This window comes from Sphingobacterium sp. BS-2 (genome assembly GCF_046161205.1).
In the GTDB taxonomy this organism is placed as follows: Bacteria; Bacteroidota; Bacteroidia; order Sphingobacteriales; family Sphingobacteriaceae; genus Sphingobacterium; species Sphingobacterium mizutaii.
In genome coordinates this window covers 1-57,671 of record NZ_JBIXGO010000020.1, presented here as the reverse complement: position 1 = coordinate 57,671, position 57,671 = coordinate 1, and the positions used below count along the sequence as shown (strand labels likewise).

52 protein-coding genes and 1 tRNA gene (1 of these 53 running past the window's edge) are annotated in these 57,671 nt (G+C 36.9%); 23 read left to right on the top strand and 30 right to left on the bottom strand.

The window, feature by feature from the left end:
- Together ACK2WI_RS15265 and ACK2WI_RS15260 are read left to right on the top strand one after the other, a co-directional pair.
- Position 1, top strand: partial view of a hypothetical protein gene (locus ACK2WI_RS15265; protein ID WP_312696243.1) — a 1-nt sliver only. It extends 338 nt beyond the left edge of the window; a 1-nt sliver of its 339-nt coding sequence is all that appears in the window; its start codon lies beyond the left edge, outside the window; only part of the stop codon is in view: it crosses the left edge, with 1 base visible at position 1.
- A 7-nt stretch (positions 2-8) separates the two neighbouring features.
- Positions 9-539 carry a DinB family protein gene (locus ACK2WI_RS15260; RefSeq protein WP_312696244.1) on the top strand — a complete coding sequence of 177 codons (531 nt, stop codon included), beginning with the start codon at positions 9-11 and terminating at the stop codon, positions 537-539.
- Between the two features lie 68 nt (positions 540-607).
- Here ACK2WI_RS15260 and ACK2WI_RS15255 read toward each other — a convergent pair whose 3' ends face one another.
- The 5 genes from ACK2WI_RS15255 to ACK2WI_RS15235 form a co-directional block, all read right to left on the bottom strand.
- Positions 608-1,009 (bottom strand): hypothetical protein, encoded by a 402-nt coding sequence (locus tag ACK2WI_RS15255; RefSeq protein ID WP_093096352.1) that lies wholly within the window; start codon positions 1,007-1,009, stop codon positions 608-610.
- 60 nt (positions 1,010-1,069) lie between these two features.
- Positions 1,070-1,651 carry a HEAT repeat domain-containing protein gene (locus ACK2WI_RS15250; protein ID WP_312696246.1) on the bottom strand — a complete coding sequence of 194 codons (582 nt, stop codon included), beginning with the start codon at positions 1,649-1,651 and terminating at the stop codon, positions 1,070-1,072.
- A gap of 1,202 nt (positions 1,652-2,853) precedes the next feature.
- The gene (locus ACK2WI_RS15245; protein WP_409151521.1) at positions 2,854-4,356 is read right to left on the bottom strand and encodes a hypothetical protein; all 1,503 of its coding nucleotides are present in this window, start codon (positions 4,354-4,356) and stop codon (positions 2,854-2,856) included.
- A gap of 37 nt (positions 4,357-4,393) precedes the next feature.
- The gene (locus tag ACK2WI_RS15240; protein ID WP_409151520.1) at positions 4,394-5,485 is read right to left on the bottom strand and encodes a helix-turn-helix domain-containing protein; all 1,092 of its coding nucleotides are present in this window, start codon (positions 5,483-5,485) and stop codon (positions 4,394-4,396) included.
- Between the two features lie 3 nt (positions 5,486-5,488).
- Positions 5,489-6,427 (bottom strand): helix-turn-helix domain-containing protein, encoded by a 939-nt coding sequence (locus ACK2WI_RS15235; RefSeq protein ID WP_409151519.1) that lies wholly within the window; start codon positions 6,425-6,427, stop codon positions 5,489-5,491.
- Between the two features lie 624 nt (positions 6,428-7,051).
- Here ACK2WI_RS15235 and ACK2WI_RS15230 point away from each other — a divergent pair.
- From ACK2WI_RS15230 to ACK2WI_RS15220, 3 genes are all read left to right on the top strand, one after another.
- Complete coding sequence (locus ACK2WI_RS15230; protein ID WP_312696251.1) at positions 7,052-9,250, top strand: bifunctional alpha,alpha-trehalose-phosphate synthase (UDP-forming)/trehalose-phosphatase; 2,199 nt, start codon at positions 7,052-7,054, stop codon at positions 9,248-9,250.
- Between the two features lie 12 nt (positions 9,251-9,262).
- A complete protein-coding gene (locus tag ACK2WI_RS15225; protein ID WP_409151518.1) occupies positions 9,263-11,059 on the top strand; it encodes a glycoside hydrolase family 15 protein in 1,797 nt (598 codons plus the stop codon).
- A 75-nt stretch (positions 11,060-11,134) separates the two neighbouring features.
- Positions 11,135-11,908, top strand: a complete 774-nt coding sequence (locus ACK2WI_RS15220; protein ID WP_312696253.1) for a DUF4382 domain-containing protein — start codon at positions 11,135-11,137, stop codon at positions 11,906-11,908.
- A gap of 49 nt (positions 11,909-11,957) precedes the next feature.
- Here the strand turns inward: ACK2WI_RS15220 and ACK2WI_RS15215 are convergent, their stop codons facing one another.
- Entirely contained in the window at positions 11,958-12,725 is a 768-nt protein-coding gene (locus ACK2WI_RS15215) for a DUF3050 domain-containing protein (protein ID WP_312696254.1), read from the bottom strand.
- A 122-nt stretch (positions 12,726-12,847) separates the two neighbouring features.
- Here ACK2WI_RS15215 and ACK2WI_RS15210 point away from each other — a divergent pair, with 122 nt between their 5' ends.
- The 4 genes from ACK2WI_RS15210 (at position 12,848) to ACK2WI_RS15195 (ending at position 16,879) form a co-directional block, all read left to right on the top strand.
- Positions 12,848-13,285 (top strand): MarR family transcriptional regulator, encoded by a 438-nt coding sequence (locus tag ACK2WI_RS15210; protein ID WP_312696255.1) that lies wholly within the window; start codon positions 12,848-12,850, stop codon positions 13,283-13,285.
- A 66-nt stretch (positions 13,286-13,351) separates the two neighbouring features.
- Positions 13,352-14,422 carry an HlyD family secretion protein gene (locus tag ACK2WI_RS15205; RefSeq protein ID WP_312696256.1) on the top strand — a complete coding sequence of 357 codons (1,071 nt, stop codon included), beginning with the start codon at positions 13,352-13,354 and terminating at the stop codon, positions 14,420-14,422.
- Positions 14,423-15,958: a hypothetical protein gene (locus ACK2WI_RS15200; RefSeq protein ID WP_312696257.1), complete on the top strand. Its 1,536-nt coding sequence runs from the start codon at positions 14,423-14,425 to the stop codon at positions 15,956-15,958.
- A 105-nt stretch (positions 15,959-16,063) separates the two neighbouring features.
- Entirely contained in the window at positions 16,064-16,879 is an 816-nt protein-coding gene (locus tag ACK2WI_RS15195) for a hypothetical protein (protein ID WP_312696258.1), read from the top strand.
- Between the two features lie 58 nt (positions 16,880-16,937).
- Here ACK2WI_RS15195 and ACK2WI_RS15190 read toward each other — a convergent pair whose 3' ends face one another.
- Positions 16,938-18,986 carry a heavy metal translocating P-type ATPase gene (locus tag ACK2WI_RS15190; protein WP_312696259.1) on the bottom strand — a complete coding sequence of 683 codons (2,049 nt, stop codon included), beginning with the start codon at positions 18,984-18,986 and terminating at the stop codon, positions 16,938-16,940.
- Positions 18,987-19,229: 243 nt separating this feature from the next.
- Here ACK2WI_RS15190 and ACK2WI_RS15185 point away from each other — a divergent pair, with 243 nt between their 5' ends.
- On the top strand, positions 19,230-19,943 hold the full coding sequence (locus tag ACK2WI_RS15185) for a hypothetical protein (protein WP_409151517.1): 714 nt from the start codon (positions 19,230-19,232) through the stop codon (positions 19,941-19,943).
- 66 nt (positions 19,944-20,009) lie between these two features.
- Here ACK2WI_RS15185 and ACK2WI_RS15180 read toward each other — a convergent pair whose 3' ends face one another.
- On the bottom strand, positions 20,010-20,444 hold the full coding sequence (locus tag ACK2WI_RS15180) for a hypothetical protein (RefSeq protein ID WP_312696262.1): 435 nt from the start codon (positions 20,442-20,444) through the stop codon (positions 20,010-20,012).
- Positions 20,445-20,832: 388 nt separating this feature from the next.
- Between ACK2WI_RS15180 and ACK2WI_RS15175 the strand changes: the two genes are divergently transcribed.
- Positions 20,833-22,008 carry a basic secretory protein-like protein gene (locus ACK2WI_RS15175; protein WP_312696263.1) on the top strand — a complete coding sequence of 392 codons (1,176 nt, stop codon included), beginning with the start codon at positions 20,833-20,835 and terminating at the stop codon, positions 22,006-22,008.
- Positions 22,009-22,069: 61 nt separating this feature from the next.
- Here ACK2WI_RS15175 and ACK2WI_RS15170 read toward each other — a convergent pair whose 3' ends face one another.
- A complete protein-coding gene (locus ACK2WI_RS15170) occupies positions 22,070-22,513 on the bottom strand; it encodes a hypothetical protein (protein WP_312696264.1) in 444 nt (147 codons plus the stop codon).
- Positions 22,514-22,652: 139 nt separating this feature from the next.
- Between ACK2WI_RS15170 and ACK2WI_RS15165 the strand changes: the two genes are divergently transcribed.
- From ACK2WI_RS15165 to ACK2WI_RS15150, 4 genes are all read left to right on the top strand, one after another.
- Positions 22,653-23,330: an Ig-like domain-containing protein gene (locus ACK2WI_RS15165; protein WP_312696265.1), complete on the top strand. Its 678-nt coding sequence runs from the start codon at positions 22,653-22,655 to the stop codon at positions 23,328-23,330.
- A 349-nt stretch (positions 23,331-23,679) separates the two neighbouring features.
- Entirely contained in the window at positions 23,680-23,925 is a 246-nt protein-coding gene (locus ACK2WI_RS15160) for a hypothetical protein (protein ID WP_093096312.1), read from the top strand.
- Between the two features lie 177 nt (positions 23,926-24,102).
- Positions 24,103-24,765 (top strand): YceH family protein, encoded by a 663-nt coding sequence (locus tag ACK2WI_RS15155; RefSeq protein WP_312696266.1) that lies wholly within the window; start codon positions 24,103-24,105, stop codon positions 24,763-24,765.
- 1 nt (position 24,766) lies between these two features.
- The gene (locus ACK2WI_RS15150) at positions 24,767-25,774 is read left to right on the top strand and encodes a YCF48-related protein (RefSeq protein ID WP_312696267.1); all 1,008 of its coding nucleotides are present in this window, start codon (positions 24,767-24,769) and stop codon (positions 25,772-25,774) included.
- A 71-nt stretch (positions 25,775-25,845) separates the two neighbouring features.
- On the opposite strand, the gene ACK2WI_RS15145 is transcribed toward ACK2WI_RS15150, so the two are convergent.
- The 12 genes from ACK2WI_RS15145 to ACK2WI_RS15090 form a co-directional block, all read right to left on the bottom strand.
- Positions 25,846-26,268 (bottom strand): SH3 domain-containing protein, encoded by a 423-nt coding sequence (locus ACK2WI_RS15145; protein WP_409151516.1) that lies wholly within the window; start codon positions 26,266-26,268, stop codon positions 25,846-25,848.
- An 8-nt stretch (positions 26,269-26,276) separates the two neighbouring features.
- Entirely contained in the window at positions 26,277-26,768 is a 492-nt protein-coding gene (locus ACK2WI_RS15140) for a BON domain-containing protein (protein WP_093096304.1), read from the bottom strand.
- A gap of 247 nt (positions 26,769-27,015) precedes the next feature.
- The gene (locus ACK2WI_RS15135; RefSeq protein ID WP_312696268.1) at positions 27,016-27,465 is read right to left on the bottom strand and encodes a hypothetical protein; all 450 of its coding nucleotides are present in this window, start codon (positions 27,463-27,465) and stop codon (positions 27,016-27,018) included.
- Between the two features lie 184 nt (positions 27,466-27,649).
- Positions 27,650-28,156, bottom strand: a complete 507-nt coding sequence (locus ACK2WI_RS15130; protein WP_312696269.1) for a hypothetical protein — start codon at positions 28,154-28,156, stop codon at positions 27,650-27,652.
- A 106-nt stretch (positions 28,157-28,262) separates the two neighbouring features.
- Entirely contained in the window at positions 28,263-28,856 is a 594-nt protein-coding gene (locus ACK2WI_RS15125; protein WP_312696270.1) for a DUF1003 domain-containing protein, read from the bottom strand.
- A 125-nt stretch (positions 28,857-28,981) separates the two neighbouring features.
- A complete protein-coding gene (locus ACK2WI_RS15120; RefSeq protein ID WP_093096296.1) occupies positions 28,982-29,869 on the bottom strand; it encodes a bifunctional 5,10-methylenetetrahydrofolate dehydrogenase/5,10-methenyltetrahydrofolate cyclohydrolase in 888 nt (295 codons plus the stop codon).
- A 24-nt stretch (positions 29,870-29,893) separates the two neighbouring features.
- Positions 29,894-31,684, bottom strand: a complete 1,791-nt coding sequence (gene lepA / locus ACK2WI_RS15115; RefSeq protein WP_093096295.1) for a translation elongation factor 4 — start codon at positions 31,682-31,684, stop codon at positions 29,894-29,896.
- Between the two features lie 153 nt (positions 31,685-31,837).
- Complete coding sequence (locus ACK2WI_RS15110) at positions 31,838-34,057, bottom strand: ATP-binding protein (protein ID WP_312696271.1); 2,220 nt, start codon at positions 34,055-34,057, stop codon at positions 31,838-31,840.
- A 401-nt stretch (positions 34,058-34,458) separates the two neighbouring features.
- Positions 34,459-35,658, bottom strand: a complete 1,200-nt coding sequence (fabV, locus tag ACK2WI_RS15105) for an enoyl-ACP reductase FabV (RefSeq protein WP_312696272.1) — start codon at positions 35,656-35,658, stop codon at positions 34,459-34,461.
- 133 nt (positions 35,659-35,791) lie between these two features.
- Complete coding sequence (locus tag ACK2WI_RS15100) at positions 35,792-36,943, bottom strand: serine hydrolase domain-containing protein (RefSeq protein WP_312696273.1); 1,152 nt, start codon at positions 36,941-36,943, stop codon at positions 35,792-35,794.
- Positions 36,944-36,949: 6 nt separating this feature from the next.
- A complete protein-coding gene (locus tag ACK2WI_RS15095; protein ID WP_312696274.1) occupies positions 36,950-37,660 on the bottom strand; it encodes a DUF3307 domain-containing protein in 711 nt (236 codons plus the stop codon).
- A gap of 10 nt (positions 37,661-37,670) precedes the next feature.
- On the bottom strand, positions 37,671-38,297 hold the full coding sequence (locus ACK2WI_RS15090; protein WP_312696275.1) for a hypothetical protein: 627 nt from the start codon (positions 38,295-38,297) through the stop codon (positions 37,671-37,673).
- Positions 38,298-38,494: 197 nt separating this feature from the next.
- Between ACK2WI_RS15090 and ACK2WI_RS15085 the strand changes: the two genes are divergently transcribed.
- Positions 38,495-39,370: a PPK2 family polyphosphate kinase gene (locus ACK2WI_RS15085; RefSeq protein WP_093096284.1), complete on the top strand. Its 876-nt coding sequence runs from the start codon at positions 38,495-38,497 to the stop codon at positions 39,368-39,370.
- 16 nt (positions 39,371-39,386) lie between these two features.
- Here ACK2WI_RS15085 and ACK2WI_RS15080 read toward each other — a convergent pair whose 3' ends face one another.
- On the bottom strand, positions 39,387-40,175 hold the full coding sequence (locus ACK2WI_RS15080; protein ID WP_312696276.1) for an SDR family oxidoreductase: 789 nt from the start codon (positions 40,173-40,175) through the stop codon (positions 39,387-39,389).
- 63 nt (positions 40,176-40,238) lie between these two features.
- Positions 40,239-40,634 carry a hypothetical protein gene (locus ACK2WI_RS15075; RefSeq protein ID WP_312696277.1) on the bottom strand — a complete coding sequence of 132 codons (396 nt, stop codon included), beginning with the start codon at positions 40,632-40,634 and terminating at the stop codon, positions 40,239-40,241.
- 145 nt (positions 40,635-40,779) lie between these two features.
- Between ACK2WI_RS15075 and ACK2WI_RS15070 the strand changes: the two genes are divergently transcribed.
- From ACK2WI_RS15070 to kdsB, 4 genes are all read left to right on the top strand, one after another.
- Entirely contained in the window at positions 40,780-41,160 is a 381-nt protein-coding gene (locus ACK2WI_RS15070) for a hypothetical protein (RefSeq protein ID WP_093096278.1), read from the top strand.
- A 101-nt stretch (positions 41,161-41,261) separates the two neighbouring features.
- Complete coding sequence (gene trpS / locus ACK2WI_RS15065) at positions 41,262-42,260, top strand: tryptophan--tRNA ligase (protein ID WP_093096275.1); 999 nt, start codon at positions 41,262-41,264, stop codon at positions 42,258-42,260.
- A gap of 3 nt (positions 42,261-42,263) precedes the next feature.
- The gene (locus tag ACK2WI_RS15060) at positions 42,264-42,878 is read left to right on the top strand and encodes a deoxynucleoside kinase (RefSeq protein WP_093096274.1); all 615 of its coding nucleotides are present in this window, start codon (positions 42,264-42,266) and stop codon (positions 42,876-42,878) included.
- 44 nt (positions 42,879-42,922) lie between these two features.
- Complete coding sequence (gene kdsB, locus ACK2WI_RS15055) at positions 42,923-43,666, top strand: 3-deoxy-manno-octulosonate cytidylyltransferase (RefSeq protein ID WP_093096273.1); 744 nt, start codon at positions 42,923-42,925, stop codon at positions 43,664-43,666.
- A 92-nt stretch (positions 43,667-43,758) separates the two neighbouring features.
- Here kdsB and ACK2WI_RS15050 read toward each other — a convergent pair whose 3' ends face one another.
- The 3 genes from ACK2WI_RS15050 to ACK2WI_RS15040 are packed head-to-tail and all read right to left on the bottom strand — an operon-like array spanning position 43,759 to position 46,302.
- On the bottom strand, positions 43,759-44,655 hold the full coding sequence (locus tag ACK2WI_RS15050) for an aldo/keto reductase (protein ID WP_312696278.1): 897 nt from the start codon (positions 44,653-44,655) through the stop codon (positions 43,759-43,761).
- Positions 44,639-45,313, bottom strand: a complete 675-nt coding sequence (locus ACK2WI_RS15045; RefSeq protein WP_312696279.1) for an FKBP-type peptidyl-prolyl cis-trans isomerase — start codon at positions 45,311-45,313, stop codon at positions 44,639-44,641. Before ACK2WI_RS15045 ends, ACK2WI_RS15050 begins: the two co-directional genes overlap by 17 nt.
- A complete protein-coding gene (locus tag ACK2WI_RS15040) occupies positions 45,313-46,302 on the bottom strand; it encodes a glycosyltransferase family protein (RefSeq protein WP_093096269.1) in 990 nt (329 codons plus the stop codon). Before ACK2WI_RS15040 ends, ACK2WI_RS15045 begins: the two co-directional genes overlap by 1 nt.
- Positions 46,303-46,415: 113 nt before the next feature.
- On the opposite strand from ACK2WI_RS15040, the gene ACK2WI_RS15035 reads away from it, so the two are divergent.
- The gene (locus tag ACK2WI_RS15035; RefSeq protein ID WP_312696280.1) at positions 46,416-47,354 is read left to right on the top strand and encodes a zinc dependent phospholipase C family protein; all 939 of its coding nucleotides are present in this window, start codon (positions 46,416-46,418) and stop codon (positions 47,352-47,354) included.
- Positions 47,355-47,406: 52 nt separating this feature from the next.
- Positions 47,407-49,275 (top strand): TonB-dependent receptor domain-containing protein, encoded by a 1,869-nt coding sequence (locus tag ACK2WI_RS15030; protein ID WP_312696281.1) that lies wholly within the window; start codon positions 47,407-47,409, stop codon positions 49,273-49,275.
- 221 nt (positions 49,276-49,496) lie between these two features.
- Here the strand turns inward: ACK2WI_RS15030 and trxA are convergent, their stop codons facing one another.
- The 4 genes from trxA to ACK2WI_RS15010 all read right to left on the bottom strand — a co-directional run bounded on the left by trxA (position 49,497) and on the right by ACK2WI_RS15010 (position 57,368).
- On the bottom strand, positions 49,497-49,814 hold the full coding sequence (trxA, locus tag ACK2WI_RS15025) for a thioredoxin (protein ID WP_093096263.1): 318 nt from the start codon (positions 49,812-49,814) through the stop codon (positions 49,497-49,499).
- Positions 49,815-49,915: 101 nt separating this feature from the next.
- Complete coding sequence (gene dnaE / locus ACK2WI_RS15020; protein ID WP_312696282.1) at positions 49,916-54,337, bottom strand: DNA polymerase III subunit alpha; 4,422 nt, start codon at positions 54,335-54,337, stop codon at positions 49,916-49,918.
- Between the two features lie 268 nt (positions 54,338-54,605).
- Positions 54,606-55,124, bottom strand: a complete 519-nt coding sequence (locus tag ACK2WI_RS15015) for an OmpA family protein (protein ID WP_093096258.1) — start codon at positions 55,122-55,124, stop codon at positions 54,606-54,608.
- 54 nt (positions 55,125-55,178) lie between these two features.
- Entirely contained in the window at positions 55,179-57,368 is a 2,190-nt protein-coding gene (locus tag ACK2WI_RS15010) for a glucoamylase family protein (RefSeq protein ID WP_312696283.1), read from the bottom strand.
- A gap of 170 nt (positions 57,369-57,538) precedes the next feature.
- Here ACK2WI_RS15010 and ACK2WI_RS15005 point away from each other — a divergent pair.
- Positions 57,539-57,611 (top strand) — tRNA-Gly (locus tag ACK2WI_RS15005).
- Positions 57,612-57,671: the final 60 nt, after the last annotated feature.

Genomic DNA, 57,671 nt, shown 5'->3' with positions numbered 1-57,671 from the left:
ATTTAATTATGATGGACGCAGAAGAAAAACAACCCGAAGTATGGATGCGAGGACCGATACCTCAAGTTCCCACCCTACTTCAACCTGTAGCTCATGCTATATTGCAGGTCAATGAAGATATCCAAAAAATTGATTCAGATAAGTATGATAAACAATTATGGATCAAGCCTTATGGTATGGCCTCGATTGGCTTCCATTTGCAACATATTGCTGGGGTCATTGATCGATTGATGACCTATTCCCGAGGAGAAACCTTGAATGAAGAACAATTCGATGCCCTCAGCCAGGAAGGTCAACGCAATGATAACCTCTGTCTTGAAGATTTGAAAACTCATGTGGAAAGGACCGTTGAAGATTTTATAGAATCTTTAAAGAAAGTCAATCCCGACAGCCTAGGGGAAGAAAGGTTCTTGGGCAGAAAAAGAATACCCACCACGCAAATAGGGCTTTTATTCCATGCGGCAGAGCATGCACAAAGGCATTATGGGCAGCTATTGGTGACTTTAAATTTATTACAGCATTTAGACCACACAGCATAGTCATTTGCCAGGTCCATTAAGGAAATCCTAAAGCCAAATTGTTTGGCTTTAGGATTAGCTTTTGCTAATTAAGCAATCTTTTCGTCAAAGAAAACGATAAACTGGGTTGGGTTAAAACCAGTTCGATCTTTAATGCTTTTAGCAAATTTTCCATAGGATGAGAAGCCTGATAGAGCAGCTAAATACGTTAGTTTAAAGTTTCTAGCTTCTTCCACTGTTCTTAAATAATTATTCAAGAAATCCAATCTTAAATTATTTACATAATTAGGGAAATCAATTTTCTTGTTTTTATTTACTACGAAGGAAAGATATTTAGAATTACATCCTATCTCTTTGGACGCCGTGGTAATAGAACAAGAAGGATTTAAATATGATTCCTGTGCTTCCCATTGAGTAAGTGCCGCCAGAATCTTATTCTCCGTATCTGGGTTCATATACTCCTTTTTGATAGTTGAAACGTTGTCAATCATAATAGAATAGATAGTGTTAATTAATTTGATAGAATTTCGGTTTGTTATTAATATGGTGACTTACCCTATTTGGTAATTTATTTGTTTATTATTCGTCTTTTCATAAAACGATTCTGTATCCTCTTTCCCTTCATTTCCCATATCATATTGGTTTCTAATCGTTTTCATTGCTTGTATTAATTCTTCCTTTAATATGTTATCTGTTGAATCAAAGAAAACCTCGTTAAGGAATTCCAGTCCGAATTTTGTTTTAAATGTTGTGACAGCTCTGATAATTGCTTTTTTAACCTTTTTGTTACTGGATGGGTAACAAGCGATAATATGTGATTCGCTTTGTTTGTGGTTTAGGCTTATTAATGTTTCAATAATTGCTAGTCGAATTTCATTGCAAGATTCCTTACAAAGTAAGCTAGCCAAAATAGCTCCACAGCCACTCTGATTAAAGAAGGCAATTTCCCTGATCATAAATATCCTAAATGCTGTATTGGTTGAATTTCTGACCCATCTGCTCAGTAGTGGCAATCGACCTGCCTCAGCCTTGACCATTAAAAATTGATGGACCAAAATCTCATCCAAGGGATTGAATTCAATAACAAAGCTTTCGTCTAAAAACTTATAAGGTTCGTTATTTTCTGTTTTCATAAGCTTTTGAGGGCCTTTATTGTTCAATTTTTTAGGAAGGTTATGCGCGGAGATATGGAGTATTTGTTGCTGATAATCATTCTTTAGATTATCAAGGTTCTTCTTAGCTTTAAAGATCCTATTCAAATTATTTGAGACCAGCTCTAATTCCCAGAAATTAACCAACCCATAGGTGTTCATAATGATATTATAATTGTTATCATTAAGGGCAACTTTGCCGATCTTGGAATTAAGATTCGCCTGGATCAATAATTTAGACAGGAACTTTAAACCTCTTCGGGATCCTTTGATATTATAAATTGATTCAAAATCATTCAAGACATTTTGTTCCGAGAGATTATTCCTATTCATGAGGATATCATTAATAGCGCTCTCCAGCCTCTCTTTAAAGGACCTAAATGACTGATCATCCTGACTATATTTTGCTTCGTAAAACAGGTTTCGCAATTGATTAATAATCAGAACAAGGATTAAGGATACGAAGATTACAATTGTTAGCCTTGTCAAGGAAGGATAACTCCATAATTTTGCCTGTACATATAACAGATAAAATTGAAGGTAATAACCTAGATACATATTCTTTAATATTTGTTATTAATAGTTAGTTGGCGTATTAGTAGCGGAATCAGCCTGTTATTTAAACATGAGTTAATTCCTCGTTTGTGATTAATCAAAATTACGTCTAGTCTCTAAAAAAGTATGTCTCAAAAATAATTTTAATTGTATAATTACAAGAATAAGACATGTCTTAAAACCATATAAATACATAATTATCAATATGTTACAAACTGCTATATAATTTGATAATATTAATTATTGATTTTCTGAAAATTGAAAATCTGCACAATATTTCCAGTAAATTATTAGACTTTATTAGAGGTGGACATGTCTTAATTCAGACAATTTTGGATCCTTTTCAAGGAATAATTACCTAATATGGATACATATATCTGTTATGAACAGCTATAATTAATTGATTTTAGCAAAAAATTAGTATAAAGGAACCAATTTATGCAGTTATTTTAGCCTGTTTTGGAAATCTGTAGAAGAAATTAATTCAGATTGGTGGATGACTTTATATTAATAACAAGTAATGTCCACCCCATTAACCGATATTATTTGATAAAATTAACCTATAAATTAAATCGAAAGGTTTCTGGTATTTAGAAGTAGGTCCAAAAATAAGAAACAATTAAGCCGAATTAATCAAAGGACTTTTGCTTTAAGTTCTCGATAAATAATGAAGGCGTGGTATCCATGACGGATTTAAATGCCAGGGTAAACTTACTGTGGGAAGTAAATCCTGCCATATCCGCAAGATAAGATAATTTATAGTCCAGTAAGGTCTTATTGGACTCCAATTGCTGGACAATATATTGAATCCGTAAGTTCAAGATATAATCGTTAAAATGTTGGTTCTTATATTTCCGAATCACATAGGATATATACTTTTGATTGCTATTCAATTTATTGCTCAACCAGCCTAAGGTGACATTCTTGTTCAAGAAAAAATGATCATCCTCTAAATCATTCAGCTTTTTGACTAACCTGGTCTCAGTCTCTAAGGAAATTTGTACATCTAAATTGTTGACCAATTCCTTGCTTGTGGCCTTCGCGTTGTTGCTAATTTCCATGGAAGGAAATAGATCAGTACTGATCCCTTCATTTTTATTGGATTTAGGCCTGACCTTAATCATATAGAAGAGGACAAAAACACTGATACTGATCACGATAGTCCAAATCAGGATAACATTGTTCCTTTTCAGCGATTTTATTTCCTGTTGTTGCTCCCTGAGGATATTATTTCCGATTATCTGTGCACTGTTTCTTTTTTGCTCTTCAATTTGATTGTACTTATCTACGAAATGAATTGCGAGATCATCCCTAGCAATCTTTCTTTGGTATTTTGCTTCCAAAAAGAAGTATTCTTTTTTCAAGTGCAGATTATTGGACCCAGTGATATAGGGAATTACGAGGTCCAGATACTTCCTTGCGTTTTCCAATTGCCCTAAATTGAAATACACATCAGCCAAGAATTGAAATGTAAATGGCTTAATGATATGCTCAAATCCATAAACTTCATCCATTACCATTTTCAAATAAGTGAGGCTTTCTTCATAATTACCCATTTCTTTATGGCATTGGGCTATTATTAAGTAGTTTTTGGACCGGATCAATAAGGATCTAGGATTTTTAAAATCTATATAACCTTTTTTATTGATGGCTTGATTCATACAATCTAGCGCATCTGCATATCTTTTATTATGAATATATTGGTAAGCTTCTTCCTGAAGAACCCAAATGTCCAATTGGTTTCTAACCAAGCTATCTTTCACGGAATTAATATTGTCCTTTGCCCTTTGGATATACCGGCTTACCTCCTCTTGAATGCCAATGTCTCTATAAATTGAGGCAAGGACCAATGCGCTGCTGGCTTCAAAATCAGATAAGCCCACTAAGTCTGAGAGTTGATCTGCTTGTTTTGCATAATTAATTGCAATGGAGTAAGTTCCGACACTTTGATGAACTAAAGCTAATAGTGATTTAGATCTAATTTTAGTCGTTTCTGTAGTTGAAATTTGTTCTAATGAATCCGCTATACGAAGTGCTTCTTCATAATTAGTGGCTAGAAGTTCTGAACGTACGGCAGCATACTTTTTCTCAAAGGCAGTTCTTTGGGAAAAGCCTTGAAAAGGAAGTATCATGAGAATAAAACAGCTCAAAAACCTAAAGTAGCCCATATTAGTGCAAGTTTGGAAGAATCATTTCCCTATATTCAATAGGGGTACATTTCTTTTCTAGATTAAAATTCCTGTAAAATGATGCTCTTGAACTGAATCCGCAACGAATGGCCAGCTCATCGATATTCATATCAAAATCTTCTTTGGTCAATTCCCTGCACACCTCTTCGATTCGAAGAGCATTTATGGTTTTCAAAGCGTTTTGATTAAAATAATCCTTGAAAAATTGGGAAATCAATGGTCTTGAGAGCTTTAAATCCCTGACCATGACATCTATATTGAATTCAGGATTTAAGTATTTCTTTTCTTCTAAATACTGTAAAATCCGGTCTTTATAGGGAGATTCTTTTTCATTTTGGTTGACTTTGAGCGCATAAGTCTTTGCCTCGCCCCTCTTGATGCTGGGATTGGGTATTGGAAATCCTTGCGGCCTGACCTGAGAAACCAATGTTCGAAACAAGTAGTTGTAGATCATACTGATCCCTATCATCATGATCAGGTAGACCGTAACTCCTGAAACTGGCTTGCCTACATCATATTTATCGATGAATGTAGACATTATAGTGGGGATAATAAATGCCGCCAAAACCAATAAAAGGATGATAAAGTAATAGTATAGCCTTTTGGTGTCAAGTTGTAGAAAATCAGAGATATTACCTTTTAATAAGACGGTTATCGGATACAGAATCCAAGATAAGCCAAACATACTGTAAAGGACTATATAATATAATTTGCCGTATTGGAACCGGATAAATTCACTGGATAAAAAAACGATATATATAACCGTCATTACTAAAAAAGGGATACCATGGACCAGTATGGTCCTGCTTGGTACTCTTTTATATTTAAATGCCAAATATCCGAAATATAGAAACGGGCCATATAACAAGCCGAAGGGCGCACCTATATCAACATACTTATAACCGGGAATAATATCTCGGAATAAGGCGGCAAAAATGGTATGGCATAACAGGGTGATGATCAACAAGGACAGGATTTTCTCAAACAGGCCTTTTTGTGGAAGATTACTATATACCTGATAACTGAGGATGCTTATGACGATTATTGCAGAGTAGATGAAATAGATCAACATAGGCTATTTAATTAATTTATTCCTATAATTCGAAGGGGACTCCCCTACATACAATTTGAAATATTTATTAAATGTAGTCCTGGAATCAAAACCACTAAGATTGGCAAGATATTCTAACTTTAAACTACCAGAATCTGCATGGATTAATTCCACGGCATGTTTGATACGGTAAGAAGCCAGCCAATCCTCAAAACTGGAATTCATGACCTGTAATACATAATATTCTAGTTTCTCCTTATCAATGGAGGTCTGTTTACTTAATCGGTCCAATGATAAATGGGCATCCAGGAAAAGATGTTCCATCTCCATGATTTGATTTATCTTGTTTTTGATCTGGTGCAACTCTTGATCTTTGATATTTAAATCTATTGCCGGCAGAAAGGAAAAAGCAGGTTCATCATCCTGACTGCTGGCCAAGAACCTGCTACTGATCAAAAACCAGGTCAACACAGCAACATTGACCAAAATAATGGCAATGATTACCAATTGCGCATGTCTATTGGAGAAGTTGTTTGAAAGATGGTTGATGTAGATTATATTGATGAAGAAAAATAAGGCAAATCCTAATAATGCCAATATTTCCAGTAAGATCAGATTTCTCTCATTTACAAAAAGGCTTTCTTTTTTCTTAGAAAAGATAACGATGGAAGGATAGGTAAACATCGAAATCAAAGTCGATATGAAGTAAACATGCTGATAAACAGCCGCTGTAGCGGGTTTTAAAGTAAAAAACAGAACCGAAACAATGGCTAACGGGATAAAATGGAGAAGAGCTTGGACTATGCTGATTTTGTTGCCCAGTTGATCTAGATAGGCTAAATAAAGAAGAGGGCCAAATATTAAGGATATTGGATATTGAACACGTCCGAACATCATTAGCATTTGGACTATTAAACCGATACAGAATATGGTTAATAAAATCTCAAATAGGTTCTTCTTCATATACTCTTTACTAAATAATACTTGATTATTCAGCTGTAAGGAATTTTAAATGGTAGACAAAGTCTCTACCCTTAGATAACACTGTTAATAATTGAACAATTCACATAGCAACAGATTCATTTTTTAGGTACGGTTGCTCTATTTCAGCAAATATATCTAAATAATAATACATCCCTAAAATGAACCCAGAAGGGTATTTTATTAAGAATTATGCTATATTATGTACTTTGATTTTAGTTAATGTTTTAGAGTGATTTGATTTATTAGAAATAGTTAAAATATAAATAATAATATTGGTTCATATCGCCGATTATTTATATTAAAGAAAAATAAAATAATTCTCAGAACTCAAACATTTTGAAATTAATTAACATCAATTATCCATTTGGAGCTTAATATTAGCAGTAAATGACAAACTAATTAATCACAAGCTTAATTACTTAATTTTCTTATCTATATCAAAGATATTCAATACAATATATATTAAATATTTTAGATTTATGAAATAATTATTACTAAATTTTAAAACCTGATTAATTCTCAGTATAACGCTCATAAGATTGATTATCAGTGTTTAAACATTTATTCAAACAATTTGGGAACTAGATTGTATACCCTATACATATGTTACAAAATCTAGATATACCCGATTCGGGCACTCTCATTATATCGAATCGCCTGCCAGTAAAAATTGAACGAAAAAAATCAAAACTCAAGTTCACACCAAGCGAAGGAGGCTTAGCTACTGGATTAGGATCCTTTTATAAAGAAAATGGATCTTGGTGGATTGGTTGGCCAGGCATTATTCCTAAAAATGAACAAGAAGAAGAATTAATTAGGCAAGAACTTAAAAAACTAAACCTCATTCCGGTTTTTCTAACGGAAAAAGAAATCAAGGGTTATTATGAAGGTTTTTCTAACGCCATTCTATGGCCACTATGCCATTATCGCCCCAGTTATGTAGAATTGAAACCTGAATTTTGGACAAGCTATGTGGAAGTCAACAAGAAATTTGCAGCTGCCGCCTTACCTTTTATCCAAGAGCATACGCGAGTTTGGGTCCATGATTATCAATTAATGCTAGTTCCTCATAATATTAGGGAATTAAAAGAATCCTGCAGTATTGGTTATTTCCATCATATCCCCTTTCCTCCTATTGAACTATTTAAGATGTTGCCTTGGCGCGATGAGCTTTTAGAAGGACTATTAGGGGCGGATCTGATCGGATTCCATACTTATGAAAATGTAGACAATTTCCTAGACTCCTGTTCAGGAGTGTTGAATCTCCAAAACAATATCAATTCCTTAAAAATTAATGGACGAAAGATCTTGGTAGATGTTTTTCCAATGGGGATCGATTATGAAAAGTATAAGGATCAAGCTTTGGATACCGAAACCAAGGATTATAGTAAGCATATTAAGGAGCTATACCACAATCAAAAAATTATACTTTCTGTAGATCGTTTGGATTATAGCAAAGGAATATTACAAAGATTGACGGCTTTTGAAATCCTTTTAAATGACCATCCAGAACTTCATGGGCAGATATTATTGTATATGCTCATTGTTCCATCGCGGGACCAAGTTAATCAATATAAAAAGCTGAGGAACGAGATCGATAGAAAGGTCGGAAACATCAATGCCGTTTATGGCAAACCTGGATGGCAGCCGATCGCGTATTTCTACAACTCCTTGCCATTTCATGCGCTTTCAGCTTTGTATGTAGCAGCAGATGTATGTTGGGTCACTTCCTTATACGATGGTATGAACCTGGTGGCGAAAGAATATATAGCGAGTAAGCAGGAAAGTTCGGGTGTTCTGGTCATCAGTGAATTTGCTGGAGCTTCTAAAGAATTGTCAGATGCCTTAGTGATCAATCCATACGCAGTCCATCGGACCAGCAGGACATTATATGACGCCATCAGCATGGAAGAAGATGAGAAAGGAGAAAGGATGCATGCCAGCCAGGCTATCGTTTCAAAATTCACCGTGCACCATTGGGTAAATCTCTTTATGCAACGGTTAGAAGAGATCAAGAATGAACAAAGACATGAACTGGCTAGGAAAGTCCGTGAAAAAGTCGAAACTGACATTAAATCCAGCTACAATGCCAGTAATAAGCGCTTGATCCTTTTGGATTATGACGGCACCTTAGTTGGCTTTAATAAGAATGCGGATAAGGCAGTTCCTACCACGGAGGTATATGAAGCGTTGGATAATCTAAGTAAGGACCCCAGGAATCTTGTCACCATTATTTCAGGGCGGAAGTATAGCAATTTAGAAAGTTGGTTTGGAAACCGACCATATTATTTAATTGCCGAACATGGAATTTGGAGTAACTATCCGAACCATGATTGGCATTTAGTACCCGGCTTGAGCAATAGTTGGAAAACTGAGGTGAATCAAATCTTACAAAGGTTTACCGACAGAACCCCTGGATCCTCGATTGAAGAGAAGTCACACTCCTTGGCATGGCATTATAGAAAGGTAGAACGTGCATTTGGTCTACGACAAGCACAAGAGTTGCTGCAAGAATTAAGGCACCTCAACCAAGTTCTAGATCTGCAGATCATCAATGGTGATCGGGTTATTGAAATCAAGAACAAACTGGTAAATAAGGGAAAAGCAGCGATCAACTTAGCAAATGAGATTGATCCTGACTTTATTTTATGTATCGGTGATGATGCTACAGATGAAGATATGTTTATTGCCCTGCCTGATAGCAGTATCACAATAAAAGTCGGCGATAAACAATCTCATGCAAAGTATTACGTTGAAAATAATAAAGAAGTCTTGCAGTTATTGGCTTCTTTAGGAAAATAAAAATTAAAATATATGAATAAAAAACACCTTTATAATAGTGGTATTATTGGGAATTGCAACTTTATAGCGCATGTGCACAAAAGCACAAACATCAATTGGCTTTGTTGGCCAACATTTGAAGATAGTTTTGTTTTTGGATGTTTATTAGATACCGAAAAAGGTGGAGAATTTAATATTAAACTAGACGACAGTCATATTACCTCCAATCAATATTATTTAGAGAATACCAATATATTGGTTACCGAAGTCAACGGAGAGCACTCGGGTTTCCGCGTTATAGACTTTGCACCAAGATTTGTACAGTATGATCGGTACTATAAGCCACTCATGTTGATACGTATCGTTGAACCACTCTATGGAAATCCATCTGTAAGGGTAAATTGTAATCCGAAAGCCAATTACGGCAAAGATGATTACCAAAGATCCAGGGGTAGCAATCACATTCATTTTCAGCATGCGGAAGAGCACATGAGATTGACCACCAATATTCCAATCAGTCATTTCTTTGATCAGGAGAAAAGCAACTTTCTTCTTTCTGACAAGAAATATATGATCCTGTCTTATGGAAATACTTTTGAGGCTCCCTTGCAACAAACTGCAGAGGAATTCTTGATAAAAACGAAGATATATTGGCGACGTTGGACAAAAAAAGCCAATATTCCGAATTTCTATCAAGATCATATCATTCGTTCAGCTTTAGTATTGAAGTTGCACCAGTACGAAGACACCGGTGCCATCATTGCTTCCAGTACCACGAGTTTACCGGAGTCGCCAGGTTCGGGAAGGAATTGGGATTATCGCTATTGTTGGGTCCGGGATAGTTACTATGTGCTGACCGCATTGAGCCACATCGGTAAATTTGATGAGCTGGAAGAATTTGCAAATTACATTACCAATATTACTCAATCGGATTCCGGGAGGTTACAACCCTTGTATGGTATATTAGGTCGTAAGGTATTAACCGAAACGACGCTGGACTACTTAGATGGATACCGAGGAAATAAACCAGTTAGGATTGGAAACCAAGCCTATGAGCATATTCAAAATGATGTTTATGGTCAAGCCATGATCGCCATGTTACCGCTCTATACCGATTATCGATTCCCACAGGATGAAAGAAAAGATGCTAAGAGTTGGTTGAAATATATATTGGAGAAGATCCAGATGACCATTGATGAAAAAGATGCCGGCATTTGGGAATTTAGGAATATAGCCAACCACCATGCATATTCTAATCTTTTTCAATGGGCTGGTGCTTCGGCTGCTCTAAAAATTGCGCAGCAGAACAATTATAAAGACATCGAGGAACAAGCTAAGACTTTAATGGATAAAGCTGCAGAGTATATTGAGAAATGTTATGATCCAGTAAAACAGGTGTATCGAAATTCTGATGAGGGATCTAATTTGGATGCCAGTACTTTACAATTGATCTTAATGAACTATCTAGACCCGAGTTCAGAACGCGCTAAAAAGCATCTGGAAGCTGTTGAGGCAGAATTAAAAGGCAAGAATGGCCTATTTTATAGGTATCTGCACCAAGATGATTTTGGTAAACCAAAAACAACCTTTTTAGTTTGTGCATTCTGGTATGTGGAGGCTTTGGCTTGCGTGGGTCGACTAGAGGAAGCCCAACAAACTTTTGAAGAGCTACTCTCCTATGGAAATGCCTTAAAGCTATTCTCCGAGGATGTAAATGAAGAAGATGGTAGTCAGTGGGGTAATTTCCCGCAGGCCTATAGCCATGTGGGATTGATGAATGCGGCTTATCGAATAGCGGTAAAACTGGATAAGCCCATATTTCTAGTATAATTATTTAACAATAAATACATCTATAGTTAAAATGGTACAGGTTTTGCTAAAAATAATGAAATAACGAAAATTACTATGAAAGCATTACTTGGATTATCGGTAGCTATGGTTGCCTTAAGCTTATCGAGTTGCAGTACTGATGACTCGAAAACAACAGATGGTACAACACCAGTAACGATTAAAATTACAGATGCACCAGCGTATTATGATCAGATTATCTTAGATATCGATCATATTGAAGTTATTACCGAAGGTGGTCGTGAGGTTATAGATGTTGACATCGAACCTTTTGATATCTTACACTATCGCGAAGGTGATTATATGTTGCTTGCTGAGCATGATGTTCCTTCAGGGCGTCTTCAGGAAGTAAGATTGGTTTTGGACGATGATAATTATATCGTGGTTGATGGTGTAAGGGAGAAATTGACGACGCCAAGTGGTCAAACCTCAGGCGTAAAAATCAAAGTTCAAGATGATTTGATTCCTCATGTGGCTTATACTCTAGCCTTGGATTTTGATGCTTCAAAATCTATCCATCAAACTGGAAATGGTAAATATATGTTGAAACCAGTGATCCGTGCAATTCCGGTTGCCGTATCCGGAGCATTAACTGGGGAAATTTCTCCTATTTCTGCTATGCCACATGTATTTGCTATTCAAGGCACTGATACCTTAGGTACATTGGCCGGTCCAACAGGTAAATTCTATTTCCCAGGGCTTATGCAAGGAACTTACAAGCTTGTAATTGAACCAACAAATGAGAATTTCAAAGCAGATACCATCAATAATGTTGTGGTAACTACAGGAGAAACAAAAAACTTGGGGGTCATTCAATTAGAAGAAAAGTAAGGAAAAACTAAAAAAAAGGGATAACTCAAACGTTATCCCTTTTTTAATGCTATATGGAATCAGCAATAGCATCCCATAAACCAATTCTATATTGCAAAGCTAATTTAGCAACCTCAGCCATCTCTTTCCATTTCGCTTCATCATTATCGGCTAATTCATAGATCATTTTCATGGCTAATGGTCCATGTTCATCGCCATCCAATTCTATATGTCGCTGAAAATAATATTCAATCTTTTTCAAATCTGATTCTGGAAATTGCTCCTTTAAAGAGGTTAATATAGAGGTAAACATATCTGGAATCAGATCTTCTCTACCGAAAGTAAATGCTGAAGCAATTTTGTGGGTTTCTCCAGCTTCAATGGTATCAAAAGTGAATTTTAAAAAATCTTGAATCCTCGAGTCCAATTGACTATTATCTAAAGCATCTTTAATCTTAATTCCAGCTTGCAGGTTTTGGATCAGCTCTAATATAGGATTCACATCCGCCCCTATCCCTTTCATGGCGTCAATATACATCTCGAAATGGCTCAATCTTTGGCCATCAATATATTCATCGGATTCTTCAGCAAGAACAATTTCATTGATCAAATACCGGGTTACGGGTGATGGGCTGGCGAACCATGGAATCGTGGTACAGGTTAATTTGATCTGCAATGCTTTCAATAGGGACATAAAGTCCCAGACTGCATAAACATGACCCTCTGTAAATTTCTGTAAGTCTTTAACCTTTTGAATTTTATGGTATAATTCATGGTTTAGGAGATGATTTCTTTCGGCTTGGATATACTCGTTGATTGCTTGAACATTATTTTTCATGGCCCAAAGGTAGGAATAGCGCATATTTTTTACTCCATTAAAGCAATAAATTGCATAATCCTTACAATAATTAGTTTGATGTTTAACTATCTTATGTTTAACTTTGTGCAAATTATTAGAAAATGGCAAAGGAACATAAAGTAGTCCAGCAATTAATCAGAGATATCATTTCCTTAAGGGTCGTGATTAAACAGTTTTACTTTCAGAAAGTTAAGGAATTAGAATTGGATGTCACTTACGAAATGGTCCAGGTATTGGCTGTCCTTTGGCGAGAGAAAGAGTTAAACCAGCAAGATATTGCGGATGAAGTCCAAAAAAGTAAAGCAAGTGTGACCCCATTGATTGATAATCTTTGCAAAAGGGATTTGGTCCAAAGGATCCCCGACCCTACCGATAGGAGAAACAATAAAATTGTGTTGACTGAGAAAGGTTGGAAATACCAATCGCATTTGGAACCGGTTCAAAAAGAGTTGTATGAAAAAATCATCAAGAATTCTCAAATCAAGGATATTTCGGAGATCAGCAATCAATTGAGATTAATAAAAAGCGCTATTGAATAGTGTTTTTTTGAAATAATAGTTCAATATCAAACTAATTTAGCAATAATAAAATATAGGAAACAATAAATGAGCACAGAATCAAATAAAGTAATCAGTCAAAAGGAAAGAAACAGAAGGATTAAAATTTACAGTGTCAATATCCTTTCTGTACTGATTATTTTGGCTGCTATAGGTTGGGGATTACTCAGCTACCTACAATTAAACAACAGTGTGTTCACTGAGGATGCACAGGTTGATGGACATATCAATCCAGTTAGCACTAAAGTAACTGGATATATAAAGGATATCCGTTTTCAGGAACATCAAACTGTTCATAAGGGAGATACTTTAGTGATCCTTGAAAATGACGAGTATAAGATTCAGGTGGAAAATGCCTTGGCGGCTTTAGCCGACGCTAAGGCAGGAAATTCAGTAGTGCAGACAGAGGTTGAAATTGCCCGGAACAGTCAAAATATAGCAGAAGCCAATATCGAGGAATTGAAGACTCGATTGGAAAATGCCGAAGTCAATTATAAACGCTTCAAGGATCTCATGGACAAGGATGCTATTGCAGTTTATCAATTTGAACAGGTAAAAACGGACTATGAATCCCTAAAAGCAAAATATAAGGCATTATCTGCGCAGAGGGTAAGCTCTCATCTGACAACACAAGAAACCAGCAGGAAAACAGGGATCAATGAAGCTGCGATTTTAAGGGCAAGAGCTGCACTTGATCTGGCTAAGCTCAATTTATCTTATACGGTGGTTGTTGCTCCCTATGATGGGATATTAGGCAGGGTCACTTTAGAAGAAGGGCAATTGGTTCAAGCGGGTCAACAACTGTTCAATATTGTTAGAGACCAACAAAAATGGGTTACAGCCAATTATGCGGAAAATCAGATGAAACAGATTGCCTTAGGGAAAAAGGTGAAACTTTCAGTAGATGCCATTCCGAATGTGGTTTTTACGGGTGAAATTAAGGCCATTTCTGAAGCTACGGGCTCTAAGTATTCCAGCATTCCAGTTGATAACAGCACGGGGAATTTTGTAAAGGTACAACAACGGATACCGGTAAGGATAGAATTTTCAAAGGACAATAAGGTGGAGGATTTAAAGAAATTGATGGTGGGGCTAAATGTGGTGGTAAATTCGATATAGATGAGCAATAGTTTATTTAGGGATTGGATTCCCCAAAAGTTTAAATTGAGCATCCTACTGTTAATTGCAGTTTCTTTATCCTTTTGTAGCGGAATACCCAGTAGCATTTATACATATATCATTTCTGATCAAGCGGCAAATTCCGCGGACTTATCCATGGCTATGTATGCCTATTGTGCAGGAATGGTCTGTTCGATCTCTTTGATCTTTAGGTTGACCATTTTTATGCCCAAGAAAAGATTGATCATTTTCTGTTTGATCATTTTAATGTTCATCAACCTAGGTTTGGCCCTAAACCATGCCCCTTTAATTAATGTGATGTTGATGTTTTTATTTGGTTGTGTGAAAATCATCTTGACCATGGCATTAATATCAGAGCTTATGCCCTTTTTGATGCCTACAGGAGAAAGATACCAGATGTATGCCATTTACTATCCGATGAACTTGATCTTCCCTATTATAGGGGGATTGATTGCTGCATACCTAGCTAGGCAACATTGGGAATTTGGCTATTATTTCCAGACTATGATGCTTTTCATTTCGCTTCTGGTTGTCATTATCTGTTTCAAAACACAGCATATTAAAAAGGTCCCCTTATTTCAATACGACTGGTTAGGAACCATCTTATTGGCCTCCAGTTTACTCTGTTTTTCCTTTGTTGCAAGCTATGGCTTACAAAACAATTGGTTGTTGAGCAAGAGCATAATCATGGGAATAGTATTGAGTATCGTTCTTTTTATTTTATTCTTTAATCGGAATTACAAAAAGAAGAGAAAAATCATCAGTTTTTCCGTAATCAGCAATAAAGCCACATTTTTGACCCTATTTACCGTCTTTATCTTGGGGATTTTTTATTCCAATACCAGTTTGCTGAGTAATTTGATGAATGTTTTATTGCCATCTAATCCGACCAAGCAAGCTGAAATTAACGCTTATGTCATAATTGGATATTTCTTGGGAAGTATTTTGGTATACCTATATTTCAAGCAAACCAAAAAATGCAAAGCCATCTTTTTAATTTCTGCTTCTTTCTATCTAGCATCCAATAGTTTATTATATAATTTAATTAATATCAATACACCCTTATCCTACTTAATTCTGCCAATTATATTAAGGGGAATGGCGGTTATTATTTCTTTTATTTCCACGGCGGTTTACTTGGCTGGGAATGTGAATGGAAAGGATTTTTTACAGAGCATTGTCATGTTCCTCTTAGTCAGGACATTTTTTGTCACTGTCTTTTGGTCCAGCGTAATCAGTAATTGGTTCAATAAGTTGCAATTTACCCATCAAACTCGATTGGCCGAAATCATGGAAACTGGAGAAAAAGTAGATCGAACCGTATTGTTAAACTTCCAGAAACAGGCCAATCTTTTGGGCTTACATGATCTATATCTTTACCTATGCCTTATTAACATATTGGTAATAATCATGATAGCCATAATCCCCTACCATTCTTCAACAGTTAGACATATTTTTAACTGGGGAACAAAGAAAAATGATAAAGAATTGATCCAAGCGACCCCTATGTCTTAAATTTATTTTCAGTTAAACTTTAGTTCTCGGTCCCAGTCCATACTAAAACAAGTTTATTTATTGAATTAAAATGTAAGACGTATACCAAATCAATCCTTCTGTATTATGAAAAACTCCATTCTCATCACTATGCTATTTGTTATGTTCTCTTTAATTTCTAAAGGTCAAGAGCTTGAAGACGATCAACAGCTCGATTCTTCTGTTTATTATAGGAACAACGTCATCTTTGATCGTGTTGTACAACATAAATTAATGGAATTTCCGTTCAAGCGGATTTATTCCAATACCAATAATGGGATCATAGGTATGATGATGCTTTTATCAGAAGATGGATATTTTGGATTTTCACACAGTAATTTCCTGAAAATAACTAATCGCTATTATAATGTCATGGGCTTGAGAGATCTTGAAGGTAATGAGGCAGAAATTGAAATTGAGAGTGATGGCACATCTTATTTCCGTGATTCTGATGGAAATACCATGTCAAGTTTCAAAGAGTCATTAAACCAAATGGTCATCCGGGATGAAGCTGGTGAAGTGTATTATCTAACCCTTGATTGGTTGTCTAATTTAACCGAGTTAAATACAAAATCAGGTTATCAATTAACCATTGGGAAAATAAAATCTGGTTTCGAAATCAAGGATAACCAAAATAATGTGGCTGAGATAAAGAAGCAAAAAAATTACGTATGGATGGCTACTTATTCAAATGGAAAGGTCATATCCACTAAGCGAGGAATCTGGAATTCGAACTCTTCAATCATAGAAGATGGTAATTCTACATTCAATATTGATTATGATATATATACCAATAACTATAAAATAAAAAACAATCAGGGTCTGAACTTAGTAATTAGTAACCAATTTGATCCAAACTTTGGAAAGGACCTTCACCATCACGATCATGCAAAAGATAAATAATGATATTAATAACTAAAATAGAAAAGGGAACATTTGCAGATGCTTGTTCCCTTTTTCATTATTTTTTATTAAAATCTTTGTTAAAATCTGTTCGTTGGATCCGTACAGCATTTAGGATAGCTAGTAATGCCACGCCGACATCGGCAAAAACGGCCTCCCACATCGTCGCTATCCCTCCAGCCCCTAAAATCAGGACTATGGCTTTGACTGCAAAGGCCAAACCTATATTCTGCCATACAATTTTCTTGGTTTTTCTACCAATCTTTATGGACATAGGAATCTTGATAGGCCGGTCATCCTGGATTACCACATCCGCGGTTTCGATGGTCGCATCCGATCCTAAGCCTCCCATTGCTATCCCAACATCACTTAATGCAACAACCGGTGCATCATTTACCCCATCACCAACAAATGCTACGATCTTATCAGTCGCTTTGACTTCTTTTAATTTTTCAACCTTATCTTCGGGCAAAAGATCCCCATAAGCTGAGTCAATCTTTAGGAGTTTTGCAACCTCATTTACGACTGTTGTTTTATCACCACTTAACATGGTTACTTTAATACCTTCAGCGTGCAGTGCCCGAATGGTTTCACCGGCACCTTCCTTAATTTTATCGGCAATCGTGATATAGCCTATATATTTACGGTCAACTGCAACCGCGATGGTGGTATAAACGATTTCCTTATCGGCATGGGGATAAGCGACTTGATGTTGGTCAAGTAATTTGAAATTCCCAACCAAAACCTCTTTCCCCTCGATATTGGCTTTCAATCCATGTCCAGCGATTTCTTCAACCTGGTTTAAGTTAAGATGGCCTTTCACGTCGCCCACGTACTCATGTATGGCTGTGGCTACGGGGTGGGTACTTTTGCTTTCAATTTCATTCACATAATCTAAAATCTGCGCTTGGTCCGCTGAAGGATCAAACTTGACCTCATTGACTTTAAAAACGCCTTCAGTCATGGTGCCGGTTTTATCCATGACCACATGCCTAACAGCGGCTAAAGTATCTAGGAAATTCCCTCCTTTGACCAAGATTCCATGCCTGCTAGCGGCTCCAATCCCGCCAAAATAACCAAGGGGGATCGAGATAACGAGGGCACAGGGACAGGATACCACCAAAAAGATCAAAGCTCTATAAAGCCAATCTTGGAAGACATAATCAGCGACAAAGAAATAGGGAATTAATACGATGCCAATCGCAAGAAATACGACAATCGGGGTATAAATCTTGGCAAATTTTGAAATGAACAGTTCTGTAGGTGCTTTTTGTGTACTGGCGTGCTGCACCATTTCAAGGATTTTACTCAGTTTACTGTCTTCATATACCGAGGTGATTTCAACTTCAGACAGCTTTTGAAGATTGATCATTCCAGCGAGCACAGGATCACCTTTGATTTTAGAATCAGGTTTACTTTCTCCAGTCAGGGCTGCGGTATTGAAGGAGCCTGATTCGGTCAACAACTTCCCATCTAGCGCTAGTTTTTCACCTGGTTTTAATTGGACAATATCCCCTACTTGCACTAATTCAGCTTTGATCAATTCAGGTATTCCATTTCTAAGTACAGTGGCCTCATCAGGTCTTTGATCTAATAAGGATTTGATATTGGCTTTGGCTCTGGAAACAGCCATGGTTTGAAAAGCTTCACCAACCGAATAGAATAGCATCACAGCAACCCCCTCCGGATATTCACCAATAGCGAAGGCACCAATGGTTGCAATGCCCATAAGAAAGAATTCGGAGAAAAAGTTACCTCTTGAAATACTTTTTAGGGCATCTTTCAAAACAGGGTAACCTACTGGCAAATAAGCCGCCAGATACCAAACCAGTCTTAACCAACCTTGAAACCAAGGGAAATGAAACACATAATCGAACAAAATACCAGAGATCAAAAAGGCAAAACTGATGATAGCAGGTTTAAAGAGTTCAAATACACTAGCATCGCTGGCATGAGAATGATCATGTCCATGATCATGGTCGTGATTATGATCTTCGTCCTCTATATGTTCCTGATCTAACTTTTCATTAAGAGTACCTTGATGACTTCGATGATTTTTGGTTTGTTTCAGTAAGTCATCAGCATTGGCCTTCTTATAAACTTTCATAGTTTGGCTGCAGATTTCGCAAATCCCGTCTTTATCGAAAATATGTTTGTGATCCATAAATATTTATCCTCTTCTAAATTTAACCTATTTAAATCTAAAAGCTTAGTTTATCAACGATATTAACTAATAATTTGTTTTAACAGTCTTTTATTAATGATGTAAACAAAATGTATATATGATTTATTCCTTACCTAATTCCATTAATAATAAATTGCATCATCAAAAAAATATGGATGAAAATTTATGAAATACTATCAATTATATAATGGGCTTTTGCTTTTGTTGCTATTATCCTTAAATCCATTGATATCATTGGCACAACCCTATCTCATACAGAGTAAGGAGGGATATTCTAATGTGAGGAATGATTCCAATGCGAAGAGTAAGGTTTTGGATCAATTGAAAAACAATACAATTGTTTTGGTTGATCAGGTTGAGGACCAAGATCTGGAAAAAGAGCAATGGATCAAGATTCTATATTATGAAAACTTACCTTTTTCGATTGTGGAGATTAGCGATGAGAATTCACTAAAGACGGGATATATTCATAAATCGCAGTTAACAGCGGTAAATAAACTTGAAAAACCAAGTAAGGATGAATTTTCGATTCAATATGTATCGAGGGATTTTAGCCTTAATGATAAAAAGATAGTTTATCAGGATGAAAGTGCTACTTCCATCAAATCCATCAACGAGATCTATTATTATTTAGGGGATTGTGGCATACCGAAAGAAGAGATTTATAAGGCCGAAGCAAAGATTAATGGCAAAAAGCTAGTTATACCTTCAAAACTATATCTGGGAATTCTTTCGGCTACAAATAATTTTGAATATTATAAGGTTGGAAAGGTTTATTTAGCCGTGCAAGAGATTGGCGATGGTGCATGTGCAAACCATGTAGTATGGGTCTTCGAGAAGGATAAGCTCAGCCAGCGATTTGTAGGTTGGGAATTTTAAGAAAAACAAAATGCCCGATCATTTGAGAATCGGGCATCTTTATGTTGTTCAGTAAGTATTTTATATTTATTTCATTAAGCTTACACCATAGCTTTTATTGCCATCAGTTAAAGTTACTGTAGCATTTGAATAATCTCTACTTAAATAGATGTAAAAGTTTTTGTAGTTAGATTTCATTGCCAAAGTAAAGATATCAGGCAATTCAGTGCTACCTCTGTTTGCATTGTTGATTTCAAAACCATATCTAGATTTTGATCCATTAGCACTTGTCATTTCTATCACACTTCCAACGAATTCCATTTTAGTAAAGAAACCTTGATCAGGTTCCACTGCTACTGTACCAGTGCTTTCAGAATACACCTGCGCTTCATAAGCTGTAAATACCTTACCTTTTAGATCGGTCAATACCTCTTCTTTTAATTTCTCAGGAACAACCCCGTTGTCCTTTTCACAAGAGATAAATAATACAGCAAAAAACAATAATATACTTAACTTTTTCATACCTTATAATATCATTATGCTCAAAAGTAGAACAAAAATTAATAACAATTTAATATTTGGAGGTCCTCTATGCTACTTAAAAATTATTTGTAGCTATTTGCTTGCAAATGCACGATATCAAGGAATTTGGCTCAAAAATGGACTTTTAATCTAAATAACAATCGCTAAACTAGCTTTAGCATTTTTGCTATCAAGTAATAGGAAGAAACATTGTTTTTTACTAAAAAAGCCCCTTAATTAATATAGACAGCATATTTAAGAAAATATATTTACAGCTAACGCGATTTAGCTTAAGGCAGGTATAAGAATTTACTTGATTTAGCGTTAATTTAACATAGCAGTAATTACTAACTTAAATATAAACTAAACTTAAAATTATATGCTGAATATGAAAACCAGACTACAAAGCTTGATTTTGGCCCTTTTTTGTGCAATAATCTATAGCAGCTGTAGCAAAGACAGTTTCCTTGATCAACCGGATCCTGAATTAGAAAAAATTGAAATTAAAGACGTTACGCGGGAAGCCCGAGTAAGCGTAAGTATTGAAAATCAAGATGGAGCAAATGGCCCCGAAGGCTCTGTCAAATTAACCGATGGGGATACCACAACTAAGTACCTTGCAAAAAATTTCAAAACGTTAGACATTACTTTCCAGTTTGATACCGCAAAGCTAATCGCTGGGTATGATTTTACGACTGGTAATGATTTTGACGGTCGTGATCCAATGGATTGGAAGTTTTATGGCTCCAATGATGGTCAAACTTGGAAAGAGCTAGACAGCCGCATGGGAATGCAATTTAGAAAGAGAAGGAATACCTACAGCTTCTTTTTTAAGAATGAGGAAAAATTCACGCATTACAAATGGTCAATTTCTAAGCTGTATAATGATAACATGTTCCAGGCTTCAGAATTTAGGTTGATTCAGATGCCTCCATCCAGCCAAAAGCAAGAGCCTTTGCAAAAAATTGATAGCTTGACCAAAAATGGGGTTTCATTGGTTTTTATTAATCATTCAAGCAAAGCCCAATTAGAGTATCAGGAACGATTGATGAATACGTATTTTACTGTTTATCCAAAGCTTATTGCCGATTTCAATCCTAACGCCAAGAAGAAAATATACTTTATCATTGATCCAACCTATGAAGGTGCGGCTTATGCATGGGGAGAAGTGGTTGTCTTTGGGTTTAACTATATGGAAGGAAATCCGAAAGATGGGGATGTAGTCGTGCATGAAACGATGCACCATATCCAACAGGATTATAAGGGATCTGTTCCAAGTTGGCTAGTAGAGGGCATTGCGGACAATGTGAGGTATCACTATGGTATTGATAATCCCGATCCTTGGACCCTGCAAGAATATAAACCTGAACACAATTACGACGGAAGTTATGGTATTACCGGTAGATTTTTATTGTGGATTGAAACCCATAAGAACAAGAATTTTGTTAAGGAATTGAATAATGCTTTAATTAAGGGCACAAATTACAATGATTTCTTTATACAGTCTCTTGGAAAAAACATACAAGATGTCTGGAATGAATATGCAAAGAATCCAGCGCTATAGTTGCAATCAAATAAAAATGGGCTATTTAAGATAGCTCATTTTTTATGCTGTAAACCCATTTTTAGTTTCCTAATGATTTTATTTCTGCAATCAGATCATCAATGCTCTGGTTTAATTTATCAAGATCAACATTCTTCAGGTGATTGGCTTGGTATCCTTTCAGTTGTTCAAAAAATTGCAGTAGGTTATTTTTGAATTCATCATAGGCAAGATCAGTGGGAATGTATTTGGTTGAAGCTTCAATTCGTTCAACCCGTGCATTTTCGATTGGGGGATATTGAATCCAATTGCCGGTATGGTCCAACTTAGGGATATACTCTTCCTGCAACCATAATATTATTTCATCTTTGGGTTGGGATAATCTCAAAAAATAATGTCTTGAATCTGATATTTTTAAACCAAATAAATTAACAGAATAATCGTATTCTTTTAAGAAATCAGACAACATTTTGTTGTTCATCAGCACCTGAATAAGATTGAGTATCTTTTCATTTTCTTTCATCATATTATCAAAATATTATGTTTTCCATTTTCGTGAATACTTCTAAAATAAGGAATCCATCAGAGAAAGCATTAATTATTATTATTTTAACTATTGGTTAATTTTAAGCCAGTACCTTATTAGCAAACAAAAACATAAGGCTATGGCTAGACAACAGTATTTTAAAGTAATTTTCATCATCCTCTTCCCTATTTTCCTGAGTTCATGTGTTAAAAAGGACTTGCTAATTGATGATATAGAAAAGGAAAACCAATCTTCAAAATTATATGTTGGTGAAACCATTCAGTTAAAATCTGCTGATAAAAACACCAAATGGAAAAGTTCGAACAAATTTATTGGGACCATCGATGAAGATGGGCTCTTCACGGCCCATCATATAGGAAAAGTAAAAATTAATGCGACGAAGGACGGAAAAAAGTCCACGGTAGAGATCACCGTTGTTCCAAAAGTCACCGATATCCCAGAACCTGTATTAAGCTTTGGTTCCTCAAAGGAAAAGATTAAGGATTTAGAAAGAAGAGAATTATTGAATGATTCAGGTCCTGCTATGGCATTTGAACCCGATTCTCCTTATGTGGAATCCTTGTATTATGTGTTTCAGAATGGAAAATGTTCCTATGCCATTGTAAGATTTAAGAATAATCCTTCCACTGACATGGATTATATCCTTTCCTTTTTTCATGAACGATACGAAGCCATAGGGACAGAAAAGGATGACTATTATTTTACGGATCAAAAACGTAAAATTATAATAGCTGTTTCAACAAAGAATCAATTGAATGGAAGATATGCAGTGTATGAGGAAAAGAAAAAATTCTAATTGACTCATTTTCATGCAATAATTTCTTTGAAAATCTGTTATTAATAAGATACAATTTATCGTCAATTATTAAGACTGTACATTTTATTGGATTTCGCACTATTAAAAAATTAAACAAAATTCAAAAGTGAATTCATTAAAGTTAATTTTTAGATCATCTTGTTAGCGCAATGTTAACCACTGATTATTTGTAAATTTTTTAATAAACATTCTACATAATTGGCACAATATTTTCATAAGCGTATCCGTAGTTGTTTAACTTTTGATAATTTTTTGAATAATGGAGAATAGTGTTTTGCTGATATTTTCCCTTTTCCAATAATAATCAACTTAAAAAGGATTTTTCAATATGGTAAAGAACCAAAACTTTAATAGCGAAGAAATTATTAAGGAACTTAAGAAATTAGATGAAAAACATCGGGACTATCTAGAGAAAGATGGGAAATGGTTAATAGGTGGTTTTGAGTCAATTATTAGCTATGACGGCAAAATCTCAACCATTCAGGGAGAACAAGTCACTTTGAAAAAAGAAATTTATATGATGTTACCGTCTGAAATCAGAGAAGAAATCGCTCAGTTTATGGACGTAGAATAAAGCAATAAACCTTTCTACAAAATAACATCAGTAATTAAGAGGAAGAACAGGCTATTGAAATCAATAGTTTGTTCTTCCTTTTTCATTTAATATCCTTTGGATAGCTCAAGAATTGTCCTAAACCTCTTCCCTTTCCTGTATTAATCTGTATATTTAGTTGCACATCATGAAAATAGTATGGAAGAAAATAAATCATTACCAGTTTTAAGCCCAGAAGAGATTAGAGTACTAGGATCTTTGTTAGAAAAATCAAAGACGACTCCAGAATATTATCCCATGACGTTGAATGGGCTTTTAACCGCTTGTAATCAGAAAAGCTCGAGGAAACCTGTCGTACAATATGATGAAAACCAAGTTATCCAAGTTTTGGATGGGTTAAAGAAAAAAGGATTAATTTCTACTGTTGTGGGCGGTGGAAGCCGAGTAACCAAATATAAACATAACCTGGCCATACAATTTCCGCTGTTGCCTCAAGAACTGGCCATAATTTGTCTCCTTTTCTTGCGTGGTCCTTTAACCGCTGGTGAAATCAACAGCAATTCCGGTCGTTTATATGAATTTGATAATCTAGATGAAGTACAAGAGCTTCTTCAGAAATTGAGTGTTTCAGAACCTTTATATATTAAACAATTATCAAAACGTGCTGGCCAAAAGGAAGTACGATATATCCATCTATTTGCGGAATTTGATGAGGAATTTTATGAGGATGAGGCACCATCAAGCTCAAGCAATTCCAGTAATGCTGCAATAACGCAATTGGAGGAAAAGGTCTCACAACTTGAAGAACAGTTAAACACCCTTCGAGCTGAATTTGATGAATTAATGAAACAACTATCATAAAATGAAAAGATATTTTCTGTTATCCGTTGCTTGTTTATTTGCACTTCAGTCATATTCTCAATCCTTTCAAACCCTTACTTCTGGCAATAAAGCGAGTTTTAGGGGCTTGGAGACGTATAAAAATAAGGTAGTATGGGTGAGCGGAAGCAATGGGACTGTAGGAAAATCCATGGATTCGGGGAAAACTTGGGAATGGGTCTCGCCGAAGGGATATGAAAAATTTGACTTCAGGGACATTGAAGTATTCAGCACAAAGGAAGTAGTTATAGTAAGCGCTGGGGCTCCTGCAGTTATCTTATATACCAACGATGGTGGAAAAACATGGATAGAGACCTATAAAAATGAAGATCCAGCTATATTTTTAGATGGAATGGATTTCAGTGGCAAAACTGGCTATGTTTTAGGAGATCCAATAGAAGGCCAATTTCAGTTATTAAAGAGCAGCAATAAAGGAAAAAGCTGGACCGATGTAACCGAAGAAATCCATCTATTTGCTGAACCTGGTGAAGCTGCATTTGCGGCAAGTGGGTCTTCCCTACAGGTTATCAATGATTGGTTATATATCGGTACAGGCGGTACATACTCCAGTTTAATGAAAAGAAGCGAGAAAGAGCGGAAGCTTGATGTGCAAGATGTTCCGATTTGGTCTGGTGCAGCTAGTACAGGAATCTTTTCCATTGACTTCCTCAATGAACGAGTAGGTGTTGTCGTTGGTGGCAATTACACTTCGGATAAGGACAATAGCAACAACATTCTTCTAACTCATAATGGGGGTTTATCTTGGGATAAGCCAGAAATACCAGTTCATGGATATCGATCATCAGTTAAGTATATCTCTCCTGAAACCCTCATCGCTACTGGAACTTCAGGCACTGACATTTCCTATGATTCAGGTAAAACTTGGAAGAACATCTCAACTGAAAGTTTCAATGTAATTGCTGTTTCATCCAATAAAAAATTAATTTATTTGGCTGGAAGCAATGGCAATGTAGTCCAATTGAGTTTATAAAAGATATTTTTTTCAGAAGCAAAAAGCCCGTTACGAAAATAACGGGCTTTTTATATATGCAAAGAATAATCTTAGCTCACTGGCTCTAAATATTGCGCATAGCAATATCCTTCTTCACCATCTTTAGTTCTCACTAACCACCACTGATCATTAGCGCGACTGATCAAATTAATGATTTCATCTTTACCCGCTTTACCTACAATTGGTTGATCTGTTCCTGGGCCTTTACGGATATTTAAATTACTGCTTTCGGTAATAACGCGAACTTGTGATCCCGCAACGGCAGTTGAAACATCAACATTCATAACAACATCGCCAGTTAAAAAGTTAGGATCAATCTGGTTGTAAATATCCCACAGTTTATTTTTCACATCTGCGCTAGGCGCTGTACCTTGGATATGTAAAACACCGTCTTGTTCTGCAATTGCTAAATCAGTCATTCCTGAAGCCTTTGCAGTATCAATTAATACTTGATATTTCGATTGTAAACTCATATTTTTTTCTATTTAACAGTTAAACCACTCATGTCTACTTTCTTTGGATTCAAAGCATCCAATCCCATTTTCAAGGCTTGAACACGAGCTTGTTCCAATTCACCAGTTACAGTAATCACACCATCAGCTACTGCGGTTTTTACGGAAGGGAAGTCTTTGGTAAATTCGGCCACTTTTGAGGTTAAGTCTGCATCATTGGTATTGATTTCAACAGGAGGCATCGTATTCACTACGATATTGTTTTGAACAGATTTTACAGCTTTGCTGTCTGCAGCTTTAGCGGCATTTTCAATCTGAACTTTCTCATCTTCTGAATTTGCCGTTCCATTTAGAGTTACAACTCCATCTTTAACATCAACGGTTATTCCAGGATTAGCTTGAACAGCAGTTTCTACCTTTGCTTTCAAGTCGGCGTCCGATATTTTGGACTTACAAGCAATTGTTCCGGTCATCAGGGTTCCGGACACCAATGCAATAGTTAAGATTTTTTTTAAATTCATAAATCACCTTGTTTTTATTGGTAAATAATACTTAAAGCTAAACAAAAATTAATCCCAAAAAGTTTTGACAAATATTTTTTTCATTTATTGTAATTCAATCTATACAAATTCGTCAATCAAATGACTCTTAGAATAACAAATAGAAAGAAGGTCTCGCCTTCTTAAATACGTTTTGTAACAAGGATTTAAATATTAAAACATAAAAAAACGAGCTTGAAGCTCGTTAAATCTAAATTGCAAAGATATTTTAATAGATCTTTTGTATGGTTATTGTTTTATTATTGAATTGAACCGTCTCCTTTTCTTTTTTGCCAAACAATAAATTCCCAATCGGGGATTCTTTAGAAATAATCATGATGGTCTTCTCCTTAATTTTTACAGCTCCAATTGAAATAGCAATAAAATAATCGAATTGATCTGTTTGAACTATACTACCCATCCTAACCAATTCGGAAGAATTCAGATCAAGGTTATTTATTTTATCTAAATCTATTTCAGCCTGTTTCAATTGATTTTGTAAGCGGCTAATCTCCTGTTGGGCCATTTCCCTTGAAGTCTCATACTTATCACCCATACTACTTTTAGTATCATTAAGGATGGCATCTTGAGCGGAATCCATAGCAGATTGAATCTCTTGTACCCTATTTCTGCATTTCTCTAAACAATATCCTACAACTTCTTCTTTATTCCAATCCATTATTAAATGTTAAACCACCAATATACAGCAATAAATAGGAATTCAATAAGGATTTCTTAAAGGAAAGGTCTAAAAACCTCTATTTAACCGGCTTTGTTTCAGGATTCGGAAAAAATAAAAAAGCGCCAATATTATTGGCGCTTTCAATTAAAAACTTAATAACCATTTTTATAAATGGATTTTATTAGTTTTCTAAAGCTTTTTTAACGTTTTCTGCTTTTCTTTTAGCGTCTTCAGATAATTCTTTCGTTTTATCACCTACTTTTTCAGCAGTATTATCGATAGCTTCACCAGTTTTTTGGCCTGCTTCTTTAGTCGCATCTACTGCGTTGTTTACACCCTCTTCAATTTTGTCACCAGCTTTCCTAGCTGCATCTTTTGTTTTTTCCCATGCTGATTTTGCATCATCTAATGCTTTTTGAGCAGCTTCTTCTGCTTTTTTATCACCACTTTTTACTGCAGCATCTAAATCAGCTTGTGCTTTCTTTACATTTTCTTCTGCTTTTGCTAGCTCAGCATCTGCATTCGCTTTCATTTCATCAATTGATTCTCCTGTTGTTTCAATAGAGTGATCCAATTTCTCTCCGATTGAAGTATCTCCATCATTGTTTTTGTCCATTGATGAGTTATTGTTACATGCCGATAATGAAAGTGCACATGCAACTGCTGCTAAAACTGCGATTTTTTTCATGTTTCTTATTTGTTTGTGTAATAATAGTTTTTTGTAATATCAATATACTGAATGCAGCACGCAATATTTATACCAATTATTTTATTGAATAGTGCTCCTATTCATACTATTGCTGGTTATTTCTAGTTTTCAATTCTTTTTCCAATCGATCCACATGTTCTGAAAGTTGCTTCAATAACTTCAAATGGTTCACTTGGGAATCAAAGAGTTGCTTTACTTCTTCCTCCAGAAGTACATCTATTTTTTTATGCAAGCTCCTGATTTCCAGTTCAGCCTTCAAATTGACTAAGTAATCATTCTCAGCACGTTTTCTGTCCTTTTCCTCTTGTCGGTTTTGGCTCATCATAATAATGGGTGCTTGTAGAGCAGCCAAACAGGACAAAACTAAATTCATTAAAATAAAGGGATATGGATCAAAGCGGTCTTGCTTTAACATCAATGTATTATACAAGATCCAAACAATCAATATACCTGTGAAAATCAAAATAAATGACCAGCTCCCACCAAATCTGGCAACCTTATCCGAAATGAGCTGCCCTCGATTGAGGTAATCATCTGTAGGATTGATGAGGTTATCGACAATTAATTTTTCCTCTTCAAATGATTTGCGAACGATATCATGAAGTTTTTTTAGGTTTTCATCATTCTGGTTGATCATTTCCAATATATCCTTATTCTTTACTTGATCTAGTTTAGCCATGGTTTATGAAATAAGAAATTAATATATGGACTAAAACCGCGGAGAATCCAAATAGTTGTAAAACAATCAAAAAAAAGCCCCCAATACTGGAGGCTTCAAATAAACATATTTCAATTCAATATTTTTTAAGCTTTAGGATAAACTGTACCTTTTGCTGCTTCAAGGGTATTTTTTAACAGACCTATAATAGTCATTAGACCAACACCTCCTGGAACTGGAGTAATCCATGATGATTTTGGCGCTACGTGTTCAAAATCCACATCTCCATAAAGTTTAAATCCTGATTTTGTTTCAGTCGAGTTCTCCCTATTGATTCCCACATCAATAACAATTGCGCCATCTTTGACCATGTCAGCAGTAACAAAATTCTTTTTACCAATCGCTGCAACAACAATGTCCCCTTGCAAAACCTCAGCTTTTAGATCTTTTGTCCTACTATGTGTCAAGGTAACTGTACAATTTCCTGGATTAGAATTTCTTGCCAACAAGATACTCATCGGAGAACCCACTATATTGCTTCTTCCTACAATGACAGCCTTTTTACCTGCAGTATCAATTCCATAATGCTCTAACATCAACATGATGCCATAAGGGGTAGCAGGAATAAAGCAAGGCAAGTTACGTTGCATTCTTCCTAAATTGATCGGATGGAATCCATCAACATCTTTTCGGTAATCAATGGCTTCGGTTACTTTTTCAGGATCAATATGTTTAGGCAAAGGCAATTGAACGATCAATCCATCGATGCTATCATCAGCATTGATCTCATTGATCTTTTCCAATAATTCTTTTTCAGTGATGTCCGTATCATAACGAAGGTTGGTAGAATCGAATCCCACTTGCTCACAATTTCTCATTTTGCTCGCAACATAAGTTTCACTGCCACCGTCGTTTCCGACTAAAATAGCTACCAAATGAGGTTTGCGACCTAACTTAGCGGTCAGTTCTGCAGCCTCTCTCTTGATGTCTTCTTTAACTTTGGTTGATACTTCTTTACCGTCCAGTAAATTCATGATATATTTTATAGGTTGATTATCTTAATCTAATTTCAGAACCGCCATAAATGCTGATTGAGGAATCTCTACGTTTCCAACCTGACGCATACGTTTTTTACCTTTCTTCTGCTTTTCCAACAACTTACGCTTACGCGAAATATCACCACCATAACATTTAGCGGTTACATCCTTGCGCAAAGCAGAAATTGTTTCCCTAGCAATAATCTTTGCACCAATAGATGCTTGGATACGGATTTCAAACTGCTGTCTTGGTAATAGTTCTTTTAATTTCTCACAGATTTTCTTTCCAAAATCATAAGCATTACTTCTGTGGATCAAAGATGATAAGGCATCAACTGGCTCATCGTTCAGACGAATATCCAATTTTACCAAATCAGATTGTCTATAGCCAATTTGATGGTAATCAAATGATGCATATCCTTTAGAAATTGTCTTTAACTTATCGTAGAAGTCAAATACGATTTCTCCCATTGGCATTTCAAACACCAATTCTACGCGATCAGAAGTTAAATATGATTGGTTAACGATGGTTCCGCGTTTCTGAATACAAAGTGACATTACAGGACCAACGAATTCCGCCTTAGTAATGATATTGGCTTTGATATAAGGTTCTTCGATACTGTCCAATTTACTTGGATCAGGAAGGTCAGAAGGGTTATGAACGACAATCTCTTCATGGTTTTTGGACAAGTACGCCAAGTATGAAACGTTAGGAACAGTCGTAATAACTGTCATATCGAACTCACGCTCTAAACGTTCTTGAATAATTTCCATGTGTAGCATTCCTAAGAATCCACAACGGAAACCAAAGCCCAATGCAGCTGAAGATTCAGGTTCAAATACTAGCGAAGCATCATTTAATTGCAAACGGTGCATCGACTCCCTTAGCTCTTCATAATCTTCGGTATCTACCGGATAAATACCAGCAAATACCATCGGCTTAACTTCCTCAAAACCTTGGATAGCTTGAGCACAAGGGCGATCTTTCTTGGTGATGGTATCCCCTACTTTTACCTCTCTAGCTTCCTTAATCCCCGAAATAATATAACCTACATCCCCAGTTTTGATCACTTCTTTTGGAACCTGGTTTAACTTCAAAGTCCCAACCTCATCAGCTATATATTCTTTTCCAGTAGCGACAAACTTAACGCGGTCTCCTTTTCTAATTTCTCCGTTTTCAACTTTGAAATAAGCCATAATCCCTCTAAAAGAGTTGAATACAGAGTCAAAGATCAAAGCTTGCAATGGAGCTTCAGGATCACCTACAGGTGCAGGAATACGCTCAATAATAGCGGCTAGGATATCTGGGATCCCCATTCCGGTTTTTCCGGATGCTGGAATAATTTCTTCTCGTTTTCCTCCGATCAATTCAACGATTTGATCCTTCACTTCCTCTGGCATAGCTCCTGGTAAATCCATCTTGTTCAAAATTGGGATAATTTCAAGATCATGCTCAAGTGCTAGATATAGGTTAGAAATAGTTTGCGCCTGAATACCTTGGGAAGCATCAACGATCAGCAATGCGCCTTCACAAGCAGCAATCGATCTAGAAACTTCATAAGAGAAATCCACGTGACCCGGAGTGTCAATCAGATTCAACACATACGTCTGTCCATCTTTGGTATACTCCATTTGGATTGCATGGCTCTTAATCGTAATCCCTCTTTCACGTTCCAAGTCCATATTATCCAACAATTGAGCTTGTGCTTCACGTTGGGTAATGGTATTGGTATACTCTAATAATCTATCGGCCAAAGTACTTTTCCCGTGGTCGATATGTGCGATGATACAAAAATTGCGTATATGCTTCATATAGGTTATTATGCCTTCAATTTAATTCGCAAATATAATTTTTTTAAGTGAGCTTTTTAGCTATTATAATCATCTATTTCCGAATAATAGAAACATTTACGCCCTATTTTCATGAATACTGGATTTTCCTCGGATTAAAGAATTTGCTTTAGGCTATGATTTGGCAGGAAGTAAGAAAACCTCCTTTGGAAACAATAAATGGAAACAGGTGCCTTTCCCAATTTCACTTTCCACTTCGATTGTAATATGCAGACGATCGGCAATCCTTTTTACAATGGTCAAACCCAAGCCTGTCCCCTCATAACTATTGGCATTGGACATCCGTTTGAAGGAATCATAAATGGTACTTAACTCCTCTTTAGCGATTCCAATTCCATTATCTTGGATGGTATAGCGGACAAACTCATGCTTGAAACTAGAAGAAATGGAAACTACTGGGTTTTCTACCTTAGCACTGTATTTAATGGCATTGCCAATTAGGTTTTGGAACAATTGATACACGATACTTCTTTCACCATAGACAGGCAGGATATTCCCATACTGCACTTCAGTCTTCATGGCATTATACCTCAACTGACTGAAATTGACTATTTGCTTCAAAAACTCATCCACATAAACGGGTTCCATTCTGTACTGGTAATCTTTCACTTTGGAAAAATCATGAATACTTTTCAAGAGTTCAGAAATTACCTCTACAGCCTCCGTTGTATTCTTGAGCATTTTCAATTTCAGGTCATTCTTCATTTCCGGACGCTGAAGTAGCATCTGCGTAGAAAGATTGATTGCCGATAATGGATTTTTAAGGTCATGACTAACGGTATGAGCATAATTATCCAATGCCCTATTTAAGTCTCCAACTTCTTTGTTCAATTTGTCGATTTCTTGAGAAAAATTCTTGCTGCTTTGAATGATCAGATTTCTAAGCCTTTTAATAAAATAAACCTCATTTTCTTGCCAAGGTTCGCAGGTCCCAACGGTCTTCTGATGCCAAATATCAAGAACAGGATGTTCTTCCTTTTCAAAGGAATCATTCGGAAGATTCATGTTTATTCTCGATTCAGGTTTAGCCACCCATTTCCTTCTCAATTCTTTTTCCTTCCTAAACCAAAATACGGTACAATTCTCTTCCAACTCCACTTTCAATGCAGCCAGACCTACAAAGCGTTCAGCATCCAAACCTAACTCTTCACCATATTTTAATATAAATTCAGAATCAAAGAATATGGAGTCAGCAGTGATTCTGGAAAGAAGCCCTTTAATGTCCAAGACTTTGTCAAATCCAATGGAGATATTATAGGTATAGAGTCTGCCATTTATCAAAATAAGCATAGCATCTGCTTTGGCATAATAGCAAAGCTCCTTATCGAGCTCCATAAAAGCCTCCGCAAGATTATTTTTCAGGATTAACTTTTCCTTTAGCTGCAACTCAAAATTCCGGATATCATCTTGAAAGTCCTTAATTTTGTTCTTTTGCTCCTCTTCGTATCGGTAAATAGCCATTTGGATAAAATAGACCATGGCCTCACGTTTGAGCAGGTTTATTTTCTTACCTTTTTTACTTTGACAGAATACATAGCCCCATATCTTTCCATCAATTTGAAGAGATACACTTAGATTTGAATTGACTCCATCCTTAATGAGGTATTTCGCATGAAGAGGAGAAATCATCCTAATATTAGTCTGCGATAAATTGGGCTTGAAATGGTCTTTGCTAATAATTTTTATGGTCTTGCCATTCACTTGGGCAGTATAGCGATGAAAGTTAACCGTATGAATGTTTTTGGCATGCTTAAAAATATCCATATCGGGATAATAGCTCCCCAATAATTTTTCCAGATCTGAATTCTCAATACTTTCAGCTACAACATAGCCATCCCCATTCCCTACATATTGAAAAACCCTTACACGATCAAAACCTGATATTTTGGAGATATAGGAACTGACCACTTTCCATATCTTTCCTTTGCTATCACTTAATAGCTTGTCTACGATTTCAAATTTCGGAAAGAAAACATTGGAGTCTTCAAATTTCTTCTCAAACTCTAAATAGAACTTGTCATTAAATAGATAGATATTCAGGTAGAATAGTTCATCAAGAATCGCCAATTCCAATAAAACACGTTCATTTGTTTCATTGATTACTTGATCGATGGCAATCTTTATACTGACAACATATTTGGAGAAATATTCAGTTAAAATTTCCCATAAATTAACCCCTAAAACATTGATTACATCATTGTTTAGCCAATGCTCACAGTTTTCACTACCTGCTATGAGGTTATAATCTAAATCGACTATCAATAAATAACCGAACTCCTGAATCCCTTCACTGAGATTCAAATGTTCTTCCTCAAGAATAACCCGATTATCCATTTACGTTAATTCATAGTTAGAAACTTCTTACTATCCTGGTTTGGCCAGATGTTTTTCAAACAGCAGTTAAAATTAGAAAAAAGAAATCAAGTTTAAATATATCCAAACTATATTTTTATCAATATTGAGTATCGATAAATCACTAAAATTTCAAAGAATCATACTATTCTCTTATTTTCAATAAGTTACCTGTTAAAAATATTGAATAAGAATTTAATAAAAACAACAGAAACTCTGGAAGCCATATCCCTTAAACCATTCTGAAAAATCGATTTGAATAATGAATTATTAAACTCTATATAGATGAATTTACAACATGTAAATCTCTGGACATTCCCTTTTGAGCAATAAAAAAGGAGCTGCCAGATGACAACTCCTTTTTATGCTTTTAAAGTTTGGACTTATTCTGCCAAACTTGGCACTTGTACCAATTCACTTGTATCTTTATCGTAATCGATATTATCGAAATTAAAACCAAACAATTGGAAGAAATCATCACGGTAACCTTTGATATCCGAAATCTCTTCTAAATTTTCAGTATTTGCTTGTTCCCAAAGTTTTGCAACCTCCTCCTGAACATCAGCTCTCATTTCAAGATCATCCACGCGGATTCTTCCTTTTTCATCCAAAGGAGTCTCTACATTGTTGTATAATCTTTCGGCAAACAATCTTTGCATCTGCTCGATGGTTCCTTCATGGATTCCTTTTTCTTTCATCACTTTATATAACAATGAAATATACAATGGAACCACAGGAATTGCAGAGCTTGATTGAGTAACCAAAGCCTTGTTTACAGAAACGTATGAAATACCATGTAAATCTTTTAAAATCTCGTTGATGGTTGGAACAGTTCCTTCCAAATCATCTTTCGCACGGCCGATTGTACCATTTCTATAGATAGGGTAAGTCAATTCAGGGCCGATATATGAATAAGCAACAGTTTTTACGCCTTCTGCCAAAACACCTGCAGCCTTTAGGTCTTCAATCCAGAATTTCCAATCTTCACCGCCCATTACAGCTACGGTATTGTTGATGTCATCCTCTGAATCTACTGGTTGTATGCTGATATCTGAAACTACACCAGAGTGAAAATCTACAGTTTTATTAGTGAAAGGTTGATCAATTGGCTTTAATACTGAAGCATGTTGAACACCTGTTTTTGGATGCGTACGACGCGGAGATGCTAAAGAATATACAACCAAGTCAACTTGACCTAGATCTTTTTTGATTAAGTCAATGGTTTGAGCCTTGATCTCATCCGAGAAAGCATCACCATTGATACTTTTTGCATATAAACCGGCAGCATGCGCTTCTTTTTCAAAAGCAGCACTGTTGTACCAACCTGCAGTACCTAATTTTCCTTCAGAGGCTGGTTTTTCAAAAAACACCCCGATAGTTGCTGCTCCTGAACCGAATGCAGCACTAATGCGTGAAGCAATCCCAAATCCGGTAGATGCACCGATTACCAATACCTTCTTAGGCCCGTTTTTAATCTCGCCTTTAGATTTTACGTAATCGATTTGGTTTTTGATATTCTCTGCCGCTCCTTCTGGATGCGCTGTCAAGCAGATAAAACCTCTAGTTCTTGGTTGAATAATCATATTGCTAAATTCTCAATTTGAATAATTTTTACAAAAGTAGTTAATTTTTCAAGTAAACCGCCTCTAAATATCCCCCTTTAATCCTTTTCAAATCCTTGCGACCTAGTGCTCAGAAGGTTAATGGCGATTGCTACTATTTTTTTATGAAGTCTTGATAGAGTAAGTTAATAACTTCTTTCGACATTACAATATCTTCATTTCGGTCTATCGTCGGAATGCAGCCATTTGTAATCACCACAAAGCCAAACTTTTTCTTAGGCTCAAAAAACATATTGCTATATAAGCCATAAGCCGATCCTGTATGTCCGATCATGTGTTCCCCAGGAATTAATCGGTCTGTTTCCAGCAAAGCTAATCCATAATTCTCTTTAGCTGATAATCCAGTCTGCATCTTTTTTGAACTAGCTTTTGAAATTAACTTCACTTTTCCAAGTTTCCCATGATTCATGTGCATCTGCATATACTTTGCCAGGTCCTTGGCCGAGATCTTCATCCCGCCGGTTGGCGAAAATACAGGCGTACTCACACCCATCTTATAATTCTTGATTTCCTCGGACCTTGGATTATATGCTGCTATTTGCTCTACATATACTCCATTTTCCTTGTCATATAGTTTTGCAAATCTTTTCTGGTCCAATGAATCCACACAAAAGCCAGCCTCCAATTTTAATGGGCTCAAGATCTGCTGTTTTATATAATTGTCAAACCGAACATCCGTCAGTCTTTCTAAAACAGCTCCGATCATATTGAAATTTAAATTACAGTATTCGTAATCAGTTCCTGGTTCATAGTTGTTGTAAGATTTTGCCCAATCCTTGTTTTTAGTGGTATCCAGCACATCGAATGTAAAATAACCATTGCTATCATTCAAACTTGAACGATGAGATAGCATCATTTCTAAGGTTATCTTGGTATCTGGAAATTTAGGGTTTCTAACTTTAAACCCTACTAAATCGCTGATATCATCATCCAACGAAACCTTGCCCTTTTCTACCAATTGCATGATGGCTGTAGAACTGAATGATTTGGAAATGGATGCAATCCTGAAAAGATCATTTGTAGTTAGAGGGGCTTTAGTTTCAAGGTCTTTATATCCAAATGCCTTTTCATAAACTGGCTTTCCGTTTTTTACAACCACAATAGCCAAACCAACTGCCTCATATTTATCGGTTATTTTCTTCAGGTCCGATTCAAATGAAGCACTTTGTGCCATTGCCCCCGTACTCAATGAGACTGCTGTAAACAGACAAAACAAACTCTTAAATCTTTTTAGATTTATTTTCATAGTAGATTATATTATTGTTAGTAGATATTTTAAGCCGAATGCGACCAACATTCCAAGACCAAAACTCAATAAGGTACCGATCAGTACATACTCCGTAAACTTTGTGTCTTTGGCATTCGTCAGGTCCCCAAACCTGAATATTGATTTTGCAGCCAAAAGGAAGCCTATACCTTCATTTAAACCGAGTATCACAAAACCCAATATCATCGCGCGCTCTAAGATCCCGATGATGGTCCCAGCATCAAATAAGGTCTCTTTTCGTTTGCTATTGAATTCAACTTCCTTGTTCCATTTGCTAAAAAATACACGGATAATGATGGGTATGACAAATACGATCAGCAAAAGGGCAATCGTAAATAGCAATACATGATTCCAGTCTATGTTCGCTAATATATCATGGAAACCTGTCCTATTATTGAAATAATATACAGCAAATATGCTCGTTATATGCAGAGCTTGATCCACTAAGAATATCCGGACAGGATTAGATGGCCATTTTTGTTCCCAACCTATTTTGAGGCTGTCGATTGCTAAATGCGCTGCAACCAGAAAAAGGATACTTTGCCACTTGTTGCCCAGATCATTGATAAAAAACAAGATCAATAGCCCCGCATGTACCGCAACATGATAAAACAAATATTGTATATGTGTCTTCCGTTTTTCAACCCATGATTTAGGCTGAAAAACAAAATCCCCTAAAATGTGGGATATCAACATTTTAAGCAAATCAATTAACATAGGCCTTCAACTCTTTTGTGCAATATTCTATAACTTGGTTGATCTTTGAATAGTTCGCTTTACTAAGCTCTGTGCTTACCTGACTCTGATGTTTTCTTCCTATGATCTTCGTCAGCTCCGTCTGGTTAGCATTTGGATAATCCATTGCTGCCTGCACGGTTTCCGCCATATTCGGAGTCCATTGGTCAGTTAAACGAGTGCACAAGGTCAAAATTAAATTCATGCGTTCATCCAAATCCTTCCATTGGGACTTAAATTCCAAACTCTCCTTACTCAAGCCATCCAATGATTGACCAGAAAGGACAAATGCTTCACCACTAGATTTCTTAATGTCCTCATCAATGAAATCTACCTGCCCCACTCCTATGCCTATTCGGATATCCATTCCTTCCAATTGCCTCATTTCTGACTTCAAGTAAAAGATAGCTTGAAAACAGGCCTCAATTGGGACTTCCGCCTGAAAACTGTCCCCACGGAAAATATCATAGGTCAGTGCATGCTTCTTGATGCCTCGCTCTAACCTTGGCAACCATTCTTTCGCATCATGCGACCTAGAATGTACAACATCTCCTGTTAATATGACATGGTAACTCATCCTTTTCTTTTTATTAATCATCCAATATAATGATATTTCTTATTATCATCAAAATAAATGATAAACAAACTTATCACTAAAAACGATGATAATTAAATTTATCATTAAAATAAATGATATTTTCGATTATCAGCAATCTTGATAATAACTAAATGAGTACTACACAAAACCTAGAATAAACAATTATTTATTAAATTGTGTTCTACAAAATAAAGCTTATGGGAAACTATGCAAAAAGGCTAACAGCAAAAAGCAATTTCAAACTAAATGAACATCCTACCGATATAAAAGATGAGATAAGCAAGGATGAAGCAAAACTTGAATTAAAGGAATTAAGAAAGAAAATTGCTGCAATACAGGACAAAATGTATGCAGATGATAGATATTCCGTATTGATCTGTTTACAAGGGATGGACACTTCGGGAAAGGACTCACTGATTAGGGAAGTCTTCAAAGAGATGAATGTACGCGGAGTGGTCGTTGAAAGTTTCAAGACTCCAACAGAGATCGAGCTACAACATGATTATTTATGGAGACATGAAATAAGGTTGCCAGAAAAAGGAAAATTCACAGTTTTCAATCGAACCCATTATGAAAATGTATTGGTGACCAGGGTACATCCTGAATATCTAATGAACGAAAGGATTCCCCATATTACTGACCCAAACAACTTACCCAATGATTTTTGGGAAATGCGCTTCAAACAGATCAATAACTTTGAGGAACGATTGACACAAAATGGAATGATTGTCTTCAAATTCTTTTTGAATGTCAGCAAGGAGGAACAACGTGACAGGCTTTTGAGCCGATTAGAAGAGGAAGAAAAGAATTGGAAGTTCTCTCCTGGAGACCTGAAAGAAAGAGCACTATGGAGCAAATACATGGAATGCTATGAAGATGCCATCAAGAACACCAGCAAAAAACATGCACCCTGGTATGTGATTCCTTCAGATTCCAAGCCAATCAGTAGATTCTTGGTCGCCAAGATTATTTACGAGGTATTATCGGAATACAAGGACATCAAGTATCCTGAAATGTCAGAAGAGATCGAAGAACACAAGAAGAAATATAAAGAACAGTTGGAAGCGGAATAGCTTCCAACTGATTATCTTAAAACACGACATTCGAAAGGCCACCATCCAATGGAATAGAGGCTCCCGTCAAGAAACTGGCATAAGAAGAAGCTAAGAATGCCGCTAAATACCCATATTCCTCCGGTTTACCCAATCGCTTGATGGGCATGCTTTCAATCCTTCGCTTTTCAATCGTCTCTAAGGAAACGCCTTCATTTTTTGCCTGATTGTTCATCAGATCATAGAGCCTATCCGTAGCAAAGTAGCCTGTCAATATCGAATTGACCGTAATGCCATCGGCAGCAACAGCTTTTGAAAGCGATTTACTCCAGCTTACTAAAGCAACGCGCATGGTGTTTGAAAGCACTAAACTATCTTGGGGCTCTTTAACCGTTAAGGAAGAAACATTGATAATGCGTCCAAAACCTGAGCCACGCATACCCTTCAAAGCTAATTCTGAAGTGTACACTGCATTTTTGAACAATAGGTCGAAGGCCTGCTGATAATCAGCGATATTTTTATGGGATACATCTCCAGCTGCAGGTCCATTGGTATTATTCACCAAGATATCGACCTGATTCGCATCAAAATAGGCCGTTAAATTAGCTTGATGCTGCTCAAAATCCATAAAATCTGTTTTCAGAAAGCCATGTTGCTGCCCATTTCCGACAGACAGTTCTTTCAACACATCTTTTAATTTATCTTCATTTCTGGCCATCAAAGTGACTTCGGCTCCACAAGCTGCCAATTCCTTAGCAATTGCTTTCCCGATCCCTGAAGTGGCGCCTCCAACCAAGGCCTTTTTACCTGTTAAATCAATATGCATATCAAAATTTTGAAAGCCTAAATATAGCCATTCAATAAGAAAAACCGACTATTCCAATAGGTTTTAATCGCCCTCATATTTTGGATAGCCCTCTTCATCCAGATCATCACGATCATCCTCAGCATCTTTAGAAAGCTCTTCATCTTCTTTGGAAACCCGGACGATGCTCTCTCCTTCTATGTGCATATTGTTATCTTCCAAATCTTCCTCTTCCAACTCTTCCAATGGCGCATATTCATCGCCAACATAAGGATTTGAAGAATCGTAGGTGGAGTCATCATCTGCCGCTCCTTCGCTGATAGTATCATAGTCAGAGGGATGCTCCCAATCTGGATCTTTATCATTGACATCTAATTCGTATGAAGCATCTTCCTTATTATAGGCCAAGTCATTTGGATCCTTAGGCCCTTGGTCATCATCATTAGCTTTATTTTGCTTTTTGTTCTCTTCTGAATTCATAATAATTAAATATTTAAAACCTATTCTTAAAACCATCCAAATAACCCAATTGTTTGCATAAACATCATAAGATTAACTTGTTTGGAGCGTTGTATAAAAAAAGATAATTAGCTATATTTACTTTTAACAATTTATAAACTCTATTATGCAAACTAAAACTGAGTACCTTATTTGGGACAAAATCGTCTCAAGTGCGAAAAGTCGTTTTGATGCTGAATTATATGCCAATAAATTCAGAAATATGAATCCAGAATTGTTTGACAAATTGATCCTACATATCATTGTTGGATTTGCTTCTGGAGAAGATCATGATAGTATTTCAACCAACCTACACAACGAATTGGAACATTTAGGGATTGATGTCCGTGAGGGTGTCATCGACACCATAGTATCGGATAAACATGTCACATTCTCATGTGAAATCTATGCCGCCTACCTGACCTTTTCCATGCTCGAAGACGGGGCCTTAGAAGTTGAAGTACTGGGTTATGTTACCGACCTACTGGAAAACCCTCATATTTATTAGAATAGCAATTTTCATTTCAGGTAGCTGAAATCGGATAAACCCGCTTATCATCATCGCAAGCTGTATCAATTTTCCTGTTTTTTATGTAACTTCGCAGTTATATGGAAACCGTTGTTAGTGGTATTAGAAGTACCGGAAAATTACACCTTGGAAATTACTATGGGGCATTGAAAAATTTCGTCAAAATGCAGGACGAATACAATTGCTTCTTTTTTATCGCAGATTTACACTCTTTAACGACCCACCCAACTCCACATGGCCTCAAAGAAACGGTTCGCAATGTGGTGGTGGAATACCTTGCCGCTGGATTAGATCCTGAAAAATCAACTATATACGTTCAATCTGATGTACCTGAAGTAGCTGAACTCTATCTATACATGAATATGAACGCCTACATGGGTGAATTGGAAAGATCGACAGCTTTTAAAGATAAGGTCAGAGCAAATCCTAATAATGTCAATGCAGGTTTATTGACCTATCCGGTTCTTATGGCCTGTGATATCTTGATCCATCATGGAACAAAAGTACCCGTAGGTAAAGATCAAGAACAACACCTGGAAATGACCAGAACCTTCTCGAACAGGTTCAACCGTCTTTATGAGGTAGATTATTTCAAGGAAGCATTCGCATTCACTTATGCGGATAAGCTGATTAAGATCCCTGGACTATCTGGTCAAGGTAAAATGGGGAAATCAAACGGTGAAGCGGATTGTATCTATCTTTCCGATGCTGAAGAGGTAATCCGTAAAAAGATTATGCGTGCAGTTACGGATGCTGGACCGACTGAGCAAAACCAAGTGAAACCTGAAGCAGTACAAAACCTTTTCGATTTGATGAACGTGGTATCTTCTGCAGATACCCTTCAGCACTTTGATGGATTATATAATAAAGCCGAAATCCGCTACGGTGATTTCAAAAAACAACTTGCTGAAGATATGGTAACAGCAACCAGTGAAGTGCGAGCGCGTATCCAAGAAATCAGTCAAGATGATGCTTACATTGCCAAAGTCCTTAAAATGGGGGCAGAAAAAGCCCAGGCAAGTGCGCAGAAGACTATGAAAGAAGTTCGTGAAATTATCGGTTTAAAAAAATTGTATTAAAAGATGCATATAGCAATTGTTGGAAATATTGGAGCTGGTAAAACAACCTTAACTGAGTTACTTGCTAAACACCTTAATTTTGAGCCTCAATTTGAAGCTGTAGAAAACAATCCTTACCTAGAGGATTTCTATAGCGACATGAAACGTTGGGCCTTTAACCTGCAGATTTTCTTCCTAAATTCTAGATTCCGCCATATTGTGGACCTACAGAATAGAGAAATCAATATGATCCAAGATAGAACCATCTATGAGGATGCTTACATATTTGCAGAAAACTTATATGATATGGGCTTGATGAGTGCCCGTGATTTTGAAAACTATTCCGATATTTTTCAAAGCATTGTAAACTATATCAAACCACCAGATCTTTTGATCTACCTTCGTGCTTCAGTACCTACTTTAGTGAATAACATCCAAAAGCGAGGTCGCGACTACGAATCTGGTATCCGTTTAGATTATCTGTCTAAATTGAACGAGAAATACGAAAAATGGATAAATAATTATTCTGAAGGTAAATTATTGGTCCTTGACAAGGATAACCTTGATTTCGCCAATAATCAGGAAGATCTCGGAAAAATCATCCAAAAAATAGAAGCCGAACTCTTCGGTTTATTTTAAGAACTTAAAAGCCGATATTCTTCGGCTTTTCTTATTTTTAATCTATGAAAGTAATTGGAATAATACCTGCTAGGTACGACTCAACCAGATTTCCAGGAAAACCCTTGGTGGATATTGCCGGGATGACCATGATCCAACGTGTATACAACCAAGTAAAACACGCCGCTTCCCTAAACGAAGTTGTGGTAGCCACGGATGACCAACGCATTTTTGACCATGTAAAAAGTTTTGCTGGCAATGTTGTCATGACTAGTAAGGACCATCAATCTGGTACAGATCGTTGCGCAGAAGTCATCAATAATATTTCTGGTTTCGATATCGCTATCAATATCCAAGGCGATGAACCTTTTATTGATCCCCAGCAAATTGATTTACTCGTATCTTGTTTCCAAAGACCTGAAGTGGAAATAGCGACTCTTGTACGTCCAATCAACGAACTTGCCGATCTTGAAAATGTAAATAAGCCAAAGGTGGTTTTAAACCAAAAAAACGAGGCACTATATTTTTCTAGGCAACCCATTCCCTATATGAGAGGAACAGATATCAAGGAATGGCTCTCAAAAGAAACCTATTACAATCATATCGGTATCTATGGTTTTAAAGTGGAAACTTTAAAAGATTTAGCCAAACTACCGATTTCAAAACTAGAAAAAACTGAATCCTTAGAACAACTCCGCTGGCTGGATAATGGGTACAGAATCCAAACTGCTATATCTAATCATATCAACGATGCAATCGACAGCCCAGAAGATCTACAGGATATCCTCAAAAAATATTTCAGCAAATAGCTAAAACAAAGAGGTCAAGATTTATTCTTGACCTCTTTGTTTATTTTCAATTCCTTCTTCCCTATTATCAAGCTTTGAAGAACATATCTCTTTTAATAACTTACCTCAGACATCCCTGAAAGCAATTCCTGATAATCTTCCAGCTTAATTCTCTTCATATCGTCAAAAACCATGTCCAGCGAATTGATTTGCTCTCTTGTCCTTATGCCTATAACGCTACAAGCAACCGGCTGATGCAACAAGGGATATTTCAAAGCAAGCGCTAGATTAGCAACACCTAACTGATTAGATATTTCTGTAACCTTACGTTGTATTTCCAAGACCTCATGGACTGAATAACTCAAATATTTCTGGGCAGCCTTTTTCAATAACAGACCTTGGGCTACAGTTCCTCTGGCCAAAACAGAAATACCGCTTTCAGCAAGTTCAGGAAAATACTTCTCTGGCCTCCGGTCAAATATACTGTATTGCATCATATCTGAAATGATATTGCTATTCTTGGCATAATTCAAGAATACCTTTGGTCGAATGGATGATATTCCATAATAACGAATCTTTCCCTGTTGGACCAATAACTCAAAGGCTTCAACAATTTCATCAAAGGGATCCTCAATCGTTCCGCCATGAAGCTGGTAAAGATCGAGGTAATCAGTTTTCAAGCGACTCAAAGATTCGTCAATTGATTTTAGGATATATGCCTTACTTGGTGCCCAATCCCAACCACTTCCATCTTCTTTCCACTTATTTCCAACTTTGGAAGCTAATATCCATTTATCACGATTACCTTCAATCAACCTACCGATTAATTCTTCATTCTTTCCTTTATCATAAAGATCTGAAGTGTCCAGGTAATTGATTCCAAGTTCTTGTGCATGTTTGATAATATAGGAATTCGTTTCATCATGACCTTGCACCAATGACATCGCGCCAAGTCCAATTTCAGATATCTCTAATTCCGATTTACCTAATTTATTATATTGCATTCTCATTTGGCGATTTTATATCCAGCAGTTCCACATCAAATATCAAGGTACTATAAGGAGGAATCGGACCACTGCCACGTTCTCCATATCCTAAGTTATAAGGAATGAAGAATCTATATTTAGCACCTTTTTTCATCAAAGGAATACCAATTTTCCAGCCTTCAATCACATTATCCAGTTCAAGATCTAAAGGTTCACCGCGCTCATAGGAATTATCAAAAGTCTCACCTGTGTGGACCTTTCCAATATAATGAACCTTAACAGTATCGGTTATTGAAGGATTCAATCCTGTTCCTTCTTTTAACACCTCATATTGAACCCCTTCTGCTGTCACCTTGACTCCGGCTCTGCTTTTATTCTTAGTCAAGAAATCTTCAGCAGATTTCTTCAATCCAGCACTCTTTTCATCCTGGATTTTCTGCAATCCATCACGGATTATTTGCTCTCGGTCTTCATCCTTAAATAATGATTCTTTACCTTCAAGCACATCTCCTATTGCTTGTAATAATTTCGCCTTGTTGATCGGCAAATCCATTTTCTTGATGTATGACCCTAGATCTTGTCCTAAAGCATAGGACAGCGAATCATTAGCATTGGATAAGGCTTGTGCCTGACTTTGCGAACTTATTGCTAAACAAAAAAAGATTCCTAAAATGTACTTCATTATGGTTTATGGTTTTTTATTATTTTATCGATAATCTCTGCTGTACAATCTTGATAGTCCACATTGACGTTTGACTTTGCATTCAACCAAGATTCTATGTCCAGCTCCGATTTCTTCTTTAAACTTTTGATCACAGGTACCCCGATCTCTTCAAGAGATGCCGCATTTAAATGTTGCTCATATTGGTTCTTCATCGGAATGACCAATAATTTCTTCCCTAAATATAGAGCTTCTGCGGGAGTTTCAAAGCCTGCACCACATAATACACCTGAAGATTCTGCCATGCTCTGAACAAAGGCATCGGAATTGATCGGATTGATTGACACATTCTTCAACCTAAAAGGCTTCTTATTATGTTTAGAAAACACCTCCCATTTCACATCTGTAAATCTTGATAGATGTTTTAATAGATGGGAATCATCATAGGAAGGCAAATATACGGTATAATGGCCTAAATCTTTAGGATCCAGCTCTCTAACTGATTGTCTGATTACTGGAGTAAAGATATGGGAGGCATACGATTTAAAATGAAAACCATAGGATATATTGGAAGGCGCATAATTTTTCATGATGAATTTCCCTAACATATCCGATTCTTCAGGTTTAGGACTTGAGGGATCAAAGGCGCCTATCTGATGGCTTAGACCAATACAATTCTTTTCCTTAAAATAACATCCCCAAGCAGATATCGGTTCAAAATCATTGATTACCAAATCATAGTCTTCAACAGGCACCGAGTTCACTTCCTTTACAAATTTCCGTACCGTCGAACTCATAAAAGTCTTCCAAAGGTCTACCCCTCCAGACTTGCCAAAAATAAAACTCAATCCATGGTATCGATACTTCACTTCAAATGGTAAATCGATGTCGGCTTGAATGCCACTGATTAAAACATCGACCTGACCATATTCCCTAAGACATGGAATAATGTCGATCGCTCGACACAAATGCCCATTTCCAGTCCCTTGAACAGCATATAATATTTTCATCGAATCAGTATTTGACTTCAACAAAGTAACAAATTTCAGTTAATATGTTTCGACAAAATCCTAGATATCTTAACTAAAAATTATTATATTTCGATAAAGCTCTACTAACCAACATGAAACAATGTTGTATTCTGTTTATCGCTGCATTCTTTATGCTCTTCCTATCATCATGGGGCTTCCAACCGCATAAATTGATGAACCAACATGCCATTTTTACCCTACCAGCAGAGCTCAGCCTATTTTATAAGAAACATCGATACCAAATCCGAGAGTTTGCCATCAATGCCGATAAAAGAGTATATATAGATACAGCCGAGTCACCACGCCATTTTATAGATCTTGATCGAATTGCAGACCACGATTCCGTTCAGATTCCTTGGAAGCAGGCCAAAGAAAAGTACAATGAAAAATACCTGATTAGTCGTGGCATTGTTCCTTGGCAAATAGAGAAATCCTATCGACAATTAAAAAAAGCCTTTTACGATAAGGATATCAAGCGGATCATAAAGATCTCTGCTGATTTGGGTCATTATACTGCTGATGCCCATGTCCCTCTACATACCAGCAGCAATTATAATGGTCAATTGACCGACCAGGTTGGGATCCATGCCTTATGGGAAACCCGACTGCCGGAAAAGTTCAGTAAGGACTATAGTCTATATGTAGGACCTGCAAATTATATTGACAATGTTTTGGATTATGCTTGGAAAGCAGTCCTTGAAAGCCATTCCCTCCTCGACTCTGTATTAAAAGTAGAAAAGGAATTGTCAAAGCGCCTTCCAAAAGTACTACATAGAGCCTATATCCAACGGGGCCAACAAATTCAAACTAATTATTCGGACTTTTATGCTACAAATTACCATAACCAGTTAAATGGGATGGTTATGCGCAGAATGAAAAAATCCATCCATGCCATCGGCTCTTTATGGTATACAGCATGGATTGATGCTGGTCAACCAGACCTATCTAATTCCGAAAAGCTGGAAAACAATGTAGATACTATAGACCTTAATATCAACCATATCCCAAAAGGTCGAGAAGAATGGCATTAGAATATTCGTTCAACTAAACATTTTAACTAATTTTGGCAAAAATTTAATTAAAATGTCAACCAAAAAGTTATTATTCCTTTTTTGTTCTATACCAACATTCGCATTTACTCAAAGTTTGAATGATACTACCAAAATCTCAGAGGTCATCATTCAAGAAAACAGATTTCAGATACCTTTCAACCAACATAGCCGCAATATCCAGGTCTTAACCCAAAAGGATTTAAAGAAATTACCAAGCAGCAGTATCAATGAAGTGTTAAGATATGTCTCTGGTGTGGATATCCGTCAGCGTGGTCCTTTCGGAACTCAAGCTGATATCGGTATCGATGGCGGTAGTTTCGACCAAACCCTGGTACTGATCAATGGGGTTAAATTATCTGATCCGCAGACAGGTCACCATATGCTCAATATCCCTATTCCATTAGAGGCAATCGAAAGAATTGAAATCCTTCGTGGACCTGCTTCTAGGATGTACGGAATCAATGCTTTGACTGGTGCAGTCAATATTGTTACCAAACAAGTTGAACATAATTCGGTATTTACCCACCTCTATGCAGGATCTTCCTTTGACAAAGTTGAAGAAACTGACAAAGATGGTATCTATTATGGAACCGGTATTCAAGTTGGTGGAACATTTTATAATAAAAGCAATCAGCATCAATTATATGCCAGCAAAGAGCATAGCAATGGTCAGCGCTATAATACAGGCTCAGATAATGAAAGAATCTATTATCAAAATAACCTTGTTATTAATTCGGACAACAGGATCCAAATGATGGCTGGCTACATGAACAATAGATTTGGAGCTAATGGTTATTATGCCGCCCCTGGTGATATAAATTCAGAGGAGTTGGTTGAAACCTTCTTATCAAGCATATCTTCCCAACATCAGTTGAACGATCACTGGTATTTGAACCCTAGGATCAATTACCGTTATAACGACGACGATTATAGATACTTTAAAGATGATTTAAGCAAAGGTAGAAGCCATCACTACACTCATACCCTTTCAGCTGAATTAAATGCTTACAGGCAGATTAAATACGGTGATTTAGGATTAGGGGTCGAATCCAGACATGAAAAGATCAATAGCTCCAATATTGGGGACCACAGCCGTAACAACCTGGGATTCTTCACGGAATTCCGTTCTACCTATTTCAGGAAGTTTATTTTCAATTTGGGTGCTTATATCAATTACAATTCAGATTACGATTGGCAGGTCTTCCCAGGTTTGGATATTAGTTACTTAATCAATGACAACTGGAAGATTTCGGCAAGCAGCGGAACCAGCCAAAGGATCCCAACTTTCACCGATCTTTACCTAAACCAAAGACCTGGAAATATCGGAAATCCAGACCTAAAAAGTGAAAATGCTTGGCAGAATGAAATCGGTACTTCTTACACGAAAGGCAACCTAAGCATAAGGGCAGGTTACTTCTATCGCGATATCGATAATTTCATAGACTGGATGCGTGAAAGTACGGATGTACCTTATCAGGCTAATAATCTAGGTAACAACAAAACGCATGGAATTTTTTCCAACTTCTTATACAATTACCAAATAGCAGAAAGAAAAAGCTTGAACTTCAACTTTTCGTACAGCTATTTAAAACCCTCTATCGTAAATAATTACAAAAACAGCATAATCAAATACGGAATCGAAAGCTTAAAGCATCAAGCCATCGGAACCATCAGCTTCCATACCGGAAATTGGAATTTTATTACCGCTAATCGATGGCTACAAAGGACTACAAATAACTCTTACTTTGTATCGGATGCCCGCATCGCCTTCCAAAAATCAAAGTACACCATCTACGCCGATGTCCAGAATATATTTGATGCACAGTACATCGAAGTCGGAGCAGTCCCAATGCCAAGCCGCTGGGCGACATTAGGGTTTAAGTATAACATTAGTTTGTAGATATGAGATGTGAGATATGAGATGTGAGATAGAAAATTTTGAATAAAGGCGGGATTGCGTTGGGTGAGTGCTCATCGAGCGGAGCCGAGATGACAACCACTGATTATCGAGCGGCATCTCGGCTTCGCTCGATAACCGCCGAGATGACGATCCCCCACCCTAATTCAAAAAAAAACAGGGCGATTATTACTAATCGCCCTGCCTTATTTTGTTTTCTAGTCTTAAAGTTGTTTTTCTAATTTATCAGTCAATACTGATTTTGGAACAGCTCCGATTTGTTTGTCAACAATCTCACCGTTTTTAAAGAACAACAAAGCCGGGATATTACGGATTCCATAACGAACAGAAATATCTGGGTTGTTATCAACATTAACTTTACCTACCACTGCTTTACCTTCGTACTCAGTTGCAATCTCATCTACCAATGGACCAACCATACGACATGGGCCACACCATTCTGCCCAAAAGTCAATTAGTACTGGTTTATCTGATTTTAATACAACTTCATCAAAGTTGCCATCTGTAATTTCTAATGCCATTTTGATTATGTTTTTATGATTTTACAATTTAAATGAACACAAATATAAGCAATCGCTTATACATGCTATTTACTTACAACTATTATTTTTTTTATATGCTATCAATTTAATTTATATCGCACGCTCTCTAAAGCTTCCAATCCATCCAAAAACTCATTGGTGATAAAGATCTTCTTCCGCTTTACAGGCATCTCAATGGATAATTCATCCTGAAGATCCATAATCATAAACTTTAATTGACAGTTTGCTTCTTGTCCTTCTAATTGGGTATAACTCACTAATTCCTCCAAAGTTTTGACAAATTCCTGATTTAAGATATGCAATGGAAATTGAATTGTGAAGGATTTTGCCATCTTTTCGCGTAAATCTGATAGCAATTGGATCCCTTTCAATTCAAAACCCCAGTTACCAACTTGCTTGAAACGCTCTTGCACCAATCCTCTGATCTGTACAAAATAGCCTTCCTGTAAATAACCCTTGAACTTCACGTAGTCTTCTCCGAAAACCATGATCTCAAAAGAGTCTGAATAATCTTCAATAATAAAGGAGCCAAAAGGTTTACCTGACTTTGCAACCCGATGGTTAGCCATGGCCACGATACCTCCCAAAACAACTTCCTTATTCTTGATCCGGTTAAATTCTAGTAATAGCTCCTGCTCTACTTCCGCAGCCTTTACCTTATTGATCATTTGCAAGTCTGTCACATTATTTGGACAGAAATGGCGCATTTCAAACTTATAATTATCCAAAGGGTGACTCGTCAAATAAATACCGATCACATCCTTTTCATATTTCAACTTTTCAATCAAACCCCATGCTGGACATGGATTTAGGGTCGGTTCAGGTAATTCAACAGCACCACCCGCTCCAAATAAACTTACCTGCGCAGAGTTCTCATTCTCTTTAAACTTATGGGCAAATTTAATCGCCTTCTCAATTCCCGAACTACTGTCCGTATCGGAGAAGAAATATTGTGCACGGTGGGTATCCGAAAAGGAATCAAATCCGCCAGCATAAGCCAAGCTTTCGAATGCCTTTTTATTGATCATACGAAGATCCACGCGTTTTGCTAAGTCGAATATAGATTTGTATGGTCCATCTGCCCTACTATTTACAATAGTTTCTACAGCTCCTGCTCCTACACCTTTCACTGCTCCAATACCAAAACGGATTGCGCCTTCATCATTTACTGTAAACTTATAGTGCGATTCATTAACATCTGGACCTAAGACTGTTAAACCCATTCTCCTACACTCTTCCATAAAGAACGTTACTTGCTTGATATCGTTCATGTTATTGGAAAGTACAGCTGCCATATATTCCGCAGGATAATGTGCTTTTAGATATGCAGTCTGATAAGCAACCCAAGCATAGCAGGTCGAGTGGGATTTATTGAAGGCATAGGATGCAAATGCTTCCCAGTCGGTCCAAATCTTCTCTAATACTTTTGCACTATGTCCATTCGCTTCTGCTTGGGAGACAAATTTAGGCTTCATCTTATCCAAGACTGCCTTTTGTTTCTTACCCATCGCCTTACGAAGAACGTCGGCATCACCCTTAGAGAATCCAGCAAGTTTTTGTGACAGAAGCATTACCTGCTCTTGGTAAACTGTAATACCGTATGTTTCACTCAGGTATTCCTCACAGGCATCCAAGTCATAGGTGATTGGTTCAATTCCATGCTTACGTTTTACGAAACTAGGAATATATTCCATCGGACCTGGACGATATAATGCGTTCATGGCAATTAAATCCGCAAAGACTGTCGGTTTTAATTCCTTCATATATTTCTGCATCCCGGGAGACTCATACTGGAAGATACCGATGGTCTCACCCCTTTGGAACAGCTCGTAAGTCTTTACATCATCAATTGGAAAATTATCGGGATCCAAATCGATGTCATGGCTCAATTTAACGTTGATTACAGTATCCTTGATTAAGGTTAACGTTTTTAAGCCTAGAAAGTCCATTTTCAATAAGCCGGCACTTTCTACGACCGAGTTATCGAACTGGGTAACATATAGATCAGAATCCTTCGCTAAGGATACCGGTACGAAATTCGTAATATCATCCGGTGTGATAATAACTCCACAGGCATGTATACCCGTATTACGCATCGACCCCTCCAAAACCCTAGCTTGTTTAATGGTTTCCGCTTCAATACCAGCACCATCAGCCAAAGATTTCAGTTTATTGACAGCTTCCAACTCTTCACTTCGCAAAACTTCCTTCAGCGCTTTGTCCTCCAGATTGAAGATCTTACTTAGTTTTAAGTTAGGAATCAACTTAGCAATTTCATTCGCATCAGAAAGAGGTAGATCTAAAACCCTAGCTGTATCCTTGATAGAGGATTTAGCAGCCATGGTTCCATAAGTAATGATCTGTGCTACTTGTGATGCTCCATATTTGTCGATTACATATTGCATTACCCGACCACGCCCCTCATCATCGAAGTCGATATCAATATCGGGCATGGAAACACGGTCTGGATTCAAGAAACGCTCAAATAGCAAATCGTATAGGATGGGGTCAATATTGGTAATCCCCAAACAATAGGCTACGGCAGATCCTGCTGCCGAACCACGACCTGGACCTACTGATACCCCCATTTCACGGGCTGCAGCAATAAAGTCCTGTACAATCAAGAAATAACCGGGGTAACCTGTTTTCTCAATGGTTGCCAATTCGAAATCCAAACGCTCCCGAATAGAATCGGTAATCTCTGGATACCGTTTCTCAGCACCAATATAAGTAAGATGCTTTAAGAAGGCATTTTCACCACGTTTTCCGCCATCAACCAAATCCTCCTCGGATTGAAACTGTTCAGGGATTTCAAATTTTGGAAGCAAGACATCCCTGTTTAAGGAATAAATCTCAATCTTATCCAAAACCTCCTGAATATTGATGATGGCCTGCGGTGTATCTTTAAAAACCTGCTTCATTTCATCAGCAGATTTGAAATAATATTCTTGGTTTGGTAAACCGAAACGGAAGCCACGTCCTCTACCCTTAGGTGTCGATAGCTTTTCGCCATCCTTTACACAAAGTAGGATATCATGCGCATGCGCATCGGCTTTATTGACGTAATAGGTATTGTTCGTTCCGATTACTTTCACTTGATGTTTTTCAGCCAATTGGACCAAGGTGTCATTCACCCTATTTTCATCCTCCTGACCATGTCGCATCAGTTCTATATAGAAATCTTCGCCAAATTGTTCTTTCCACCAAATCAAGGCTTCCTCAGCTTGGGCTTCACCAATGTTCAAGACCTTACTAGGTACCTCACCATTCAAGTTACCAGACAGAACGATCAGATCTTCTTTATAGCGTTCGACAGTTTCTTTGTCGATTCTTGGCACATAATAGAATCCTTCAGTATAAGCCACCGAAGCCATTTTTGCCATATTATGATAGCCCTGTTTGTTTTTCGCCAAGAAAACTACTTGATAACCGTTGTCTTTCCGGCTTTTATCTTTCCGGTTCTCACAAACAAAGAATTCACAGCCAACAATTGGCTTGATGATGCGACCATCATAGGTCTCTCCATTTTCTTCAGCTTCCTTAATCTTTGCTTCAACATCCTTGTTATGTCCTAAGGTTTTGCTGACAAAGTGGAATGCCCCCATCATATTACCATGGTCTGTCATGGCAACTGCCGACATTTTATGCTTGGCTGCTGCTTGGATCAGGTTATCAATGGAAATAGTGGACTGTAAAACTGAAAATTGTGTATGGTTATGTAAGTGGGCAAACTCAGCTGCCTCAAACTTGGCTAAGGTTTCAGGATCAATGACAACCTTTTTAACCCCCATGCTTTCCTCTTGACGGATTGCATCAGAAGCGGCCTTAAGGTTGACATGTTTTAAACCGACTGATTCTACTACAGTAGGATTTTCTTTTTTAAACTCTACAAAATATCCGGTATCGACCTGAAGCTCATTTGGCGTAAATACATCTTTTCTGATCAGCTCAAAAAAGCATCGCGTAGTTGCTTCAACGTCGGCTGTAGCATTGTGCGCCTCAGCAAATGGTACTCCAAAAAGGTAACTATGTAATTCCGTAAGATTAGGTAACTTATACCGACCACCACGACCTCCAGGAAGTTTCAATAGATCTGCAGTAACTTCCGTACAGGTATCAAGAATAGGCATAGATGCCATTGGGCTGTCCACCTGATAACGGTAAAATTCACAGCCCATGATATTGATATCAAAACCAATATTCTGGCCAACTACAAATTTTGCCTTGCCCAGTGCTTCATTGAATTTAACTAAAACATCAGTTAAAGGAATTCCCTCAGATTCTGCCAATTCAGTAGAAATACCATGGATTTTTTCAGAATCATAGGGAATATTGAATCCATCTGGCTTGATCAAATAATCCTGATGCTCAACCAACCTTCCCATTTCATCGTGCAATTGCCATGCTATCTGAATACACCTCGGCCAGTTATCTGTATCCGTAATTGGTGCATCCCAACGCTTTGGCAAACCCGTAGTCTCCGTATCAAAAATTATATACATCTTTTTCTCTTCTCCCTAAAACTATGAACTAACAAAAATACTTAATATTATCCTAATAAACCCCCAAATTCCGGCAACTAAAATATCCACATCTTTAAGTAAATCTAAACTAGGATTTTAAAGGCAAAGCTCTGTTTCTAAAAAGTCATTTTGCAATATAAGGGGAAAATGTAGACAGTAAAATAGCTTGGGGATATTTTGTTTTGAGCCAAACAAAAAACGCAGCCCATAGACTACGGACTGCGTTTTATTATATTTTTATTGGATCTTATTTCAAGATCACGACTTCTACTCTTCTGTTCTTTTGTCTACCTTCTGGAGTTTTGTTATCAGCAATTGGTTTGGTCTGACCTAAACCTTTTGTTGAGATTCTAGCATCAGAAATACCTGCGTCCACTAAGAACTTCTCCACTGAAGCGGCACGCTTATCTGACAACCAAACATTGTACTCTGCAGTACCGGTTGCATCTGTATGTCCATCCACTCTGATCTTTGAATTAGCATTGGAAGTCTTCAATACTTTTACCAGTTTGCTCAATTCAGTCTTTGCTCCATCCGTTAAGTAAGAAGAATTCGTAGGGAACAATAAATCTGATGATATGGAAACTAAAATACCTTCATTCGTCTGCTTTGCATCCTCAAATTCTCGCTTCACATTTTTCAGTCCATCGTTGGTTCCGTCTTGGCTTACTACTGCTCCTGGGTTCACAACCAAAGCTTGTTGTTTACAAGAAAATAAAGTAAGACCAGCTAAAAAAATTAAAGTTAAATAGTTGATTCGCTTCATGAGTTTTTATAAAGTTATTATTGCGTAAATATAGTGATATTACTATTAAAAATGTCACTTCTTGAAGATTCTTTGTTCCGCTGATCTGATTTCCGGAATTGCCTGATATAAGTTCCAAATTAAACCCGTTCTCGCATTCTCTAACAAGATGGCTAGATTAGATTGATTGTTGGCAATATACTCATCCGAAACATCATCGGTCCTCAAATCCATCCATGCCCTAAAGCCATATTCGGTAAAGAGATACTCCCCAAATTGATTATACATGGCATATAAAGAACGTTTGGACCTGCTTTCATCCAAGAACATCGATGATATGGCAATTGCAGGATTAATCCGGAAGGTCCCAATACTGTCACGGTATTGGTAAAAGCCCCAGATATCTGAATTAGAGGTTCCTACTCCTATCTCATTATCTCGACGTTTTGCCACTTGTGTATATTTCTGTAGAACAGACTTCAAATCATAGTCTCCAACTTTACTCAGGTTAGGATTGATTGTGTTGAAAGGCCTGTACATATCTAATAGACTTGTAGTATAATTTCCAAAAGGGAGTTTGATACCGTACATCAATGTATCGTGTGTTGAAGCTACTTTATAGATAGAATCTTGTCCAGGAACAGATACCAAAACTTTTTCATCATGCATCATCAGATTCACCGAATCTGCAACATTTGACACTTGCTCTGTATTCATCCTTCGGATAGAATTTCTTCCACGGGGTCTTTCAAATTTGTATTTTAGTGCATTTGTGAAAGCCTCAGGCGCTAGACTTGATTTTGTCGAAGCAATGGCCAACATATAGGCATTAAGACCGCCATTGATACCAACCAAGGGGTCAAAAGTGAAATACTCATCAAGCATATCAATTGCCGAACGTAAGACCAATGGATCGTTTGGCAAGGTTACTCCTCGCCAGTCCAACCTTTCCCATAGTTGAGTAATATCTGCGCGGAGTTTATTTTCCTCAGCAGCATCCGTATTTAAGTATTGACGGATAACCAATAAAGCTTCTATCAAAGAACTGGTAGCTTGCACATCATAGCGCGGAATATCATCCAGATATAAAGGAAGACCTTTCCTACCATCGAAATAAGCAGGGAAAAATCCTTTGTTATTTTGAGCTTTACCCAAAAACCCAACAATTCTTTTTACACGGCTTAAGAACAATGCCTTGCTCACAAATCCTTTCTCAACACCAACCAACATACTCAACATGGCACCGCCAGTTTCACGTACCGAGACCACCGCCTTATCTTTCATGCGATATGGCATGTACATCCCGGAATTGATATCGTAATTCTCGACGAAATAATTCACGTTGGCAAGTTGGATCAGATCCAATAATTGATCTTCGTTAAGTTGTTTTGGCTCAACCTCAAGAACTTCTGAAAAGGGAGACTCTCTATAGTTATAATCTACCCAGGCTATCTTATAATAGTATTTCTTATCCAGAACAGGAATATAATCCAAGCTTCTCAACATATAGGTCGGACGAATAGCCACTGCCTTAAACTCCTTATTGTCCAATGAACGATAGATTTTCACGTATCGGATACTTGGTGTCAACGGCACCTGCCATTGCAGGTCCACATGTTTTCCGTAAGCAGTAACTTTCGACAATACTGCATTGGAAGTCAATGGAGCTTCAGAATATTTTGTGGGAAGGAATTCAATTTGGTCCAAGAACAACTGGTTGGTCACCTCGCTGGCATGGTGCTGCCTCAAGATAATCCCTGAAATATTGTGGTCAATATTCAAGCCGGCAAATTCCTTCAAAGGAATCTTCACACTCATCCAGCTACTATTGTTATAATCCTCGATATAATCACCTAATGGTATCGATACGGATTGATTCATACCCTGCTGTATGGAAATAGAGGGTAAGTTTTCAGGTTTGGTCCCCGCAGAACCGACAAAGATCTTCAGACTCAAGATATCATCAAAAGATACCCTATAGTGAAACTTCTGCCTACTATACTTGATCAAAACATCCCAATCGCCCATTTCAGCGGAGATATATTTTAGGGAAAGGGCATTCCCGGGAGTAAAGAACAAGGTATCCGAAACCAAGAGATTTTTCTGGATATTCTCCACCCAACTATCGCCCGAATAATTAACGATACTTCGGGCATAAGTTCCTTTCACCAAACTATTATCAAATACCACCTCCGGATAGGATTCAGCTTTACCATTGAAGGCTAGAAAGCAAAAAAAGAGTATAGTAAAGAGTCGAAGTTGCATAAACAAGAATTAATCTACGAAAATAGATAAAAATCGCGCCAAAAGCTATTAATATGCCCTTTTTCTGGCTTCGTGATAAAATTATTACGCACATTACAAGCACATTGCATTTTTTATCAGGATATAATTTTTCAACTTTGTTAAATCTGTCTATATTTGCAGCACGTCAAGCGAAAGTAGCTCAGTTGGTAGAGCACAACCTTGCCAAGGTTGGGGTCGCGAGTTCGAATCTCGTCTTTCGCTCAGTTGCCTAGGTGGTGGAACTGGTAGACACGCAGGACTTAAAATCCTGTTCCCGTTAAG

Coding starts and splice junctions, on each gene's coding strand:
- ACK2WI_RS15260 (WP_312696244.1), top strand. CDS start 9: ATGATGGACGCAGAAGAAAAACAACCCGAAGTATGGATGCGAGGACCG.
- ACK2WI_RS15255 (WP_093096352.1), bottom strand. CDS start 1,009: ATGATTGACAACGTTTCAACTATCAAAAAGGAGTATATGAACCCAGAT.
- ACK2WI_RS15250 (WP_312696246.1), bottom strand. CDS start 1,651: ATGAAAACAGAAAATAACGAACCTTATAAGTTTTTAGACGAAAGCTTT.
- ACK2WI_RS15245 (WP_409151521.1), bottom strand. CDS start 4,356: ATGATACTTCCTTTTCAAGGCTTTTCCCAAAGAACTGCCTTTGAGAAA.
- ACK2WI_RS15240 (WP_409151520.1), bottom strand. CDS start 5,485: ATGTTGATCTATTTCATCTACTCTGCAATAATCGTCATAAGCATCCTC.
- ACK2WI_RS15235 (WP_409151519.1), bottom strand. CDS start 6,427: ATGAAGAAGAACCTATTTGAGATTTTATTAACCATATTCTGTATCGGT.
- ACK2WI_RS15230 (WP_312696251.1), top strand. CDS start 7,052: ATGTTACAAAATCTAGATATACCCGATTCGGGCACTCTCATTATATCG.
- ACK2WI_RS15225 (WP_409151518.1), top strand. CDS start 9,263: ATGAATAAAAAACACCTTTATAATAGTGGTATTATTGGGAATTGCAAC.
- ACK2WI_RS15220 (WP_312696253.1), top strand. CDS start 11,135: ATGAAAGCATTACTTGGATTATCGGTAGCTATGGTTGCCTTAAGCTTA.
- ACK2WI_RS15215 (WP_312696254.1), bottom strand. CDS start 12,725: ATGAAAAATAATGTTCAAGCAATCAACGAGTATATCCAAGCCGAAAGA.
- ACK2WI_RS15210 (WP_312696255.1), top strand. CDS start 12,848: ATGGCAAAGGAACATAAAGTAGTCCAGCAATTAATCAGAGATATCATT.
- ACK2WI_RS15205 (WP_312696256.1), top strand. CDS start 13,352: ATGAGCACAGAATCAAATAAAGTAATCAGTCAAAAGGAAAGAAACAGA.
- ACK2WI_RS15200 (WP_312696257.1), top strand. CDS start 14,423: ATGAGCAATAGTTTATTTAGGGATTGGATTCCCCAAAAGTTTAAATTG.
- ACK2WI_RS15195 (WP_312696258.1), top strand. CDS start 16,064: ATGAAAAACTCCATTCTCATCACTATGCTATTTGTTATGTTCTCTTTA.
- ACK2WI_RS15190 (WP_312696259.1), bottom strand. CDS start 18,986: ATGAAAGTTTATAAGAAGGCCAATGCTGATGACTTACTGAAACAAACC.
- ACK2WI_RS15185 (WP_409151517.1), top strand. CDS start 19,230: ATGAAATACTATCAATTATATAATGGGCTTTTGCTTTTGTTGCTATTA.
- ACK2WI_RS15180 (WP_312696262.1), bottom strand. CDS start 20,444: ATGAAAAAGTTAAGTATATTATTGTTTTTTGCTGTATTATTTATCTCT.
- ACK2WI_RS15175 (WP_312696263.1), top strand. CDS start 20,833: ATGAAAACCAGACTACAAAGCTTGATTTTGGCCCTTTTTTGTGCAATA.
- ACK2WI_RS15170 (WP_312696264.1), bottom strand. CDS start 22,513: ATGATGAAAGAAAATGAAAAGATACTCAATCTTATTCAGGTGCTGATG.
- ACK2WI_RS15165 (WP_312696265.1), top strand. CDS start 22,653: ATGGCTAGACAACAGTATTTTAAAGTAATTTTCATCATCCTCTTCCCT.
- ACK2WI_RS15160 (WP_093096312.1), top strand. CDS start 23,680: ATGGTAAAGAACCAAAACTTTAATAGCGAAGAAATTATTAAGGAACTT.
- ACK2WI_RS15155 (WP_312696266.1), top strand. CDS start 24,103: ATGGAAGAAAATAAATCATTACCAGTTTTAAGCCCAGAAGAGATTAGA.
- ACK2WI_RS15150 (WP_312696267.1), top strand. CDS start 24,767: ATGAAAAGATATTTTCTGTTATCCGTTGCTTGTTTATTTGCACTTCAG.
- ACK2WI_RS15145 (WP_409151516.1), bottom strand. CDS start 26,268: ATGAGTTTACAATCGAAATATCAAGTATTAATTGATACTGCAAAGGCT.
- ACK2WI_RS15140 (WP_093096304.1), bottom strand. CDS start 26,768: ATGAATTTAAAAAAAATCTTAACTATTGCATTGGTGTCCGGAACCCTG.
- ACK2WI_RS15135 (WP_312696268.1), bottom strand. CDS start 27,465: ATGGATTGGAATAAAGAAGAAGTTGTAGGATATTGTTTAGAGAAATGC.
- ACK2WI_RS15130 (WP_312696269.1), bottom strand. CDS start 28,156: ATGAAAAAAATCGCAGTTTTAGCAGCAGTTGCATGTGCACTTTCATTA.
- ACK2WI_RS15125 (WP_312696270.1), bottom strand. CDS start 28,856: ATGGCTAAACTAGATCAAGTAAAGAATAAGGATATATTGGAAATGATC.
- ACK2WI_RS15120 (WP_093096296.1), bottom strand. CDS start 29,869: ATGAATTTACTGGACGGTAAAGAAGTATCAACCAAAGTTAAAGAAGAC.
- lepA (WP_093096295.1), bottom strand. CDS start 31,684: ATGAAGCATATACGCAATTTTTGTATCATCGCACATATCGACCACGGG.
- ACK2WI_RS15110 (WP_312696271.1), bottom strand. CDS start 34,057: ATGGATAATCGGGTTATTCTTGAGGAAGAACATTTGAATCTCAGTGAA.
- fabV (WP_312696272.1), bottom strand. CDS start 35,658: ATGATTATTCAACCAAGAACTAGAGGTTTTATCTGCTTGACAGCGCAT.
- ACK2WI_RS15100 (WP_312696273.1), bottom strand. CDS start 36,943: ATGAAAATAAATCTAAAAAGATTTAAGAGTTTGTTTTGTCTGTTTACA.
- ACK2WI_RS15095 (WP_312696274.1), bottom strand. CDS start 37,660: ATGTTGATATCCCACATTTTAGGGGATTTTGTTTTTCAGCCTAAATCA.
- ACK2WI_RS15090 (WP_312696275.1), bottom strand. CDS start 38,297: ATGATTAATAAAAAGAAAAGGATGAGTTACCATGTCATATTAACAGGA.
- ACK2WI_RS15085 (WP_093096284.1), top strand. CDS start 38,495: ATGGGAAACTATGCAAAAAGGCTAACAGCAAAAAGCAATTTCAAACTA.
- ACK2WI_RS15080 (WP_312696276.1), bottom strand. CDS start 40,175: ATGCATATTGATTTAACAGGTAAAAAGGCCTTGGTTGGAGGCGCCACT.
- ACK2WI_RS15075 (WP_312696277.1), bottom strand. CDS start 40,634: ATGAATTCAGAAGAGAACAAAAAGCAAAATAAAGCTAATGATGATGAC.
- ACK2WI_RS15070 (WP_093096278.1), top strand. CDS start 40,780: ATGCAAACTAAAACTGAGTACCTTATTTGGGACAAAATCGTCTCAAGT.
- trpS (WP_093096275.1), top strand. CDS start 41,262: ATGGAAACCGTTGTTAGTGGTATTAGAAGTACCGGAAAATTACACCTT.
- ACK2WI_RS15060 (WP_093096274.1), top strand. CDS start 42,264: ATGCATATAGCAATTGTTGGAAATATTGGAGCTGGTAAAACAACCTTA.
- kdsB (WP_093096273.1), top strand. CDS start 42,923: ATGAAAGTAATTGGAATAATACCTGCTAGGTACGACTCAACCAGATTT.
- ACK2WI_RS15050 (WP_312696278.1), bottom strand. CDS start 44,655: ATGAGAATGCAATATAATAAATTAGGTAAATCGGAATTAGAGATATCT.
- ACK2WI_RS15045 (WP_312696279.1), bottom strand. CDS start 45,313: ATGAAGTACATTTTAGGAATCTTTTTTTGTTTAGCAATAAGTTCGCAA.
- ACK2WI_RS15040 (WP_093096269.1), bottom strand. CDS start 46,302: ATGAAAATATTATATGCTGTTCAAGGGACTGGAAATGGGCATTTGTGT.
- ACK2WI_RS15035 (WP_312696280.1), top strand. CDS start 46,416: ATGAAACAATGTTGTATTCTGTTTATCGCTGCATTCTTTATGCTCTTC.
- ACK2WI_RS15030 (WP_312696281.1), top strand. CDS start 47,407: ATGTCAACCAAAAAGTTATTATTCCTTTTTTGTTCTATACCAACATTC.
- trxA (WP_093096263.1), bottom strand. CDS start 49,814: ATGGCATTAGAAATTACAGATGGCAACTTTGATGAAGTTGTATTAAAA.
- dnaE (WP_312696282.1), bottom strand. CDS start 54,337: ATGTATATAATTTTTGATACGGAGACTACGGGTTTGCCAAAGCGTTGG.
- ACK2WI_RS15015 (WP_093096258.1), bottom strand. CDS start 55,124: ATGAAGCGAATCAACTATTTAACTTTAATTTTTTTAGCTGGTCTTACT.
- ACK2WI_RS15010 (WP_312696283.1), bottom strand. CDS start 57,368: ATGCAACTTCGACTCTTTACTATACTCTTTTTTTGCTTTCTAGCCTTC.